General features: G+C 44.9%; 48 protein-coding genes (1 of these 48 cut by a window edge). 35 read left to right on the top strand and 13 right to left on the bottom strand.

The annotated features are described in order from the left end of the window. Both KV201_RS10005 and cutA read right to left on the bottom strand, forming a co-directional pair. Positions 1–1,113, bottom strand: the 5' portion of a protein-coding gene (locus KV201_RS10005; RefSeq protein ID WP_226059220.1) for a protein-disulfide reductase DsbD. Its footprint begins 747 nt before the window's first position; 1,113 of the gene's 1,860 nt are visible here — the first part of the coding sequence; its start codon is at positions 1,111–1,113; the stop codon falls past the left edge of the window. Continuing rightward, entirely contained in the window at positions 1,110–1,433 is a 324-nt protein-coding gene (cutA, locus tag KV201_RS10000) for a divalent-cation tolerance protein CutA (protein ID WP_012088202.1), read from the bottom strand. Before cutA ends, KV201_RS10005 begins: the two co-directional genes overlap by 4 nt. A gap of 251 nt (positions 1,434–1,684) precedes the next feature. Between cutA and KV201_RS09995 the strand changes: the two genes are divergently transcribed. Then, the gene (locus KV201_RS09995; RefSeq protein WP_226059219.1) at positions 1,685–2,293 is read left to right on the top strand and encodes an FxsA family protein; all 609 of its coding nucleotides are present in this window, start codon (positions 1,685–1,687) and stop codon (positions 2,291–2,293) included. Between the two features lie 125 nt (positions 2,294–2,418). Here the strand turns inward: KV201_RS09995 and KV201_RS09990 are convergent, their stop codons facing one another. From KV201_RS09990 to KV201_RS09980, 3 genes are all read right to left on the bottom strand, one after another. Further along, on the bottom strand, positions 2,419–2,955 hold the full coding sequence (locus tag KV201_RS09990) for a hypothetical protein (RefSeq protein WP_226059218.1): 537 nt from the start codon (positions 2,953–2,955) through the stop codon (positions 2,419–2,421). A gap of 195 nt (positions 2,956–3,150) precedes the next feature. Beyond that, positions 3,151–6,240, bottom strand: coding sequence for an efflux RND transporter permease subunit (locus tag KV201_RS09985; protein WP_226059217.1), 3,090 nt, complete (start codon positions 6,238–6,240; stop codon positions 3,151–3,153). A 3-nt stretch (positions 6,241–6,243) separates the two neighbouring features. After that, complete coding sequence (locus tag KV201_RS09980) at positions 6,244–7,326, bottom strand: efflux RND transporter periplasmic adaptor subunit (RefSeq protein WP_226059216.1); 1,083 nt, start codon at positions 7,324–7,326, stop codon at positions 6,244–6,246. Between the two features lie 128 nt (positions 7,327–7,454). Here KV201_RS09980 and KV201_RS09975 point away from each other — a divergent pair, with 128 nt between their 5' ends. After that, complete coding sequence (locus tag KV201_RS09975) at positions 7,455–8,444, top strand: LysR family transcriptional regulator (protein ID WP_012088207.1); 990 nt, start codon at positions 7,455–7,457, stop codon at positions 8,442–8,444. A 1-nt stretch (position 8,445) separates the two neighbouring features. On the opposite strand, the gene KV201_RS09970 is transcribed toward KV201_RS09975, so the two are convergent. Then, positions 8,446–9,813: an MATE family efflux transporter gene (locus KV201_RS09970; protein WP_226059215.1), complete on the bottom strand. Its 1,368-nt coding sequence runs from the start codon at positions 9,811–9,813 to the stop codon at positions 8,446–8,448. Positions 9,814–10,037: 224 nt separating this feature from the next. Between KV201_RS09970 and KV201_RS09965 the strand changes: the two genes are divergently transcribed. From KV201_RS09965 to KV201_RS09885, 17 genes are all read left to right on the top strand, one after another. Continuing rightward, complete coding sequence (locus KV201_RS09965; RefSeq protein ID WP_006086113.1) at positions 10,038–10,328, top strand: co-chaperone GroES; 291 nt, start codon at positions 10,038–10,040, stop codon at positions 10,326–10,328. Positions 10,329–10,385: 57 nt separating this feature from the next. Next, positions 10,386–12,032 (top strand): chaperonin GroEL, encoded by a 1,647-nt coding sequence (gene groL, locus KV201_RS09960; RefSeq protein WP_226059214.1) that lies wholly within the window; start codon positions 10,386–10,388, stop codon positions 12,030–12,032. Positions 12,033–12,249: 217 nt separating this feature from the next. Next, entirely contained in the window at positions 12,250–13,455 is a 1,206-nt protein-coding gene (locus KV201_RS09955; protein ID WP_226059213.1) for a tyrosine-type recombinase/integrase, read from the top strand. Between the two features lie 13 nt (positions 13,456–13,468). Beyond that, complete coding sequence (locus tag KV201_RS09950; RefSeq protein ID WP_226059212.1) at positions 13,469–14,389, top strand: hypothetical protein; 921 nt, start codon at positions 13,469–13,471, stop codon at positions 14,387–14,389. Positions 14,390–14,479: 90 nt separating this feature from the next. Next, positions 14,480–14,680: an AlpA family transcriptional regulator gene (locus KV201_RS09945; RefSeq protein ID WP_226059211.1), complete on the top strand. Its 201-nt coding sequence runs from the start codon at positions 14,480–14,482 to the stop codon at positions 14,678–14,680. After that, the gene (locus KV201_RS09940; RefSeq protein ID WP_226059210.1) at positions 14,673–15,164 is read left to right on the top strand and encodes a helix-turn-helix domain-containing protein; all 492 of its coding nucleotides are present in this window, start codon (positions 14,673–14,675) and stop codon (positions 15,162–15,164) included. Before KV201_RS09945 ends, KV201_RS09940 begins: the two co-directional genes overlap by 8 nt. Continuing rightward, positions 15,148–16,251, top strand: coding sequence for a site-specific integrase (locus KV201_RS09935; protein ID WP_226059209.1), 1,104 nt, complete (start codon positions 15,148–15,150; stop codon positions 16,249–16,251). Before KV201_RS09940 ends, KV201_RS09935 begins: the two co-directional genes overlap by 17 nt. 162 nt (positions 16,252–16,413) lie before the next feature. After that, entirely contained in the window at positions 16,414–16,995 is a 582-nt protein-coding gene (locus KV201_RS09930) for a recombinase family protein (protein ID WP_226059208.1), read from the top strand. A gap of 200 nt (positions 16,996–17,195) precedes the next feature. Next, positions 17,196–18,764 (top strand): class I SAM-dependent DNA methyltransferase, encoded by a 1,569-nt coding sequence (locus KV201_RS09925; protein WP_226059207.1) that lies wholly within the window; start codon positions 17,196–17,198, stop codon positions 18,762–18,764. Beyond that, positions 18,754–19,335, top strand: a complete 582-nt coding sequence (locus tag KV201_RS09920; protein ID WP_226059206.1) for a hypothetical protein — start codon at positions 18,754–18,756, stop codon at positions 19,333–19,335. The genes KV201_RS09925 and KV201_RS09920 overlap by 11 nt, the downstream gene beginning before the upstream one ends. Next, positions 19,336–23,184 carry a type I restriction endonuclease subunit R gene (locus KV201_RS09915; protein WP_264175197.1) on the top strand — a complete coding sequence of 1,283 codons (3,849 nt, stop codon included), beginning with the start codon at positions 19,336–19,338 and terminating at the stop codon, positions 23,182–23,184. It abuts the gene before it with no gap. A 1,063-nt stretch (positions 23,185–24,247) separates the two neighbouring features. Beyond that, entirely contained in the window at positions 24,248–24,844 is a 597-nt protein-coding gene (locus KV201_RS09910; RefSeq protein WP_226059205.1) for an SLATT domain-containing protein, read from the top strand. Between the two features lie 3 nt (positions 24,845–24,847). Next, positions 24,848–26,188: a reverse transcriptase domain-containing protein gene (locus KV201_RS09905; RefSeq protein ID WP_226059204.1), complete on the top strand. Its 1,341-nt coding sequence runs from the start codon at positions 24,848–24,850 to the stop codon at positions 26,186–26,188. Positions 26,189–26,689: 501 nt separating this feature from the next. Next, a complete protein-coding gene (gene hipB, locus KV201_RS09900; RefSeq protein WP_126493436.1) occupies positions 26,690–26,926 on the top strand; it encodes a type II toxin-antitoxin system antitoxin HipB in 237 nt (78 codons plus the stop codon). A 3-nt stretch (positions 26,927–26,929) separates the two neighbouring features. Then, on the top strand, positions 26,930–28,231 hold the full coding sequence (locus tag KV201_RS09895) for a HipA domain-containing protein (protein WP_226059203.1): 1,302 nt from the start codon (positions 26,930–26,932) through the stop codon (positions 28,229–28,231). Between the two features lie 485 nt (positions 28,232–28,716). Then, a complete protein-coding gene (locus KV201_RS09890; protein WP_226059202.1) occupies positions 28,717–29,190 on the top strand; it encodes a hypothetical protein in 474 nt (157 codons plus the stop codon). Between the two features lie 546 nt (positions 29,191–29,736). After that, a complete protein-coding gene (locus KV201_RS09885; RefSeq protein WP_226059201.1) occupies positions 29,737–30,123 on the top strand; it encodes a carboxymuconolactone decarboxylase family protein in 387 nt (128 codons plus the stop codon). A 142-nt stretch (positions 30,124–30,265) separates the two neighbouring features. Here the strand turns inward: KV201_RS09885 and KV201_RS09880 are convergent, their stop codons facing one another. Further along, positions 30,266–30,517 carry a DUF2999 family protein gene (locus KV201_RS09880; RefSeq protein WP_006083102.1) on the bottom strand — a complete coding sequence of 84 codons (252 nt, stop codon included), beginning with the start codon at positions 30,515–30,517 and terminating at the stop codon, positions 30,266–30,268. A gap of 364 nt (positions 30,518–30,881) precedes the next feature. On the opposite strand from KV201_RS09880, the gene KV201_RS09875 reads away from it, so the two are divergent. From KV201_RS09875 to KV201_RS09860, 4 genes are all read left to right on the top strand, one after another. After that, a complete protein-coding gene (locus KV201_RS09875) occupies positions 30,882–32,378 on the top strand; it encodes an ATP-binding cassette domain-containing protein (RefSeq protein ID WP_126491149.1) in 1,497 nt (498 codons plus the stop codon). 451 nt (positions 32,379–32,829) lie between these two features. Then, on the top strand, positions 32,830–34,731 hold the full coding sequence (locus KV201_RS09870; RefSeq protein WP_226059200.1) for a M1 family metallopeptidase: 1,902 nt from the start codon (positions 32,830–32,832) through the stop codon (positions 34,729–34,731). 458 nt (positions 34,732–35,189) lie between these two features. Further along, entirely contained in the window at positions 35,190–35,486 is a 297-nt protein-coding gene (locus KV201_RS09865; protein WP_012088215.1) for a DUF134 domain-containing protein, read from the top strand. Next, entirely contained in the window at positions 35,483–36,010 is a 528-nt protein-coding gene (locus KV201_RS09860) for a NifB/NifX family molybdenum-iron cluster-binding protein (RefSeq protein ID WP_226059199.1), read from the top strand. The genes KV201_RS09865 and KV201_RS09860 overlap by 4 nt, the downstream gene beginning before the upstream one ends. A gap of 7 nt (positions 36,011–36,017) precedes the next feature. On the opposite strand, the gene KV201_RS09855 is transcribed toward KV201_RS09860, so the two are convergent. Both KV201_RS09855 and KV201_RS09850 read right to left on the bottom strand, forming a co-directional pair. Next, entirely contained in the window at positions 36,018–36,365 is a 348-nt protein-coding gene (locus KV201_RS09855) for a co-chaperone YbbN (RefSeq protein ID WP_006083097.1), read from the bottom strand. A gap of 257 nt (positions 36,366–36,622) precedes the next feature. Next, positions 36,623–37,288: an excalibur calcium-binding domain-containing protein gene (locus KV201_RS09850; RefSeq protein ID WP_226059198.1), complete on the bottom strand. Its 666-nt coding sequence runs from the start codon at positions 37,286–37,288 to the stop codon at positions 36,623–36,625. Between the two features lie 159 nt (positions 37,289–37,447). On the opposite strand from KV201_RS09850, the gene KV201_RS09845 reads away from it, so the two are divergent. Further along, positions 37,448–37,744 carry a hypothetical protein gene (locus tag KV201_RS09845; protein ID WP_226059197.1) on the top strand — a complete coding sequence of 99 codons (297 nt, stop codon included), beginning with the start codon at positions 37,448–37,450 and terminating at the stop codon, positions 37,742–37,744. A gap of 3 nt (positions 37,745–37,747) precedes the next feature. Here the strand turns inward: KV201_RS09845 and KV201_RS09840 are convergent, their stop codons facing one another. Beyond that, positions 37,748–39,742, bottom strand: a complete 1,995-nt coding sequence (locus KV201_RS09840) for a diguanylate cyclase (protein WP_226059196.1) — start codon at positions 39,740–39,742, stop codon at positions 37,748–37,750. Between the two features lie 331 nt (positions 39,743–40,073). Then, complete coding sequence (locus tag KV201_RS09835) at positions 40,074–40,889, bottom strand: hypothetical protein (RefSeq protein ID WP_226059195.1); 816 nt, start codon at positions 40,887–40,889, stop codon at positions 40,074–40,076. Positions 40,890–41,242: 353 nt separating this feature from the next. Here KV201_RS09835 and KV201_RS09830 point away from each other — a divergent pair, with 353 nt between their 5' ends. The 8 genes from KV201_RS09830 (at position 41,243) to KV201_RS09795 (ending at position 51,885) form a co-directional block, all read left to right on the top strand. Then, positions 41,243–43,273 carry a TonB-dependent receptor gene (locus tag KV201_RS09830; protein ID WP_319000215.1) on the top strand — a complete coding sequence of 677 codons (2,031 nt, stop codon included), beginning with the start codon at positions 41,243–41,245 and terminating at the stop codon, positions 43,271–43,273. Positions 43,274–43,479: 206 nt separating this feature from the next. Further along, a complete protein-coding gene (locus KV201_RS09825) occupies positions 43,480–44,976 on the top strand; it encodes an alkaline phosphatase (RefSeq protein ID WP_011847836.1) in 1,497 nt (498 codons plus the stop codon). A gap of 40 nt (positions 44,977–45,016) precedes the next feature. Beyond that, entirely contained in the window at positions 45,017–46,654 is a 1,638-nt protein-coding gene (locus KV201_RS09820) for an alkaline phosphatase (protein ID WP_226059193.1), read from the top strand. A gap of 175 nt (positions 46,655–46,829) precedes the next feature. Next, positions 46,830–47,558 (top strand): hypothetical protein, encoded by a 729-nt coding sequence (locus tag KV201_RS09815; protein ID WP_107402650.1) that lies wholly within the window; start codon positions 46,830–46,832, stop codon positions 47,556–47,558. A 326-nt stretch (positions 47,559–47,884) separates the two neighbouring features. Continuing rightward, complete coding sequence (locus KV201_RS09810) at positions 47,885–48,727, top strand: AraC family transcriptional regulator (RefSeq protein WP_226059192.1); 843 nt, start codon at positions 47,885–47,887, stop codon at positions 48,725–48,727. A 226-nt stretch (positions 48,728–48,953) separates the two neighbouring features. Beyond that, entirely contained in the window at positions 48,954–49,661 is a 708-nt protein-coding gene (locus tag KV201_RS09805) for a LysE family translocator (protein ID WP_226059191.1), read from the top strand. 98 nt (positions 49,662–49,759) lie between these two features. Then, complete coding sequence (locus KV201_RS09800; protein WP_226059190.1) at positions 49,760–50,590, top strand: hypothetical protein; 831 nt, start codon at positions 49,760–49,762, stop codon at positions 50,588–50,590. Positions 50,591–51,342: 752 nt separating this feature from the next. Next, entirely contained in the window at positions 51,343–51,885 is a 543-nt protein-coding gene (locus KV201_RS09795) for a hypothetical protein (RefSeq protein WP_226059189.1), read from the top strand. 226 nt (positions 51,886–52,111) lie between these two features. Here the strand turns inward: KV201_RS09795 and KV201_RS09790 are convergent, their stop codons facing one another. After that, positions 52,112–54,052, bottom strand: a complete 1,941-nt coding sequence (locus KV201_RS09790; RefSeq protein WP_226059188.1) for a GGDEF domain-containing protein — start codon at positions 54,050–54,052, stop codon at positions 52,112–52,114. 224 nt (positions 54,053–54,276) lie between these two features. Here KV201_RS09790 and KV201_RS09785 point away from each other — a divergent pair, with 224 nt between their 5' ends. Continuing rightward, complete coding sequence (locus tag KV201_RS09785) at positions 54,277–55,038, top strand: phosphatase PAP2 family protein (RefSeq protein WP_226059187.1); 762 nt, start codon at positions 54,277–54,279, stop codon at positions 55,036–55,038. 75 nt (positions 55,039–55,113) lie between these two features. Here KV201_RS09785 and KV201_RS09780 read toward each other — a convergent pair whose 3' ends face one another. Next, positions 55,114–55,662 carry a DUF2799 domain-containing protein gene (locus tag KV201_RS09780; RefSeq protein WP_006086080.1) on the bottom strand — a complete coding sequence of 183 codons (549 nt, stop codon included), beginning with the start codon at positions 55,660–55,662 and terminating at the stop codon, positions 55,114–55,116. A gap of 179 nt (positions 55,663–55,841) precedes the next feature. On the opposite strand from KV201_RS09780, the gene KV201_RS09775 reads away from it, so the two are divergent. Both KV201_RS09775 and KV201_RS09770 read left to right on the top strand, forming a co-directional pair. Further along, entirely contained in the window at positions 55,842–56,159 is a 318-nt protein-coding gene (locus tag KV201_RS09775; protein ID WP_319000214.1) for a hypothetical protein, read from the top strand. 335 nt (positions 56,160–56,494) lie between these two features. Then, positions 56,495–57,355: a PA4780 family RIO1-like protein kinase gene (locus KV201_RS09770; protein ID WP_006083079.1), complete on the top strand. Its 861-nt coding sequence runs from the start codon at positions 56,495–56,497 to the stop codon at positions 57,353–57,355. Positions 57,356–57,671: the final 316 nt, after the last annotated feature.

Genomic DNA, 57,671 nt, shown 5'->3' with positions numbered 1-57,671 from the left:
GGCTAGGAAGCCTTGGAGTAAGTCGCCGGTTTGCGCCACATAAACGAGCGCACCCGATAGCGGCGCGGTAGTGCAAGGTGATGCGACCAGGCCAGAAATCACGCCCATCAAGAATACGCCAACTAAGTTGCCGCCTTTTTGGTTGTTCGATACTGAGTTCATCTTTTCCTGCCAGCTCGATGGCAGTTTTAAATCGTACAGGCCAAACATAGATAAGCTGAGCACAAAGAACAGAATCGCCAGAACCACTAACACGGCGGGATGTTGCAATGCCGCTTGGTATTTCAGTCCTGCCGATGCGACCACTAACCCTAAGATAGAGTAAGTGATTGCCATGCCTTGGACGTAGGCCATAGACAAGGTAAAGGCTTTCGCGGTTGAGAGTTTTTGCCCTTGGCCAACAATAATGCCAGACAAAATCGGGTACATAGGGAACACGCAAGGCGTTAATGCCAGACCGACACCTAGACCAAAGAAGATCAATAAGGTCCAAATCAGGCTGTCGTTTGACAGCATTTGGCTCAGGGTATCTTGCTGAGTAATAGGTTGGGTATTGGCTTTATCGGCAGTGCTTGACTCAGCACTGGCGGACTCAGTGCTGGCAGGCTCTGCTGCGGCGGTCGATTCGCTCGCTTCGGCGCCTGCGATCAAGCCATCGTTGGCGGCAATCGCTTTTAGAACCACGTCACGCTTGGTCGGTGGATAACACAACTTACCTTCGGCGCAGCCCATAAAAGTGACGGTAAGCGTGGCATTTTTATCGGCCTGTTTCAGCGCAACGGGAATATCCACATAGGTGTAATAGACTTCTTGCTCGCCAAAATACTCATCTTCATGGGGCTTGCCCTTGGGCAGCGTCACTGTGCCTAGCTCGGCGCCATTGACACTGAATTTAAGCTTGTCGCGGTACATGTAGTAACCGTCGGCAATCACCCAATTGAGTTTGACCTGATTACCTTCTTGCTTAAAATCGAAGGCAAATGCTTGATCGACAGGCATCAATTCCGGTTCACTCTTCATGAAGTCGAATTTGTTACCGAAAACCCCTTCACTGTGCGCTAAGGGCGTGAGGAGCAATAAAGACGTAAAAATAAGGCTGAGTAGTTTTTTCATGGCTGAGTGTTGTCTTTTATCCAATCTAAGTAGGCTGGTAGCCCGTGAGTCACAGGCACGGCAATAATTTCGGGTACTTGATAAGGGTGAAGTCTAAGCACAAGTTGTTCTAACTCTGAATATCGACTTTGTAAACATTTAATCTGTAAGCTAAATTCTTGTTCTTCACAGATTTTCCCTTCCCAAGCATAAATTGAACGTATCGGGGCGGAGATATGAACACAAGCGGCAATACGCGACTCAACTAAAGCCCGAGCCAAGGTATTGGCTTGTACTTCATCGGGGCAGGTAGTGCTAACCATTAAATACTGATGCTGCATGGTATTAGGTATCGTCTCTTAAGAATCTTAAAGTTCGCTTAAGCCAACTGAGTTAGGCTACTTTACGTGTTTTAATGGTCTCATACATTAGCGCGTTAACAAAAGGGTGAGCTAAATATCAGTTGTTAAATCCGTTGCTCAATCAGAGGTTATTAGACCCTTAGTCTGTCGCAATGCTTAGCCTGACTTGAATTAAGACCGGATAGTCCCCATTTAGTTTACACAGATAGTCAGATAAACCTGAGGTCGGTATGTTTTTCATTATATTTTTACTCTTTGTGCTGATCCCAGTAATAGAGCTGTCGGTGCTGATCCGTGTGGGTGAAGTGCTTGGCACTTGGACTACCATAGGTTTAGTGCTGTTTACCGCTGTGCTCGGGGTCTCTTTGGTTCGCAGCCAAGGTTTAAGCACCTTAATGCAAGTACAGCAAAAACTCGCTCGCGGTGAAGCGCCGGGGCAAGAAATCGTCGAAGGCATGATGTTAGCCATGGCGGGTATTTTACTGGTGATCCCCGGTTTTGTGACCGATGCCATTGGCCTATTATTGCTGACGCCATTCACCCGCCGTCCCATTGCTGCCTTGCTGTTCAAGCGCATGCAGTTGCGGGTTGTGGCGGGGTTACAGGGCGGAATGCACGGCGGCTTTCAAGCGGGCCAAAGTCCCTTTGGGCCTAAGCCGCAGGACCCATTTGGCCAAGCGCCGTTTGATGATAGCGTGAAGAAAGACGGTAATGTGTTTGAGGGCGACTTCGAACATAAAGTCGATCCAAGTGATATCAAGCCCGCGAGTCATCAGCTGCTTTATAAAGATCAGAATAAAGAACAAGGTAACGCGCAGGATAAAGATCCTAAGCCTTAGTCTGTTATGGTTTAGCTAATTTGGTTTGCGCGTTTATTCGCTTGAACTTCTACCCAAATCTCGCTTCAATACCAGCGGCCTTCAGAATCCTCTGAGCTGCGCCGCTGGTGTACTTCTTCCACTCGTTATAAAAATTCCACTGAGTTGAGAAAGGCTTCTGCGGTGCGACGGTTTTGGCCATTGTCATCATAGCTGGCGGTTAAAATCAGCAGGTGATTATTGTAGGCATAGGCATGCTGCACTAAAGTGCCAAGATCTTTACCCATATCCATACTGATCTCATAACCCCGCTGCCCGCCGTGTTCGATATAACCGCGCGTCAATTTCAGCTCATCTGTTCCCTGCATCTCTTTAAACTTTTTCGCTAGCGTGTTGGTGTCATCGAAGGAAAGCTCGGTAATATCTTCCTCATCTATGGTTTCAAACTGGGAGCTGTAGGCGATAACGCTCAATACCAGCGGTTCTTGAGCTTGTTTTTGAGTGGTAATGGTTTCAACGCTGACCTGTCCCGAGTTTTTATGTAGCGCCTTGGGATTAGGTAACATCTGCACTTTCACGGGGACAGAAGTTAATAAATGGGATTCGAGGGGTTTGACTGCATACCATTTTTGATACGCCATAAAAACGAGGCCGAGCAGCACAGCTAGCTTGATGAGCTTCATATAACTTCCTTATTTAATAATCACTTCCTTGAGCTTGTCGCTCGCCATCAAGTGTAAATGGCAAGTCAGATAAGCGCAACAGATCGCAATAGCTAGGGGGGGACATGTATCAGAAATGACCAGCCAGCCACGAGTGACTGACCGGCCGCGCCGGGAAGCGTTTTTGGAACAATTGCGGAGCTAAAAAGTTGAGTGTTATTTGTTAGGTGACTCACCTCCTATCGCTGTCGCTTTAATATTGAATACTAGGCTGTACATCACTGGCAGTACTATGAGTGTTAGCAGTGAAGCAAAACCAAGACCGAAAATAATCGTAATCGCCATTGAACCGAAAAAGGCGTCAGAGATCAGTGGGATCATCCCGAGCATAGTGGTTATCGCTGCCATCATGACGGGGCGCACACGGCTGACACAGGAGTCGACCAAGGCGAAATAAGCGGGTTTGCCTTCACTGAGTTCGAGGTTGATTTGATCGACCAAGACGATACCGTTTTTAATCACCATACCCGACAAACTCAGCAGGCCGAGTAGCGCCATAAAGCTGAAAGGGGCGTCGAATAACAAGAGTCCCGCAGACACCCCAATCAGGGCCAAGGGCACAGTAAACCAGATCACTAAGGGCTGACGCACTGAGTTGAACAGGAATACGGTGATCAAGAACATCGCCAGATAACCCATGGGAATCGAGCTGAATACCGCGGTTTGCGCTTCGCCTGCGGTTTCAAATTCACCGCCCCATTCCAAGTGATAACCTGCGGGCAGGCTGATCGCTTCGACCTTGTCTTTCTCTTTACGCAGTACAGAGTCGGCGGTTTCATCACTGCCAAGCTTAGGATCGGCCATCACAGCGAGCATACGCATACGATCTCGGCGCATCACCAGCGGGTTTTCCCACTCAGTGTTAAAGCTACTCACCACTTGGGTGGCAGGCACAAAGGTGTTGTGTTCGCTACTCCAAATTTGCAACTTCCACAGGCTGTCGGCCTGCAAACGTTCTTCGGCGGGCGCTCTGGCGACGATGGGCAACAAGTGGCTGGTTTCTCGGTATAGACCAATTTGTTTACCGCTAAAGTTAACCAATAGGGCATTGTCGAGATCTTGCTTACTGATCCCCGTTTCCCGCGCTTGGGCATTTTCCAGTTGCGGACGGATCAAGGGCACTTGATTACGCCAGTTGTGACGTATGCCATCCATGCTCGGTTCGGCGTGGAAAATGGCCTCGGCTTGGGCGCCTAAAGCGCGCAGCACTTCAGGATTGTCGCCGTAGAAGCGTGCCTCAATTTTGGCGGCGGGCGAAGGGCCGTTCTCCATGTTTTTTAAGCGATATTGCGCCTGTGGGAAACGTTGATTTAACAAGGTTTCTAACTCTGGCATATAGGCTTTAACGGCGGCGAGATCTTGCATTTCGACGATCAACTGGGCAAAGGCGGGATAGCCTTTTTCTGGCTGATAGGGCAGGACGAAACGCTGCGAACCTTGGCCGATAACGCTGGTTAAGTGTTTCAACCCAATATCTTTTTGCTCGTTCTGTTGCAGTAACTGGCGCTCAATATCGGCAGTAAAACGTTCGGTCGCCTTAATGTCCGTGCCCTCTGGCATCCAGATATCCACAAAGAAAATCGGCGTGTTAGAGGCAGGGAAGAACACATTCTTGATATGACCAAAGCCCACCACAGCGCTGAACAGCATGGCTATAACCAGCAGAATACTCACCAGCCTAAAGCGCAGCGCTAGGGTTAAACTTGCGCGATATAAGCTGAAGAACCAGCCCTTGTAGGGGTCTTGGGCTTCTTCATCGCTCGGCGCATCCTTAAATAACAGATGGCAGAAGAACGGCGTTAAGGTGATGGCGGTTATCCAGCTGATAAACAGCGAAATCATCAACACTTGGAATAAAGAACGGCAGAATTCACCTGCGGCATTTTGCGATAAGCCAATGGGCGCAAAGGCAATAATGGCAATCACAGTCGCGCCTAATAGCGGCCACTGGGTTTGAGCCACAATTTGCTTGGCCGCTTCGAGGCGAGTTTTACCACGGCGCAGGCCAATCAAAATACCTTCGGTGACCACAATCGCGTTATCGACCAACATGCCAAGGGCGATAATGAGTGCGCCGAGGGAGATGAGTTGCAGCTCAATCCCCAGCACTTTCATCACGATAAAGGTACCTAGAATCGTCAGCAGTAAGATCAGGCCCATCAACATGCCTGAGCGCAGCCCCATAAACAGCAGGAGCACGGCGATCACGATAGCAATGGATTCTAATAAGTTGATTAAGAAGCCGTTGACTGTCTCATCGACCGCCTGACTCTGGTTGTAAACCGTCGCTAAATTCATGCCGATTGGGCGTTGGGATTCAAGCTCGGCTAAGCGGTCACTGACCTTTTGTCCGACTTCAACCACGTTCACGCCGCTAGAGAAAGAAATCCCCAGTGATAACGCCGCTTCGCCCTTATTGTGGTAAAGCACATTTGGGGTTTCGTCGTAATCCTTTTCGATATTGGCAATGTCGCCAAGGTAAATCAGCTCAGTGCTACCCGGTGGGCTGACAATCAAGCGCGCCAGATCCTGCACATTGCTAAATTCGCCCGTGGGATGAATGCGGATACGGTTATCGCCAATCACTAAGCTGCCCGCGTTGGAGACTACGTTTTGATTGTTCACTAAACCATAGATATAGCTTTGATCTAATCCCAGTGCCGACAGCTTTTGCTGGGAGATTTCAATCACGACTTGCTCGATGACGCTGCCTGCAACTGAAACTTTTTTCACCCCGGGCACGAGCACGAGTTCGCGGCGCAGATAGTCGGCGTAATTGCTTAACTCGCGGTTGCTATAATCGGGCCCAGAGAGATTAAATAAAATGCCATACACATCACCAAAGTCGTCCATCACCTGCGGCGCAGTGGTGCCCGGAGGCAAGTTGCCCGCCGTGTCGTTCACCTTACGACGCACTTCATCCCACACCTGTGGCAGGGTGGTTTTGTCGTAGCTTTCTTTAATCTCGATTTGGATTTGTGACAGGCCCGCACTGTTAATCGAGGTCACATGCTTAATGGCATCGAGTTGCTGCAGGGCATCTTCGAGCGGCAGTGTGACTTCTTCTTCAACTTGTTCAGGTGATGCGCCGGGGTAAGCCGTGATCACTAGGGCTTCTTTAATGGTGAATTCGGGGAATTCCAATTGCCCCAAACCGGTAAAACTCACGCCGCCACCCACGAGTAGCAGCAACACAAACATCCAACTGATGACTTTGTGGCGTATCGAATACTCTGCAATGTTCATCAATTACACCCCACGCTGCCAGCGTAGTGGTTTGACTTTCATGCCAGCGGATAATTGAGACACGCCAGCGCTGACGATAAGATCGCCCTTGTTGATACCCGTTAAAATCTCAACGCCTTGGTTACTCACGCGTCCTAGGGTCACCATAGTGGGTTTGACTTCACCCGATTGGGTTTGATAAACCCACACTTGCACTTGGCCATCTTGATCGCGTTTATCGATAGCGGTCACGGGCACTATGCTGGATGCAAGGGCGCTTGGATCTTTAACTAAGGCTAAGGTTAACTCGGCACTCATCCCCGGAAGTAATTGAATATCTTGAGGTTGAGGCAATGAAAAAACCACTTCATAGGCTTGAGTACCTGGGGTGACTTGGGTGGAGTATTCTTTAAACTTGGCATCGAAACTTTGCTCGGGAAAGGCGCTAAAACGCACCTTAGCGGTAAAGTGAGCTTGATCGGTATATTGCTTCAGCCCCGCCGCCATCGACTCGGGAACTTGAATGCTCACATCGAGCAAGTTGTTGTTTTGCAGTGTTAACACCCCTTGATTGGCCTGCACTATTTGGTGGTTATCCACTAAACGTTTTGCAATAGTGCCGCTAAAGGGCGCAGTTAAACGGGTGTAACTCAGCTGATCGCGCGCTGCCGCAAGGGCCGCCTTGGCCGATTTGAGCTGCGCTTGCGTGCTATCAAACTCAGACTGTGAAATCAGCTTACGATTAAGCAGCTCGACCTTACGTTTAAAGTCGGCAGCTAACAGTTCGTGCTCGGCCTCACGGGTCATTAAATTATTTTTGGCATCCCTGTCGTCAAGCTGGGCGAGCAGGCTACCTTGAGCGACTCTTTGGCCTTCGACTAATGTCAGTTCGGTTAATTGCCCTGAAATACGGAACGACAATTCGGCGCGGCTATTGGCGGCAACGCGGGCAGGAAAAGTTCTAAAATCTCCAGCTTCTACGTTGAGCACTTCAAACAGTTTAACCGGACGGACAGTGTCCACTTGTACTGAACTTTCCGCAGGCGAACAACCACTGAGCAGGGCTGGAAGCAGCATTGCCAGTGGCAAGAGTCGATATGATTTCATGGTGGCGATTTCCTAGTTAACAAGTTGTCAGCATTTCTGGGCGCGAAGATACCAGCTAAAGTAGTTGCAATAAACGGGATACTTTGGGATTATCAGTCCCACATAATGAGATTGAACTTAAGGTCAAAATGAAGACAGAGGACTTAGCGTTATTCCACCGAATTGCTGAAACCGGTAGTTTGATTGAAGCGGCTGATTTACTTAACTTGCCAAAATCGACTGTCAGTCGGCGTTTGCAAGCCTTGGAAGATGAGCTGAATATTAAATTGTTCCACCGCCAGAGCCGCTCCATGACGCTCACGTCTGCAGGTAGCCATTTTTACCAGCGCTCGCAAAACATTCTGGCCCAGCTCGATGAAACCCTATTCGAAATGACCAATGATGATGCTGAGATCAGCGGGCATCTGCGCATTCAAATGTTCCCCATCCATAGCATGAAAATCTTGATGCAAGCCATTTTCCGCTTTATGGATATGCACCCAAAACTCACCTTAGAAGTCATCAGCAGCTCAGAATCCGTCGATATGGTGAAACATAATCTCGATGTGGCCTTTGTGGTTGAGCCTGCGTTGGATACCTTAGATTTAGTGGTGCGGCCGATTTTTACCACTGACTTACGTTTTTACGCCAGTCCGCAATATTTAGCGGTACACGGCACACCTAAAACACCGAAAGAGATTGAAGCGCATAATGTGTCTATGTTCCGTTTATCCAACGGCAAAATTTTTAATGAGTTATTTATCGGTTCAGAACAAGAGGTGAGAGTCAGAGGCAATTTCTGCTCGAACAGTATTGAAGTGGCGGTTGAGTTTGGATTGCAAGGGCGCGGTATCGTGTATGCGCCTGCTGAAGTCGTGGATGAATATGTGCAAAGCGGTGAGCTAGTGACTCTGTTACCTGAAATCCAGCCCCATCAAGGCGAATGTTTCTTAGCTTATCCATCAAGACGTTACGTGAGTTTAGCCTGTCGACGCTTTATCGACTACATAATGCAAGAGTTAGTGCCAAATGGCGTGCCGATCAACATGAGCGAGCAAGGCCCACGTCGATCCTGCAAAGCCTCTACGGGAGCGTTTTCAGACGACGTGTTGCGCTTTCCCGTTAAAAAATCAAGCTAGTTTACCCCTCGCGAATGGCGTTAGCGGTTGTGATCTTTGTCGGCTCACAGATCCGCTGCGCCAGCCAGTAACAAGCAATTCCCATCAAAATATTGGTCACAGGTAGCGCCAGCAGCAGGCCTTTAACGTCACCTATATAGGATCCTAAAGCCGCCAGCGGCAGCATAAGTAGCACTAAGCGGCACAGGTTGATCACCAGTGAACTCATAGGTCTGTGGTAAGCATTGAGCGAGGTCGCCACAATAATCACTATGCCTAAAGGTCCGTAGGCGCAGGGCAACACTAAGATGTAAAAACTCAACCACTCGATCACCAGCGGATCGGTACTGAATAAGTGCGCGATAGGTTCAGCCAAAAAGATCAGTGGAATATAAAGTATGGTTTGGAAGATAAAGATAAATTTTATCGATAGCAGCAGGGCTTCTTTCGCCCTCTGTGGCTGGCCTGCACCTAAGTTCTGCGCGATAAAGGGCATTAAGCTCGACGATAGCGCCATCACCACGATTAATAACACTGACTCTAAGCGAGTACCAGCACCAAAGGCTGCCACTGCGCTGTGGTCGATATGCGCCAACATGGCCATGATAATGGCATTGGCTAACGGATTGATTAAATTCATCAAGGCGGCGGGTTGGGCGATATGGGCAAGTTTGGCCCAGTTGGCGCGCATTCTGTCGATGTCAAATACTGTCCATTCGAGCATCTTGCGCCTGACAATCAACAAATATCCCGACAAAGATAACGCCACCAACCAAGCGAACAGGGTTGCAATCGCGGCACCTTGAATTTCTAAACGTGGAAACGGCCCAATACCGAAGATAAGTAATGGATCCAGAATGAGGTTGATGATTGCCGCCAGCGCCATAATCATCGCCGGCGAGCGGGTATCGCCAGTGGAACGTAAACCCTGATTGCCCACCATCAACAACACCAGCAGCGGCGCACCGACATACCAGTAAATCATATAGTCGTGGATTAGCGGCAAGCTGTCATCGTTTGCTCCGAGTAAGCGAAACAGTGGCTCGATAAAAATGCTACCCAGAGCGGCTAAACTGGCAATCAAACCAAAGGTCAGCAATAAGGCATCATGCAAGAATACTTTGGCCTTGTGGGCATTACCCGAGCCGATAAGTCGGCCTAAATTGGTCGAGACTCCAGCACCAATACCAATGGCGATACTCGAGATCACTAAGGTCACCGGAAAGGTAAAACTGATGGCGGCTAAGGCTTCGGTGCCCAATTGGCTGATAAAAAAAGTGTCAGCGAGGCTGAAACCTAGAATGGTCATAATGCCAATTAAGTTGGGGAGGCTCATGTTGAGCAGTACACGACCAATTGGCGCGGTGAGCAGCCCGTGTCTGTCTTTCATGGAAAAATAGTGCCTTGTTAGCGAGCGGAGGCGAGATTCTAGCAGGATTGTGCGGACTTGAAAAAACCGACATCAAAAAATTGAAGTTTTTTTTGTAAATGCCCTTGGATCTCGACACTATCAGCCCCATATCTCAGACAGCAAAAGAGCAGACTCAGGTGTCTGTTTTTTTAATCACAAATAGGCTCGATTGTAGGGCATCAAATCATTAGGAGAGTTCATAGATGAATATTCGTCCATTACATGACCGCGTAATCGTTAAGCGTCTAGAAGTTGAATCAACATCAGCGGGTGGCATAGTACTGACCGGTAGCGCCGCTGAAAAATCAACTCGCGGTGAAATCCTTGCTGTGGGCAATGGCCGTATCTTAGAAAATGGCACAGTTAAACCACTGGATGTCAAAGTGGGTGACGTGGTGATCTTCAATGAAGGTTACGGCGTTAAGAAAGAAAAAATCGACGGACAAGAAGTTTTGATCCTGTCGGAAGCTGACCTGATGGCAGTAGTGGGTTAATCCTCAGCATCAATTCGACATTCCAATTAATCATTAAAAATTTAAAGGATAATCAAGATGGCAGCTAAAGAAGTTGTATTTGGTAATGACGCTCGCGTAAGAATGCTGGCTGGCGTAAATATTCTAGCGAACGCAGTAAAAGTGACCTTAGGCCCTAAAGGCCGTAACGTGGTATTAGACAAGAGCTTCGGCTCACCACTGATCACTAAAGACGGTGTATCTGTTGCCAAAGAAATCGAGTTAGAAGACAAATTCGAAAACATGGGCGCGCAAATGGTGAAAGAAGTTGCTTCTAAAGCCAACGACGCCGCCGGTGATGGTACTACTACTGCAACTGTACTGGCTCAAGCCATTGTCGTTGAAGGCTTAAAAGCCGTTGCAGCCGGTATGAACCCAATGGATCTGAAGCGCGGTATCGACAAAGCCGTTATCGCTGCAGTTGCTGAATTAAAAGCCTTATCACAACCTTGTGCAGATTCAAAAGCGATTGCCCAAGTTGCGACTATCTCTGCAAACTCTGACGAATCTATCGGCGAAATCATCGCTACTGCGATGGAAAAAGTCGGTAAAGAAGGCGTGATCACCGTTGAAGAAGGCCAAGCGTTAGAAAACGAATTGGACGTAGTAGAAGGTATGCAGTTTGACCGTGGCTACCTGTCTCCATACTTCATCAACAAGCCAGAAACCGGCAGCGTTGAGTTAGACCACCCATTCGTACTGTTAGTAGACAAGAAAATCTCTAACATTCGCGAACTGTTACCTATCCTTGAAGGTCTGGCAAAAACCGGTAAGCCATTGCTTATCGTTGCTGAAGATGTTGAAGGCGAAGCATTAGCAACTTTAGTTGTGAACAATATGCGCGGTATCGTGAAAGTGGCTGCCGTTAAAGCACCTGGCTTTGGCGATCGTCGTAAGGCAATGCTGCAAGACGTAGCAATCCTGACTGGCGGTACTGTTATTGCTGAAGAAATCGGCCTAGAGCTTGAAAAAGCAACCCTGGAAGATTTAGGTACAGCTAAGCGTGTTGTGATCACTAAAGACAACACTACCATCATCGATGGTAACGGTGAGCAAACACAAATTGCTGCTCGTGTAAGCCAAATCAAACAACAAGTTGAAGAATCAACTTCTGACTACGACAAAGAAAAACTGCAAGAGCGTATGGCTAAACTAGCTGGCGGCGTAGCAGTGATTAAAGTTGGCGCAGCGACTGAAGTTGAAATGAAAGAGAAAAAAGCCCGCGTTGAAGATGCTCTGCATGCAACTCGCGCTGCGGTAGAAGAAGGCGTGGTTCCTGGCGGCGGTGTTGCTCTGGTTCGCGTAGCTTCTAAGATCGCTGAAGTTGAAGTATTAAACGAAGACCAAAAACACGGTGTGGTTATCGCACTGCGTGCAATGGAAGCGCCACTGCGTCAAATCGCCACTAACGCGGGTGAAGAAGCGTCAGTTGTTGCTAACACAGTGAAGAACGGCAGCGGTAACTTCGGTTACAACGCTGGTAACGACACTTACGGTGACATGTTAGAAATGGGTATCCTTGACCCAACTAAAGTGACCCGTTGTGCATTGCAATTCGCTGCGTCAATCGCAGGTCTGATGATCACTACAGAAGCTATGGTTGCTGAGATCCCACAAAATGCTGGCCAAGATATGGGCGGTATGGGTGGCATGGGCGGAATGGGCGGAATGGGCGGCATGATGTAATCGTATTGCCCAAATACTAACACTTCCTAGAAAAGCCCGTAAGCTTATAGTTTACGGGCTTTTTTGTTGACTTGGCTTCCTATAAGTACCCATAATATTTCACTGGTTCTTAGAATTTTGAGGTGTTAATGAGGGGTATCTTAATTTTTTACTATCCTAGAAATAGGTGTGTAAACCTCAGTACCCCTCATCTTGTACCCCTCTTTAGGAGTTGTGGATGCCTTTAACTACGTTAGAAGTTAAAAAAATGATTTGTCCAGATGATAAATCTCAGGTGAAAAAATCTGACGGTAATAACCTGTTTTTATTAGTTAAAAAAAGTGGCGTCAAACTTTGGCGACTGAGATTTAGGCATGCTGGTAAGTACCAAGAGATGGCTTTAGGGAAATACCCCTCTATATCACTAGCTGAAGCTCGAAGATTGGCGGAAGAAGCAAGAGCTTCATTAATTCATGGTATTAACCCCATGGATGAGCGCAGAGATAGAAAGCGTGTCAAAACAGCCCCTAAAGATAAGTTGTTTTCAACTATTGCTATTAAATGGTGGGAGCAGCAAAGAGATTCTTGGTCTGAAGACCATGCAGCTAGAGTTAAACGATGGTTGCTGGTGGACTCTAAATCTATCTGTGGGCTTCATATTGAGGAGATCGATGCAGGCCATATAACTGAATTAATGCTTGCCATCGAAGCTGATGGAACGTCTAAGAAAGCCCCTAACATTTTGGCTGTTATAAACCGAGTATTTGGCTATGCATTGGCGCATCGGCTCACACGTAATAACCCAGCTCAAGGTTTGCCTCTGAGAGATATATTAAAGCCTTTACCGCCAGTTAAGCATAGGGCTGCAATTGTTAAGCCCAACGAGCTCGCACAATTGATCAACGATATAGACACCTCAGAGTCGGGTAATTACTGCACTATCGAAGCTTTAAAGCTGATCCCTCGACTATTTTTAAGACCAACCGAGATAAGAAACCTAAAGTGGGAATACATCGATTTTGATGAATGCTTGATAAGGATTCCAGCAGAAGCGATGAAGCGAGGGCGAGAGCATTTAGTCCCGATGTCTAAACAGGTGGTTCAACATCTTCAAGAGATAAAAGCGGTAACTGGATATTCAAAGCTGGTCTTCCCAAATCAAAGGGATAGCAGTAAACCAATGAGCAAAAATATTTTAACCAATCGTCTTCGTGAGTTGGGCTATCCCGCTGATGTCATGTCAGCTCACGGTTTTAGAAGTACCGCATCAACCATCTTGCATGAAAAAGGCTGGAATCATGAGGTGATTGAAGTGCAGCTTGCTCATCTAACTGGGACTGCAACCTCAAGAGCTTATAACCGTTCGCTTTATCTGGCTGAAAGAACCAAATTAATGCAGGAATGGGCGAATTATCTAGACGTTTTATCGAGTAAAACGTTATAGGGCTAGGCTAAGCATGAGTAAGTTATATAAATTGAAAAAATGGTTAACACTTGATGAAGCGATTACTCATATTTCTAACTTGATTGGGGAGTCAATCTCACTATCTGAGTTATATCAACTTGCAGCCGATGGTCACATCAGGCTTTCAGTGAAATTTGTAAATGGAGCAAAAGCTAAAAAAGTACGGCTTATTAGAGCAAAAGATGTGAAATATAAGCAGCTTATACCTAAAAATATCCCCGATTTTCCTAAAGATAAGTGCTTTCGCGTTCCGATAAAAGGATATACCCAGATATCAGGAGACTTGTGGGCTGAAGAGGTCGTAGCTGAGACGTATTCCATATCTGGGGTGTGGGATTTAGCAATGGTTGGTGCGGAACAGGCGGATATAGCAGATAGGTATTATCAAACAACTTCTGATCATGCTGGAACAATTCCTCGTTTCGTTGGGCATTATCTTCAAAAAGATGGCGAAACCTATCAATTACAGGTTAGACAAGAGCGTTTGTCTGAAAGTGATGAGTACAACTCTTCTTTGGCTCCTGATGCTCAAGACGAAAATGAGAAACTTAGTCTTCAAGAAATAAGGTTGAGGCTGAAGAGGCCTTACAGACCTCCACAATACAGCTTAGCAAGTAAATTAGATGACCATAATAATATTTTAGTGATAAGTACTTCTGAAATAAATAGGTTCATTTACTCGTTAGAAGATAAGCCTAAAGAAGCCAAATCACTACATTGCAAAGAACGTACGACACTTCTCCTTCTACTCGGAACGATATTGAAAAAAGCTAATTTTGACCTTCAAGAGCGAGGTGTTGTGGGGAAGATTCGAAGAGCAACAGAGTCAAATAATACTCCAATATCAGAGCAAACAATTCGCGATCTTATACCTCTGATATTAGATATGGTTGAATTAAAGCAAAATAGATAAAATTGGGACTTGATTTCCCCAATTGGGTTTTCCTGCACTAGAAATCAATAACCTCTTATTCGTTTCCATTAACGTTTAGAGGTTCCTATCGTGTCAAACAAAATCATCCGCTTGCCTGAAGTCAAAGGCAGAACTGGCTTGTCCACCAGCACCATTTACCTGCACATGACAAAAGGTATCTTTCCCAAGGCTATCTCTTTGGGGGAGCGTGCAGTTGGTTGGCTTGAGGCAGACATTGATCAATGGCTTGATGAGCGCATTGCAGCATCTAAGGCGGCTAACAATGGGTAGTCGTAATAATCCTAATCGGATCAAAATTCACCGCTTCTATACCGTTATTGAAGTTAGTGAAACATTGGGGGTTCATCCAAAAACTGTACGCAATTGGATTCATGCTGGCCTGCCTGTTGTGGATGAAAAACGTCCTCTTTTAATACATGGGGTTGACTTGAAAATTCATTTAAAAAGGAGGCGAAAAGCAGACATGTTCAAGTGTGAAGTAAACGAAATGTACTGTTTTAAATGTAAGCAACCCAAAACGCCTGATATTAAATCTCTTGAGTTTATCGCTAAGCCTGCGGGAATGGCTCAAATGACAGGGCATTGCTATGAGTGTGGATGCCAAGCTAATAAGTACGTTTCTTGGCGAGATGTAAACCAAATTTGGCTAGAACTCGGAGGGAAATTACCGATAGCTGAAGAGCACTTAATCCTGAGAGGAAGTGCTCTCTTGAATTGTCCTTTCGCTAAGGAGTTTGATGATGAAAAAAAGTAGTACGAATAATGCGCGAATTCTTCATGATTACATCAAATATTTGAGAGATGCAAAACGCCAAGATGATTCAACAATTGATGGTGCGATGAAGTCCATCAATCGCTTTGAAGAATGCACGGATTATTCTGACTTTAGTAAGTTCAAGGCCAAACATGCTATTGGTTTTAAAAGGAGTCTGCTTGCTAAAAAGTCAATTGTTACTGGTGAAAAGTTGAGCAAGGCAACAGTGCACACTGCAACTCGTCACTTAAAGATGTTTTTTCAATATTTGGTTACCCAGAAAGGGTATCGAGCAAAAATTAATTACAGCGATATTGAGTACTTCAACTTGTCTGAAAAAGATACTCGTATCGCTAATGCAAAACGCAAAAGAAACGTGGCGAAGATTGAGCAGATAATGCAGACATTAGAAGCTATGCCTTGCTCAAATGAGATTGAAATGCGTGATAGAGCTTTAATGGCTTTTGTTATCTTAACTGGCGCAAGAGATGGTGCTGTCGCTTCAGTTAAAATAAAACACGTTGATATTGTTGAACAGAGCTTTTATCAGGATGCAAGGGATGTAAACACGAAATTTAGTAAAACATTCACCACCTATTTTTTCCCTGTGGGTGAGTTGCCATCAAAGGTGTTGAGTGAATGGATTGAGCATCTGATTAGGGAACTTGGGTACAGCCAAAATGACCCGTTATTTCCTAAAACAAAACTGGCACACAACAAGAATCAGCAATTTGAAGCTGTTGGTTTACTCAAGGAGCATTGGAGTAATGCAAGCCCAATTCGTAAGGTTTTTAAACAAGCCTTTGAAGCTGTAGGTTTGCCTTATTTTAATCCTCACAGTTTCCGCAATACGTTAGTACGGTTAGGTGAAAATTTGTGTCGAACGCCTGAAGAGTTTAAGGCATGGAGCCAAAACCTAGGGCATGAAAGCGTGCTGACCAGTTTTTATAGTTATGGCGATGTGCCTGATTATAAACAAGCTGAACTATTGCGTAAGTTAGCTATGCCTGCTGAAAAAAGCTCATCAGATATGGAGGAGCAATTTAAGCAATTTATGAAGTTTCAACAAATGATGGCAAAGAACTAAAACCGTCAAATTAACCTGATCATCTGGTATCAATAAATATTCGTATATTGATGCCAGATTTTTTATGCAATATCGGTATCATAAAACTATGGTATGAAATTTATGATGCCTTTAATGTATGATACCCCCATATTTGATACCTAAATCGAAAGTGAGTGACCCATGCGAATCTTTTCCTATTGCCGTGTTTCGACAACTGAGCAAACAACAGAAAACCAAATTCTTGCCATTCGCCAGAGGGGGTATGAGGTGAATGATGCTCGCATTATCAGCGAAACGGTTTCTGGTTCTGTTGAAGCGATGAAGCGTGAAAAGTTCAAGATGCTTATCAACCACCAGCTGGAACGTGGCGATATGCTGGTGGTCTTAAAGCTAGATCGTTTAGGCCGCGATAATATTGATGTTCAAAACACCATTAATCTGCTGACTGATAAAGGCATTAAGGTTGCTTGCCTTGACCTGCCCGTGGCAGACCTTTCTAGTTCTGAGGGTAAGCTAATGCTTCAGATGTTTTCAGCTTTTGCAGAGTTCGAGCGAAACCGGATCAGGGAGCGAACAAGAGAAGGGCTTGAAAGAGTTAAAGCACAAGGCAAGAAACTCGGCAGACCAACAGCGGATAAGACGACCCAGTCAGTCCAAACCAAGAAAGCTGAGGGGCTATCTCAATCAAAAACGGCTGAAGCATTAGGGTTGGGGATTGCGACAGTGAAAAGGCATTGGAATAAAACAACTTCTATTGCTTAGCTTACCAGTGTCAGTGGTAATAATTTTGATTTATTCATATTCTGAAGATTTACTATTGCTAATAACTTTTTCTAAGACGTCCTATAAAAGCTCATAAAATCGGAGCTTTATCAACCTCATTCACTTAATTTCATATATAATCTTTTGCCATGAACTGCAAACAACTGCAGTAGCCCTAACTTTTTAGAGTAATAAAAAACATGGCAAAATCACCTGTAAAAAAGAAAGAAAAATCATTTGAAGAAACACTCTGGGATGCGGCAAATAAGCTGCGTGGTAGTGTTGAATCATCAGAATACAAACACATCGTATTGAGCCTAATTTTCTTAAAGTTCATCAGTGATACCTTTGAAAAGCAGCGTCAGAAACTTATTGATGAAGGGCTTGAAAAACACATTGATATGGTGCCGGCATACACCAAAGATAATGTGTTTTATCTACCAGAAGAGAGCCGTTGGAGCTTTGTTCAGCAGAACGCGAAACAAGAAGATATTGCGCTGAAAATTGATACAGCTCTAAGCACTATCGAGAAAACCAATAAAGCATTACAAGGTGCATTACCTAAGAATTACTTTTCTCAATTAGAGTTCGATACCAGTAAGTTAGCGGCACTAGTGGATGTCATTGGGAACATAGAAACACTAAACAGTCCTCATAAAGATATTGTAGGAAGGGTTTATGAGTATTTCTTAGCCAAATTTGCTATTGCAGAAGGTAAAGGTAAGGGGGAGTTCTATACACCGAAAAGCGTGGTTAATTTAATAGCTGAATTAATTGAGCCGTATAGAGGCAAAATCTATGATCCTTGTTGTGGTTCAGGTGGTATGTTTGTCCAATCGATGAAGTTTATTGAAAAGCATAAAGGGAATACAAAAGACGTTGCTATCTATGGGCAAGAAGCGACCCCTACGACATTTAAGCTTGCAAAAATGAACCTTGCTATAAGAGGGATCTCTGCCAACTTAGGTGTGGCAGCCAAAGATACTTTTGCTAATGATCAGCAAGAGACGCTTAAGGCTGATTTTATTATGGCAAACCCTCCCTTCAACCAAAAAGATTGGCGAGGAACAGAAGAATTGATTGATGATCATCGCTGGGATGGTTATGAGATTCCACCAGTTAGTAATGCCAACTATGGCTGGATACTGCATATGGTATCTAAGCTTTCTCAAAACGGAATTGCTGGATTTATCTTATCAAGTGGTTCAACTTCAGCTTCAGGTAGTGAGTACAAGATACGTAAGCAACTCATTGATAACAACTTAGTTGAGGCCATTATTACTCTGCCTAGAGATATGTTTTATAACACTGATATCAGTGTGACTTTATGGATTATCAATAAAAATAAAGACGCTAGGGTTCTCCAAAATGAAGATGGTGAGGTGCATTTAAGGGAAAGAAACAAAGAAATTTTATTTATGGACCTTAGAAGGTTAGGGACTGAGTTCGAAAAAAAATATATAGAGCTTACGGAAAATAACATTAGCGATGTAGCTAAAGTTTTTCACTGTTGGCAAAGAGATAGGCATCCTGAAAGTTATAAAAATGTAGCTGAATTTTGCTACTCGGCATCAAAAGAAGAGATTGTAAAAAGCGATTACTCTCTTGTCCCTAGTAAATATATCCCTTTTTCAGCTACCGATAGCACAATAGATTTTGAGGCGGAAATGCTAAGAATTCAGTCTGAATTGTCGGCATTAATGAAAGAAGAGAAACAAGCCCAAGAAGAGCTATTTGAAGCATTTAAAGGAATCGGTTATGAAATCTAGTCCAATAGGCAGCCTTATTTCTATGGTTGATGTGAAGAACAAAGATAACTGTGTGTCTAATCTTCTAGGCATAAACATATCTAAAAACTACATGCCATCAATTGCTAATTCAACAAACTTAGATTTAACAAACTATAAGGTCATTAAAAAAGGAGTTTTCGCCTGTAATATTATGCACGTAGGTCGTGATGAACGATTGCCTATAGCACTTTATAGAGATGATGAACCAGCGTTAGTTTCCCCAGCGTACAAGACTTTTGAAGTTCTAGATGATGAAGTTGTATTGCCAGAATTTTTGATGATGTTTTTTCAGCGCCCAGAATTTGATCGACTAACTTGGTTCTATTGTGATTCTAGTATTCGAGGCGGTTTAGACTGGGATAGGTTTTGTGACATTGAAGTTCCGCTACCGCCCATTGATGCTCAAAAAAAATATGTTGCTATTCATCACGCATTAGAAATTAGAAAAGAGATAAGTAAACGTTTTGAAGAAATCCTTAAACCTTTATCTCCGATCTTGTTACGAGGTGTAGTTGAGCAAATGGGGCACGATAAGGAAGAGTTAATTTAAATGAAATTCACAGAAGAAAGGCTTGAACAAGCTATTATTGAACTACTAGGGAAAGAAGGTTATTCACATACTTGTGGTGAGGCGATTGAGCGAGCACCAGAAGATGTGTTAATTAAGTCCGATCTTCGTGAATTTCTAGCTAAACGTTATCGAGCTGATAGCATTACAGCCTATGAGATAGAGCAAATTATCCATAAGCTTGAGTACCTTCCAGCTTCGGATCTATACGATACGAATAAAGTCATTATGAAGTTTATCTCTGATGGCTTTTTGCTAAAGCGTGAAGATGCAAGTCAAAAAGACTTATACATTCAGCTTATCGATTTTTCATCAGTTGTTGAAGACTCTTTGTTGGCTGATGGCTCCTACTCACATGACTCTAATATTTACCGAGTAGTAAACCAGATGGAGATACAAGGCTATGAGCTGCGTATCCCTGATGGAATTCTCTACATCAACGGCTTGCCGCTTGTTGTATTTGAGTTCAAGAGTGCTATTCGAGAAGAGGCTACCATTTACGATGCCTATATACAGATAACTACTCGCTATGATCGAGACATACCTGAGCTATTCAAGTACAACGCTTTGTGCGTGATAAGTGATGGGGTGAATAACAAGATGGGGTCTTACTTCGCCCCATACGAGTTTTATTACTCTTGGCGTAAAATTACGGGTGAAGAGAAGCTGAATAAAGACGGTATTGATTCACTCTTTACTATGATCAGCGGCTTGTTTAACAAGAAGCGATTAACTGATGTGATTCGTCACTTTATTTACCTTCCCGATACCTCAAGCAAGCAAGAGAAGATTGTTTGTCGTTATCCTCAGTATTACGCAGCAACAAAACTTTTTGTCAATATCAAACAACATATGAAATGCTTTGATGATCATGGCAAGTTGATGAGTGGTGACCCTATTCGTGATGGTAAGGGGGGAACGTACTTTGGAGCTACAGGGTGTGGTAAGAGCTACACAATGCTGTTCTTATCTCGCTTGTTGATGAAAGATGTTGAACTAGGCAGTCCAACGATCATTCTTATCACTGATCGTACCGATCTTGATGATCAGCTATCTGGTCAATTTACCAATGCGAAAGGTTATGTTGGAGATCAGAATATCATTAGTGTGGATAGCCGTGCTGAGCTGCGTGAGCACCTTAAAGGCCGTAAAAGTGGTGGTGTATTCCTTACAACCATTCATAAATTCACTGAAGATTTAGCATTACTCACTGAGCGTACTAACATAATCTGTATTTCGGATGAAGCGCACCGCAGCCAAACTAATTTAGAGCAAAAAATCACAGTCACAGAAGATGGTGTTAAGAAAACTTACGGTTTTGCCAAGTATCTACACGATTCTTTACCAAATGCAACTTATGTTGGTTTTACGGGGACACCAATTGATGCAACGCTTGATGTATTTGGTGCGGTAGTTGATAGCTATACAATGACCGAATCGGTTTTTGATGAAATTACCGTTCCGATTGTCTATGAGGGACGAGCTGCAAAAGTTTTGCTCGATAGCAAGAGTCTCGACAAGATAGAAAAATACTATAAAGAGTGCTTTGATGCAGGCACCAACGAGTATCAAATAGATAAGAGTAAGAAAGCGATGCTGAGTATGGATATCATATTAGGCGATCCAGATGTGCTTAAGTCTATTGCGAAAGACTTTGTAGAGCATTATGAGAATCGAGTTGAAGAAGGCACTACTCAAAAAGGCAAAGCAATGTTCGTCTGTAGCAGTCGTGAGATTGCTTATCAGTTCTATAACGAGTTGGTTGCTCTTCGCCCTAAGTGGGATGAAATAAAGATTTGTGAAGAAGGCTCAACCTTATCAGAAAGTGATAAGAAAAAAGTTAAGCCTATGGAGCGAGTTAAGATGATCATGACTCGTAACCAAGACGATGATAAAACACTATGGCATAAGCTTGGTAATAAAGACGATCGTAAAGAGTTGGATCGTCAATTCAAAAATGGCAAGTCGAACTTCAAGATTGCTATAGTGGTTGATATGTGGTTGACGGGTTTTGATGTCCCATTTCTAGACACTATCTACATATATAAACCACTGCAAAAACACAATTTAATCCAAACTATCTCAAGGGTAAACCGTAAGTTTGAAGGGAAAAATAGTGGCTTGGTAGTCGATTACATTGGCATTAAAAAGCAGATGAACCTAGCTCTATCTCAATATACTGGCGGTCAAGAGCAGAACTTGGAAGATATTAAGCAGTCTGTGATTATCGTTAAAGATCATCTGAGCTTGCTTGATGGGTTATTCTACAAATTCGATTCAAAACCATACTTTAAAGGTACAGCACTTGAGCAATTGCATTGCTTAAATGCTTCTGCTGATTATGCTCTGAGAACGAAGAAGTTTGAAAAAACCTTTATGGATTTAACTAAACGACTTAAGTCAGCCTATGACATTTGTGTAGGCAGTAGTGAACTAACACAAGCCCATAAAGACAAAATTCATTATTACTTCGCCGTTCGTACCATAGTTTTTAAAATAACCACTGGCGGTGCACCTGATGTGGAGCAAATGAACCACAAAGTGCGTGATTTGGTTAAAGATGCTTTGATGAGTGATGGGGTAGAGGAAATATTTAAGCTAGGTGATGACCAAGGCGGTGAAATTGATATTTTTGATGAAGATTACCTCGCTAAGTTAGAAATGGTGAAACAACCAAACACCAAGCTTCAATTACTTCAACAGATGCTTGCCAAGGCGATTGGAGAGTTTAAAAAGACCAATAAAGTGAAAGGTGTCGATTTCACTAAAAAAATGAATATGTTGGTCGAAAAATACAATGAACGAGAAGAGAAAGATGTGCTCCGCTCAGAAATTATTACTGACTTTTCAGACGAGATTATCGATCTCTACAATGAACTTCGTAAAGAGATGGCCTCCTTCGGTGAAATGGGAATAAATTTTGAAGAAAAAGCCTTTTACGACATTCTAATCTCGCTCGCTCATAAGTACGACTTTACCTATCCAGAAGGAAAACTGACGGATCTGGCTAAAGAAGTGAAAAAAGTCATTGATGATAAAGCCAAATATACAGATTGGAATAAGCGAGATGATATTCGGGCTGAATTGCATTTTGACTTAATCATCTTGCTAGATGAGTGGGGATATCCACCAATTGACCGTGATGAAGTGTATAAAGAGATTTTTGAGCAGGCAGAGAACTTTAAGCGCAATAACCCTAATTGTTTAGGCAATGATGAGCGACCATCTGAGCCAATACCAATGCTATTAGGTGATAAGAAACTCTATCGTGCTTCACAAGTATCTCGACTTAGTAATGCTCAAGAGCTAGCAACAATCACATTCAAAGCTGATTTGCCTTACGAGAGAAACTTTGGTGCTCTATTCGCAACAGGATATTACACAGAGCTTAAAGAGTTGGGGATAGTGTCTTCTTTAGTTCTAGACACAACGATCACAGCCCTAACAGAGCTTGATCAGGTTACTAGAGAGCTAGAGCTACCTTTGTATGAAGAGGGAAAAAGTGGCATTGTGTGGGCGTTAAATAATGCTAGAGACGGCAGTATTTGTACTGAGTTTGTGGCTTCCGCGATACAAGTCGCAGGAGATGAAGCCTTTCTGTCGACTATCAAAGCCGCAATTGTTGGTGGTATTGCTTATGACCTGACGAAAAAATCTTTTTGGAAACTTTTTGTACAAGTTCCATATGCGCTTAAGCAAAAATATCAAGCTCGTTGTGAGAAAGCAAAAACTCAGGAAGAAATTGATGAGACAATAGCTAACACTTCGAATGTTGTTGACTTCAGAAAGCATAGTCGGTGGCAAGGTAACTCTGAAGATATTAATCACTAACTGTGGTATAATGAAGGGTATTTTTTTGATTTGCTTTTTTTACTTCAAGTAAATCAACTTATTAGACCGTTTGGGGCGGCATGATGTAATTTTTGCTGGTCTAAAACGTTGATTACGGCGTTGCTGCTCGCTCACATACACACAACGTATGCTACGCTCACAGCGCCTTGTACTTAACGTTTTATCCTGTGCAAAATTAGCAAAAATGTCTGCGGTCTTTAGCTTAATCGCTTAAACCTAAATTCTTGTAAAAGAAAAATGAAAACCCCGACTCGGGTAACTGAGTCGGGGTTTTGTTTTCTTGGTCTAACGACGTGAGTAAGTTTCTGGTGTACTTAGCTACACTTTTTGGGATTTAAGCACTGAAATGGTCACTAAAAGTGTATCATTGAATACTTTTGCAGATTGACCGCGGCGGTTGTCTTGGTCTCTTTTAGACCAGAACAAAACCCTAGGCTTTGTTCTGGGGTTTTGAATTTTTATCTGACGACAAAGTGGCTTAAAGTCGTGGGGCTTCACCCCACACCCGACCAAGGAGGACTGCTCGTCCTATCCTCCTTGGATGCTCCAAGACGCCCCTAACGGAGTTGAAAGCTCCTTGGGCATTTAGCGTTCTAATGCTATCGCGTCAGACGCTCGTCCCTGATTCGACTGACGCTATCTCGGCATCCATGCCTCGCTCACGCAACGAACGCAAATGCCCTGCGGTAACTCCGAGGGGAGGGTGAACTTCTGTAATCCTGGTATCGGCTGTTAATCCCAAAAGAGTTATGCCTGTCCTATCTTTCATGTCCTTGTATTACTCGATCAGCCTCATAAGAGGCCGTTAAGATCATAATTCATTAATTTAAGTATGATTCTTATGCTAAATAGCCTTTTATTTATGTGTTCCTAATAATATGATGTTGTATAAGCGAGGTGTGTGAATGTATTTACATCCACCGTCCGAAAGGGTGCAACTAATTATGAGAGGCTTGCCTCTGCCCGTAAGGGAAAGTCTAGAAATAGGCGATACACGATTACTAAATGAGACACCTCGCGCTCTTTATGGATGAGAAAAGCTATGAATATTGATGGGAAGCAATTAGCAGATAGAATATTTTGGTCAAAAAAATCTAGAGTCCAAGCTGAAAAACGTCTTAGAACCAATGATTTAGCTAGTCAGGTAGTATTGTTGTGGTATTCAGTGTTTACCGTTTGTATTTCTATTTTTGAGCTTTCATTTCCTTCAGGAGAATCTCAATTTCCAACTATTATGGTAGTTCTGTCTGTCCTAATTTTATGTGCTTCTCTTTTTGTTGGTAATAGGAACTTTAAAGAGCGATCCATGATTTTAAAGCAATGTTATGAGGAGCTTGGTTCACTTGAGTCTAAGTGTTTTGAACTAGATAAAGTGACTATCGAGAGTGAAAAGACTAGATTACTCGAGACTATCAGCGATGGATATTCAAGGGCTTTGACACTTTCTGAAAATCATGATGATAACGACTTTAAAAATGCTTTAATTCAAGAATACCTTAATACCGCTCCACCTAGAACCAAACTTACAAGAAAACCAACTATATACAATGTTTTTGAGGTTGTTATTTATACTATCCTTAAGTATTTACTATTTTCTCTTTTAGCTATTATTCCCTTGTTTACACTCCTCTTAAGGTAATTTATGAAGGTTTTTGAGCAATTTAGACGTATTTATAGTATATCGAGTTTATCTGAAATTCATGATAAACAAATACCGACATCACCAGCAATGGGTGTTGATAATATGTCGCAAGAAATATTTATAGGGATGAGGGAGGAACAGCTAGAAATCATAAATCGAAAGGTGCTTGCTGGTAAATATGCATTTACGTCTTATAGATTAAAATTGATAAGTAAGGGACAGGGGAAATCACCTAGAGAAATATCTATTCCAACAGTGAGGGACCGGATAGTTCTAAAAGGTTTATGTATATTTTTACAAATAAGATTTAGAGAAGATATAAAAGATGTATTGCCCCAGTTTGTAGTCAAAACCGTAAAAGGAATATGCATTACTAAGCAGTATGACTCTTTTATAAAATTAGATGTAAGTAATTTCTATCCATCTATTCCCCATGAGAAGTTAATCCGTCGTTTACGTAAAAGAATTAAATCAGCTGAGATTTTGAACTTGATTGAGTGTTCAATCTCGACTCCTACTGTATCAAAGCCAAAATCTGGAGTTGCAAAAAATACACAAGGCGTGCCTCAAGGGTTGTCAATTTCCAATGTTCTTGCTTCTATTTATTTATCTAATATAGATAAGAGATATGAGGGAGATGACAGGCTTAAATATTTTCGTTACGTAGATGATATTCTCATTCTCTGTAATTGGGAGGATATTTTAGATATTAGAAAAGACATTGCTAAGCGTTTTTCTGGACTAAAGTTGAAGATACATGCAGAGGCATTAGGGAGCGATAAGTCAACAAGTGGCAGATTGGACCGTGAAGGTTTTTCATATCTAGGATATAGTTTTAAAGAAGGGCTTGTTACTGTGCGTTTAGGCTCTGTTGAAAAATTAAGAGAATCTATACTTACAATCTTTACTGGGTATAAACACTCAAAATTAAAAAGTGAAGAGTTCTTAATGTGGCGTTTGAATCTTCGTATCACTGGCTGTATTTTCAATAAGAAGAGCAAGGGGTGGCTGTTTTTTTTCTCAGAGATAAATGATGAAAGCCTTCTTCATGAACTGGATTTCTTTGTTGATAAACTATGTAAACGATTCAATGTATCTAATTTAGAAATAAAGAAATTTGTTCGCAGTCACTATCAAATTCAGCATAGTCGAACAGAATCTAAATATATACAGAACTTTGATTTATATAACGTTAATGATATGAGTAGAGTATTATCTATATTTGGAAAGGCAACTGATAAAATGAGTGAACAGCAAATCAGGAATGAGTTTAACCGAAGGATCGCTAGGCAAGTAAGAGATCTAGAAACGGATATACAAAATGCAGGCTCTACAAACTAGGAATTGAGTGAAGTGCGACGCAAGAATTTCCTGTCTTTTGAGTAAAGATAGAAAACTTAATGGGCCACCCATTGTTAGATTTTCTAAAAGGGATTGTAGGCATAATTCTGTTTGCTTTGCATCGAATTTAACGAGCCATCCATTGTTAAATTTGCAGAGTGTATGCTTGTAAAAAGGCATACCGAAAGCGAGGATGCTGGTCTGGAGCCTAAAAGCCGCAAACCAAAGTTCTTGTAAAAGAGTTCTTGTAAAAGAAAAACCCCGATACTGGTAACAGTGTCGGGGTTTTGTTTTTGGTCTGGCAACTTGGGGAAGTATTGGGTGTACTTACCTACACTTTTTGAGATTTAAGCACTGAAATGACCATGAAAGTGTAACATTGTACACTTTTAGATGGCTTGTCATTTTCAACAATCCAAAAGTGTAGTTCTGTACACTTTTATATTGAATGGGGCTGGTTTTAGGGCTAAGGTGTATGAAGTTACACTTTTGGAGATGATGATGGCATCACCGCTAAATCAACAATCCCTCGGCTTGTTAATTAAAGAGCGAAGGAAAAGTGCTGCTCTTACTCAAGACGTGGCAGCCATGCTGTGCGGCGTAACCAAAAAAACGCTGATCCGAGTTGAAAAAGGTGAGGATGTTTATATCTCAACCGTATTCAAAATCCTTGATGGTCTGGGGATTGAGATCGTTTCGGCTCAAACCAGCGACACCGAAACTAACGGCTGGTATTAACCTATGAGTACTTCCAAAAAGCTCACGTTAGAGATGCACCTCGGTGATTTAATTATCGGGGAGTTATCCTTTGATGCGATGACCGACACCTTTGCCGTACATTACACCAAAGACTGGCAACAAAGTGGATTCCCACTATCCCCAACAATTCCCTTAGATGGCACAGGAAGTAGCAGTCAGATATCGATGTTTTTGGTTAACTTATTACCGGAAAACAAAGGATTAGATTATCTAATTGAATCGCTTGGCGTCTCCAAGGGAAATACCTTTGCCTTGATCCGTGCAATTGGTCTCGATACCGCAGGTGCTGTTGCTTTTGTTCCTAAAGGGACTTTGCTGTCTGAAACACAATTACGGCCAATTAAGGCTGAAGAAGTTATTCAGCGAATTGAAGATCCCACAATGTGGCCGATGGAAATTTGGGACGGCAAACCTCGACTGTCGGTTGCGGGTGTGCAACCTAAATTAAACCTGTTTTATAACGGTGAAGAATTTGCATTTGCCGAAGGCGCACTGTCATCTACCCATATTGTTAAATTCGAAAAATATCGCCATTTAGTGCTCAATGAATTTATGACGATGCGCTTAGCCAAGGCGATTGGAATGAATGTGGCTAATGTTGATATCGTTCATTTTGGAGATTACAAAGTACTCTGTGTCGAACGCTTTGACCGACGTTATATGCCAAATGAGCAAAGGGTATTAAGAAGGCATATTGTCGATAGCTGCCAAGCACTTGGTTTTAGTGTTAGCAAAAAATATGAACGTAATTTTGGTTCAGGGCGTGATGTTAAAGATATTCGTGAAGGGGTAAGTTTTAACAGGCTCTTTAGTCTTGCTGTAAAATGTCGCAATCCAGTGGCTGCTAAGCAAGACATGTTGCAATGGGCGCTGTTCAATTTACTGACCGGCAATGCCGATGCACACGGTAAAAACTATTCGTTTTTTATGACGGCAAGCGGAATGGAGCCAACTCCTTGGTACGATTTGGTCAGCGTGGCTATGTATGAAGATTTTGAACAACAGCTTGCTATGGCAATTGATGACGAATTTGATCCAAACAGCATTTACGCGTATCAATTGGCCGCATTTATTGATGGCCTAGGTTTACCAAGAAATCTATTAATCAGTAACTTAACGACAATAGCGCGAAGAATACCGCAGGCAATAACTGAGGTGGTTTCAATGCTCCCAGCTCTCGATGAGAGTGAAACAGTATTTGTGGCTCATTACAAAGCGCAGTTGCTGGCGAGATGTGATCGTTACCTTAGTTTTGCCGCCGAGGTCAGGGATGTCGAAGTGTAGTGCTAGCTACATCTTATCACCCAGCGGTAATTTCGCAGGGGGGAGTGAAATACTGTAGCCCTGGCATCGGCAGTTAAACCCAAAAGAGTTATGTCTGCCCCATCTTTGTCGTTTGGCCGCAACATCTTTTAAAAATTTATTAATGTTTTCGATGCCTGTCCCATCTTTGTCGATGTCATGGGTTGGCTATGATCGCCATGGCTAAGCAATTCCCAAACTGAAGGGGGCACCGGCTTACCTTAATAAGCAGTTAGTCGATTTCAAAACAGGCTTACGCCTCGATCCCTTAATGCAATCACAGGTCAGTGCGTTAACGGCCGAGCAATTACAAGATGTGGCGCTGTTTTACAGTCAGCAAGAGATCCCCAATCTCAGTGCAAATTAGTGCGGCTAGCCTTTTGATTGCTGACAAGTGCAAGCGAAGTGGTTAGCATCATTGTCATCGGCTCATGGCGACTACACTTCTGGGAATAGCGTTGATGGTAATGGCATTGATAAATAAAAGAAAAATAGCATCTCTTATTGGCGTTCTGGTTTCACTACCAGTATGGGGATATGCCCTGCAAGCGCTTGAGGTTAGCGAAGCGGATAACTGTCAGCATGTCAGCGGCTCCGAACAACATTCTGACCACTGTGAACGCAATGCGGATAATACCGCCTACGATAAATTCGATGGCGTGGTATACCGTGGCGTCATTAATGCTAAGCCCGTCACGCTGGAAATTATTGGTAAAGGCAACCAATATCGAATGACCGTTGATGGCTATGTGACGCTTGGGGAGCTGAATACCGAGCGCGGGTTTGAGCAGGATGAAAACGCTTCGCTCTTTATCCTTAACTGGCAACAGCCTGAAGCAGAACAGATAAAGTTTGTTAAATTATCCAAAGACCATTCGTTACTGGTGTGGGTTGATGCCAAGGGCCAGCTTGATAACACCGCAACCCTGCATACGCGATAAAAAAGAAGCGACTTGTATACCCTTTCAAGATGAACATTTAACTCTTAAGCCAAAGATGGAATAAGCATCGCTTTTTAGGTAAACCGCAGACAACACTAAAGCGGCAGGAGTTCACCATCCCCTCGGCGTTGCCGCAGGGCGAATAGACAAATTGCGTGAGTCTCGCCACGGATGGCGAGCTAGCTTTCGCAGGTGCAGGGACGCATCCTTCGGAAGCGATAGCTGATTTGGCAATGAGCCCAAGGGGCTTTCAACTCCGTTAGGGGCGTCTTGGAGAATCCAACGACCGTTTTGAGCGCGAGATAGGGATATCGAGCTGGTAGTTTAACATGGACGTTTTTGATAGGACGAGCAGTCCTCCTTGGTCGGGTGTGGGGTGAAGCCCCACGATCTTGATTCACCTCTGCCGTTAGGCCGCAAATAAGCATCGAAATCTAATAATCCTATGCTATGTTTTTGCTGGGCTGTGTCTTTGGCGGCGGTTCAATAAGTCTAATTACATAGCTTAATCACATAGCTTAATCATATAAAAAGAGGGATGCATCGATGAACGATGAGCAATACGAGAAGGGGCTTGAGGTGCGTCGTGCTGTGATGGGCGATAGCTATGTGGATAAGGCGCTCAATAGTGCGACGGATTTTACGCAACCGCTGCAAGATTTAGTTACGGCCAATTGCTGGGGTGAGGTTTGGGTGCGTGATGCTATCTCAAGGCAAACGCGCAGTTTGATTACCATAGCGACGCTGGCGGCATTAAAGGCGCCGACTGAGTTAAAGGGCCATGTGCGAGGCGCGCTAAACAATGGTTGCTCAGTGGAAGAGATCCAAGAGGTCTTACTGTATTGCACCGTTTACTGCGGTATGCCTGCGGGGATTGAAGCTTTTCGAGCGGCAAAAGAGGCGATTGAGGAGTGGCAGGCGCAAAAAAGCTAATTCACTTGGTACTATCATTTTGAGCGTCAATGGCTTTGGGGTTTAGTTACTTTGAAGTTTAGTGGTTTTAACATTCGCTAGGGGAGCTGAGTTACGCGCATTCCCCTAGCGCATGATGGCTACAAACTTGAACAGTCTGCGCTTATTTTTGTAACTGGGCTTTTGCGGCTTCTACTTTTGAGAAATCTAAACCGAGTTCAAGCACTGCTTCTTTGATCAAGGCCGGTTTTTGCATCACTAGCCCCAGCAGTTGTTGTAATTTTTCGGCTGGGATACCTAATTGACCGAGCGTACCCATCGCCATTAATGGATTTTCGGTTAATGTTTGAAACAGTTCTTGGATCTTAGCGTCACTGACGTTGTGTTCTTTTAAGATGGCAATAATGGGATTCATTGCATTACCTTGTTGATATGAAAGTTAAACAGGTGCCGATTTTATCACAATTCTGCCAGAGTGGTTGCCCCACACATGCGTACCCGTTGGATTTTGCCACGCCTTGCCTATGCCATTAAGCGCATTAGATTTTATCCCCAATAAGCTTTACTCTGGTGACGTATTCCCCCAAATCTGCCAATAAAAACCTGAGCGACTGTCGTGCATCGTGAGCCGTTGCATTGGATATTGTCGCTCTAGATATTTTGGCCGTGGATATTTGTCGCTCTAGATATTTTGGCCGTGGATATTTGTTGCATTAGATAGTGCGGAGCTGCGCCATGCCGCTTTTATCATCCCTTAAAAATAGAAAGGAACTGTGGTTATGCTTGATGTTGTCGCGAACCAAGACAAAAGTATTGTGGTTAAACAGTTGCGATATGGGCGTGATAATGAGGTGCTGGTCGTCGATGAGTGGCAACTGCATCCCGCTGAACATTGGGCGATTTTCGCGACCGACAGCTATTGTGGTTCCTTGCTCGGGCGAATATTAACCGGTGATATTCAGCCCGATGAAGGGACGATTGCTGGCCTGCCGCAACGTATCGGCTGGGTGTCACTTGGGTTGCAACAAGCATTGCTGGAGCGCGAGTTAGAAAAAGACGAATTGGATTACGGTTCGAGTGTCGAATCCTTAGTGTTGGAATGCTGCCAAGATGCCGTACAACTCGCGCCATTATTACAAAAGGTTGGGCTTGAGCCGCTGCGTCTGCGTGGTTTTCGGCAGTTATCTACGGGCGAAACGCGCCGAGTCATGCTGGCGCGTGCGCTGGCAATGTTACCGCAATTACTGATCTTAGATGACCCTTATGCAGGCCTCGATGTTGAACATCAGGCGAGTTTATCTGAGCTGCTGAATGAAGTGGCCGAGCATACTCAGTTGCTGATCATTACCTCACGCCAAGAAGAATTGCCGCCGTGTATCAGCCATGTGGCGCTGTTTAATGGCGAGATGCTGAAATCGGGGCAGAGTGTGCACAAACTCAGCCCGTCGATGTCGATTGAGCAATGGCACAATCACCCTGTGATGGCGCAGCTGAATGCGTTATCGGCGCAGCGTAGTGATGAACTCTTGGCCTTGATGGAGCGGCAAAGGCACAACGCCGAGGCGTTTGATCCTCTGGTCGAGATTAAAAATGGCAAAGTGGAATATGTCAGTGGGCTGATTTTCAGCGGCGTGAATTGGCGCATCGAGGCGGGGCAACATTGGCAAGTTCGCGGCCCAAATGGCTGCGGTAAAAGCACTTTGCTGGGGCTGATTTTAGGCGACCATCCTCAATGCTATAGCAACGACATCACGCTCTTTGGTCGTCCACGCGGAAGTGGCGAGAGTATTTGGCAGATTAAACAACGGATTGGCATAGTATCGTCGGCGCTGCACTTGCAGTATCGCGTCAGTTGCTCGGCATTAGATGTGCTGCTTTCGGGCTTTTTTGACTCTATTGGTCTATACCAGAAACCCACTAAACCTCAGCTAGATTTGGCGAAGGAATGGTTGGCTATTTTGCACATGACGGGGCTGGCGAGCACGAGCTTTAAGAAGCTCGATTATGGTCAGCAGCGATTATTGCTAATAGGTCGCGCCCTGATTAAACAGCCACTGTTGCTGATTTTAGATGAGCCGTATCAGGGCTTAGATTTTATCAATCGCACCTTAGTGATGCGGGCGTTGGAGATGATAGCCGAGCATCATCTGAGCCAATTGCTGTACGTGTCGCACCATAGGGAAGATGCGCTGCCCGCTATCCATCATTTCGTGGATTTTATCAAGCAGGGCGACGGTTATTCGGTGCAGGTGAGTGGTGGCGAGTCCAAGGATTGAGCCAGACTAAGCAAGCAAGCAAGCAAGCAAGCAAGCAAGCAAGCATCAGCAACTGCTGGCGAGTCACGGCTACTTAGCGGTTTGCTGAGCTGGTAATGTATATCGGTGATGGAAGTGTTGTTATGCAAAGTAGGGATGAAAAGCCTGAGGCTTGCCATCCCATTGAGCTTTTATTACAAGCTATCTATCACCAGCTATCTGCCACAAGCTTGCTATTTCACTCGCGGTAACCCGTACAGCACACCCTTTGTAACAATTCCTCGGAGCTCAAATGCATTTTAAGGGCTGCCTCATTTGGCTTGAGTTGATATCGTATAGCCCATGTTTAGCGTCAGTCTAAAGCGCTACTGCTGTTGTGTGCATCTATCTAAAAATAATAAAGGAATCTCCACTATGCCTCATTGGCTCAGGGCAACTGCCATCCTGTGGGCTGGCTGCTCGGCGCTTGCCGTTGCTGCGCCCAGCACCTTCACACTTTGATCCACAAACCTTATTTGCGCCGCTGTCGCTGCCTTATCCCGCGACGGGACTGCGAAATGGCGCGGGCAAGCCCGGTGCGATGTTTTGGCAAAATCGCGTTGATTACAGTTTGCACGCCACTATCGATACGCAAAACGATAAGTTAAGCAGCAAAGAAGTCATCACTTATACCAATAACAGTCCCGATGCCTTGCCAACGCTGTGGGTGCAGTTAGATCAAAACATGTACCGCAAGGATTCCCGCAGTACTGTGGCGTCCGAATGGCGTCGTGGTCAATTTACCGATGGATATCAATTCGATAAGGTCACAGTGTTGATTGGCGGTAAACGCTATGATGCTAAATTCTTAATCGATGATACCCGTATGCGGGTGGACTTGGCCGAGCCTCTGGCGGCGAACGGCGGCAAGCTACAACTGCAAATCGATTATAGCTATCAAGTCCCCGGCACTTGGGGCGGCCGCACCTCCGTCACGCCGTCGACTAATGGCAAGATTTTTGAAATCGCCCAGTGGTTTCCACGCATGGCGGTATATGACGATCTCCATGGCTGGAACAACAATCCTTACATTGGCTCTGAGTTTTACTTGGAATACGGCACCATAGATTACACGGTCACAGTGCCGGGTAACTATTGGGTGGTGGGTTCTGGCGAGTTAGTGAATCCTAAAGATGTGCTAACCAAAACCGAGCAGCAGAGATTCGCCGCGGCCAAGCAAAGTGATAAAACTGTGTATATCCGTACTTTAGAGGATCTTGCTAAAACCGACAGTCGCCCAAGTGCGAGCAAAACCTTAGATTGGCATTTCCGTATGGAGCACACCCGCGATGTGGCCTTTGCGGCATCGCCCGCGTTTGTGATTGATGCGGCGCGAATTAATCTACCCAATGGCAAAACGTCGCTGGCGATGTCCGCCTATCCCGCCGAAGGTGTGGGATCGAATAAGTGGGACCGCGCCACTGAGTATGTGAAAGCCAATATTGAGCATTTTTCCCAATGGTATCCTTATCCTTGGCCTGCGGCGGTCAACCTCGGCGGTCAGGGCGCTGGCATGGAATATCCCGGCATAGTGTTTGATGGCATGGACGATAAGGACGATCTGCTGTTTTGGATCACCGCCCATGAGCTTGGCCACAACTGGTTCCCTATGATTGTGGGCTCAGACGAACGTCGTCACGCCTTTATGGACGAAGGGTTTAATACCTTTATCGATGTGTATGCCTCGGATGCTTTCAATCATGGCGAGTTTGCACCTAAACGCGACAGCGAATATGCGCCTAAGGGCGGCAATCCTGTGGATGAAATCTTGCCTGTGTTGGCCGATACAGAAGCGCCAACTCTGATGGCACCCTCGGAAGCGGTTGCAGAAACCTATCGCCATTCAGTGAGTTACTTCAAAGGTGCCTTGGGGCTGGTCTTGCTGCGTGAGCAGATTCTAGGGCCAGATAGATTCGATCCCGCATTTAAAGAATACATTGCTACTTGGGCGTTTAAGCATCCTACGCCATCGGATTTTTTCCGCTTTATGGAAAGCGCCGCAGGTGAAGACCTCGCATGGTGGTGGCGTGGCTGGTATCTCAACAATTGGCAGTTGGATATGGTGGTCACAGGCGTTAAGGCCGTTAATGACAAGCATGGTCAAGGCACGGCTATCAGTTTGACCAGTAAACAAAAGTTGGTCATGCCAGCCACGCTGCGTTTGCAATATGTTGATGGAACGAGTGAAGATTTTCGTATTCCGGTTGAAACCTGGATGCACCGCGTTTCGCCAACGATTGTCTTACCCGTGACTAAACCTGTGAAGATGGCGACACTGGATCCCGAGCATAAATTACCCGACGCCGACCGCAGCAATAATAGCCTGATCTTGTAATCGGCTTTAGTGTTGAAAATACCGAAAGCGCCCTAGTGGCGCTTTTTTTATAGGCTTTTTGTGACGGGTTTTATGGCTGGGTTTTTATAACGGGATTTTTTATTGGAATAATAGCTATAACAATGACTTAATCCATTTGATGCACAAGCAGTTGCTTGGGTTTGCACTCCGCTTAAGGCGTTGAATTAGCCATGCTTGATATAACTAACTGTGAGCTGTGTTGCAGTTTGTTATGCCACTGGCGTGAATAATAGTTTCTGGCCTAGGCCAGAAACTCGATGATTATTGTGGTTCATCAACTGAACTTAGCCATCAAGCTTGCGAATCGTTTATATCCATTTACTGCGTTGGCTAAGTGAGCCCGAGTTTCACTATTTGTGCATAAACGTGCACTAAGATCTAAAACACTATTTCAATAGATAAAGACTATTTAAAAATTAGTTAAAGATATAAACATTATGCCAAGACCCAAAAAATGCCGTCAATTATCGAGCTGTGTGCCCTGTAGCCTATTTAAGCCTAATGGGATCCCTGCGGTTAAATTAACTCATATTCAATTAGAGGCCGATGAGTTTGAGGCCCTCGAACTGGGTGATGTGAAAAGATTAAGCCAGATCGAAGCCGCGGCCTTGATGGGGATCTCTCGGCAAACCTTTGGATACCTGCTCGCCAATGCCCGTAAAAAGGTGGCGACGGCCATTACTCAAGGTCAAGCCTTGAGACTGCCAACCCAAACAGACAAGGATTTATCATGATTATTGCCATGCCGATGAGCCGCGAACGCCTCGCCAGTCACTTTACTAAAGCCCTACAGATTGGTTTTTATAACGAACAGCTTCAGCTGATCAAGCTGGTCGATAACCCGGCAATTGAAGGTGACTGTAGTGCTAAAAAAGCCTTATTAGAGCTGATTATTCAACAGAGTACCAATATTGTACTTGTGCAGAATATCGGTGAGCGCATGTTAGGAAAGTTGCTCGATGCGGGGATTAGCGTGAGTAAAGGCAGTGCCAGTCAAACAGTGGCGACTTTGCTTGCACAAACAGCGGATTTGAATCTTAGGTTGACGGATGCATCCCAAGGTCGCGCTTCACTCAAACATGCAGCCAAGGGCGGATGTTGTCATTCTACAGGTGACGGCTGCGGTTGCAGCGGAAAAGCTAAAGCAGCATCTGGCTCAACACGTCTTATAAGCACGCCAGCAGCACAGGTTACACTCGATAAGTCAGTGCATTACGCTGGTTTTAGACCGCTGACACACAAGTCATCCCAGTGTTGACTCTGGATTATTCCGTCACGATTAAACCATAGGGGCGGGCAAGCGCCCCTCGAATATCCGCTAACGAAAACACCTTAGAAAACCGTCCAAAGGTTTTGCCATAGAACACACATTCCACCACTGGCAGAGTAAATACATTGTGGCTCGCCGCTATCTCAGCTTGGGCTTGGCAATCGATATAGGCCATCTGCATCAGCGGGAACGCTTGCGCTAACATCTCAGCAATTCTCGGTTTGAGCGTTTGGCACACACCGCAGTCCGGCGCGCCAAATAACAACAGCACCGCTGCGTGCTCGGTTAACAAAGACTCAAGCATCTCTGGTGAGTCAATTTGCGTGATGATATCAGTGTGCATGCGTTGCCATTTGGAAGTTGCTATGGGTATGAATTAATGGGGCTAGTTTGCGTGTTTTTAGGGTTAAAGCCAGCCCATTTTTACCACGCTACTACCGATAAATTGACCAAGGTAGAATAAGCCAAGCATGAGAAGCCCGATACTGGCAGCAATCACTCCGATTTGCTGTATGCCTGTTAGACGATTTAGCCATTGTTTTAGATTATTTATCATTTCGCTACCTGCTACCTGCTACCTGCTTATCATATGTCGCATCGCTAACTGCACCACTGGCGCTCGCAGGGAATGCCATCATCGTCACCATCCATTTGAGTATTGGGGCAATGTTGGATATAGAAAGTCGCTTCAGCACAGGAACTCATGTGGCTGCAATGGGTTTTACCCGCTTCACATTGGAATCTTGGCGTTGCTTGTGTTCTCACTTTAGTTTCGTACATGGGTATTGGCTGAATGTCTTCATTTGTGAGGACTGGTACTTCATCGATTGCAGGAGCTTCATTAAATTCTTGGTATTGTTTAAAGCCAAAGATAACTATGGCAACGATTATTAGCAGCGGGATTATCGTATTAAAGGACGATTTTCGTGGGCTATGGTCATGCGCTTTGTCTTTGTCTTTGTCTTTGTTATTGAAGTTGAAGTTTTCATTGCGTGACTGGACATGAGAGTGGGAATCGGCGCGTGGCGCTGAGCTTGCCGCTACCACAGCGACGCCTTCAATCGAGGCGATAACCGCTTTTCTCTTGCCGTCATTTTGCACTTCAGTTTGAAACAGAATGCTGTCGCCCACTATGGGTTTTCTCGCCATCTTTTTTAGCACCGAAATGTGAATAAACACATCTTGGGCGGCGTTTTTTTCAGGCTGAATAAAGCCAAATCCCTTTTCATCGTTCCAGCGTACCAGCACGCCTCTATCCATGAGCATTTTCTATGTCCTTAATTTAACCGCTTAATATTTTTAGTTATTGAATATCAATACTTACTTGAGTCGTTCCGATTTATCTCTTTTAAGGAGCACACCGTACTTAGGTTAACGAATCGGCTATTCAATGTTGGCTGCTAAGTTACTCAAGCATAGGAAGTTTTGCAATTTTTTATCTTGAATTTGCTGTGGCGGTTACGCTGCAGAGTGTGGACCACTGAATTGTTACTGGCGAATATGGGGATTAATCTTGCTTATGCCTTGTTCTTAGTCTTTCTGGCATTTAGTTCGCTACTATTACAAACCCAAGTACAGAGCCAAGGAACCGAATTACAGGGGATATTTACGTTACTGCAGCTAGATAAATGGCTCAGTTATAGTCTAGTGATTGCCGCTATGTTCCCTGGGTATGAGGTGATTCGTGATGGATTACGTTGGCGTAAACTCGCCAGCCAGTAGGGCTTAACCTAGGCTTTGCAGGTGAGTCTTATTGGTTTTTTTCATCGAATACATGGCCTGATCAGCATGATTGATCAGGCTTTTTGCATCTGTGCCGTTTTCTGGATAAATCGCCAAACCGACGCTGACACCGATATGGATTTGATGACCATTGATAGTGTAAGGCGCGCAAATAGCTTGGCTTATCTGAGGGATCAGTTGGCCGATTCTATATGTATTGGCAAGGTGTTCTAGCAGGATCACAAACTCATCGCCTCCGAGGCGAGTGATGGTATCCATTTGGCGAATCCCAGAGGAAAGCCGTTTCGCGACTTCCTGTAATAGTTTATCTCCCACATCGTGACCAAACTGGTCATTCACTGGCTTAAAGTTATCTAAGTCTAAGAAAAGGATTGCAAAAATATCATCAGACCTTTGGGCGTGCACTATGGCTTGTTCAAGTTTAGTGTGGAATAACACACGATTAGGCAGGTTAGTCAGGGCATCGTGATGGGCGATATGACGCAGATATTCTTCCTCTGCCTTACGTTCGGCAATGTCGGTAATCACAATGACAAAATGAGTCAGACGGTCATGCTCATTGCGCACTGTATTGATGCGCACACTGAGCGGCAGTAAGTCGCCCGATTTAACTTGTTTGAGTAATTCCCCCTGCCATTGCTCGCCCTGTTGAAGCAGATTTAGCATGGCTTGGCGGGCGTCATCACTATTGTGCCCGTCATTGAGGAAGTGGTTGGCATCGCCGTGCAAATCCTGCTGGGTAAAGCCAGTAATATGAGTAAAGGCTTGATTGATAGAAATAATACTCAGCAGGGGATCGGTGATCATTATGCCGTCGGTGCTGGCATTAAACACGGTTGCCGCGAGCCTGAGTTTATCTTCGGCCTGTTTACTGGCGGTGAGATCCATAAAGTAGGCCACGCCTTCACATTTGCTGCCATTTAAAAAACTGGCCGCTAACATCACAGGCACTAAGGCACCACTCTTGCTGATAAGTTGTTTTTCATATTGTTGGCAGTGACCAAACTGTTCTAACTCTGCAATCGCAATGGCATCTCGTGTTTCATATTCTGGTGGGGTAATTGAGCGCCAGTTGATTAAGCCTGAGGTCAAATCCGCGCGGTCAAAATTGAGCATCTTGAGGAAATGATCATTAGCATCATGGAGGGTGCCATCGAGCTGCCAAGAAATAATCCCTATGGTGTCGGAGTTTTTCAGGCTAGTGAAGCGAGATTCACTGATCAGTAACTGCCGTTCAGACTTGGCGATGTTACGAATGATCTGCCGACTGGCGAAGATCCCAATACTGATAAACAGCAGTAGGGCGCCAAGGCTAATTAACCAGGTCATTTGCTTGACCCAGCGCGCGCCTTCACTGAGCACAGCTGAAAATTCAATTTCTAGGCTGAGTAATTCTTCATTAGCATCAATCAATTGCTGGCGATATTGCGCGAGGATTTCGGGCCTGCCACCCAGTTGATTGATTTCAATACGCATATTCTCGGCGAGTTGCATTACAAACTCGAAGCGTTGATCGGCTAAGCCCCACAGCTGAATCGCTTGCCGCATATAGGAATTGGATTGAAAGTGACGGAAAAACCAGATCAGTGAGTCGGTATCCCGTTCGTCATTGAGGCCCTGAATAAAACCCAGTTTGGCGGCCTGTTCATCGATTGGCATTGCGAGTAGGGCTTGCCTGGCTTGATGATCACCTTCCATGACGCTCGTCGCTGCACGATAACGCTGAAAGTCCACATCATTTTGGGTGTAAGAGTAATGGGTGAGATAAAGTACCGCATCTTTTTGCGCCTTGGCCCACAAGCCTTCACCGCGGACATAGGTGCGTACACCATCAAATATATTGCCTTGAATATACACTAGGGCGACGAGGGCGATGCAAATCCCGATAAACATGCTGATGATCAACAGAACCTTAGCAACCGTTGAGCGAGTTCGTTGCCGTAAAATAGCTAATGTGCGCGCGAACTGAGTCCCCATCCTTACGCTCCACAACCAATACAGTGGCGCCACTCTAGAGTGGGCAGCTTAGGGAGAAGGAGTGAATCAATTTGCCTGCTATTTTTGGAGGTTATTTTGTTGTTCATCTGTTCCTTAGATTGATTGTTCCACATGCTAAATCAAAGTACCGCTTGGTTGTGGGTCAGGCTCTTCGTTGGGCAATGCACTGTCAGTTAATTAATGTATTGCCAATTAAGTCATGTACTGTCAGTTAAGCCATATATGTCAGCGACATACTTTAGATAACACTAAAACGCTTTGAAATTAAGTCAATGAAATAATTGAAACAAGATTGGCTATGCCGATTGCGTTATTGTGGAGTATCGCCATTATTCATTGCATCATTCAGCGATTTTCGCGCCTGCTGTTTATAGGTTTCAAATATGCCTTCTTGCTTCATCTGTTTTAGCTCCCGAGCAAGATTTACGGCGAGTGCCGCGTGACGTTTATTCAGGTAACCGTAGCTAGTGAGTTCTTCTAGGGTGGCAATCGCGATGATCTCACTACCTTGAAACTCTGGGGTTTGTAATAGATCCAATGAGCTTGCCTCTGTATCAATATAGATATCGATTCGGTCGCGGAGTATTTTACGAAAAGAGCTCACAGGGGATGAGGATTCCGTCAGGCGCTCCTCTGGAATGAGTCCCTTTAGCTTTTGTTCTGCGAGGAACACGCCTCGATAGTATTCGATCTTATATCGACTCTTTTGCAGTGCTTGCCAGTTAGTAATCTTGATTTTGGGATTGTGTGCGAAGGCAATTAAATGGGTATCGACAACCGGTTCCTCGATGCGAATGAGGTTGGTAAACTTCTCGCCATAACGAAATACGCGCCCCGGCTCACCATCCACTTTTCCTGAGTCCGCCATCATACTGGCGCGGGCAGCGGGAACAACTTGATAGGAGAAGCCATAACCTAAGCGTTCAAAGGCTTGGGTGTAAATCAGCTCAGCCCATTTAAAGTAGAAGTTGTGTTTGGGGTCCTCATAAAACGCCATGGTAATGATAGGTTTATCAGCAAGTGCCGCTGTGGTTTCTGCTGTGGATTTACTGGTCGCATGAACAGAGAGACAAAAGAATAGGCCTATCAACACACTCCAAATGCGCATATTGCTCCGTCGCTGCATAACCTGTTCCTAGCCGTGTTGAGTTAACTAAAGTATAGCTAGCCTGATAAATGGGTTCATTTTTATTCAAGTTTAATCATCCGTTTCCATGAGCTCGCATCAATAGGATATTGAAATGTGATCTGCTGGCGGACATTTTGTCCTTTTGCTTTTAAAAATGTGCGATACAGCACATGGAAATAGTATTTGCCGGTATTTTGCTGGTTTTTTACTCATCAGAGTTTGAGCTTGATCGGCTTTTTCCGTGTGAATTAGGCGTTAAATCGGCGTCATCTATCACCTGTAGTAGGAAATAAAGGATGAAGTCGGGACGTGAATTATCAGGAATGCGCTTATCAAAACTTTGGATATCAATGGCATGGTTATTACCCCTCTGTAGTTTATCCTGCGTGGTTATGGCAGATGCGGCGACAGACAATATCGAACGTCTTGAAGTGCGCGGCAGGCAGATTAATACCTTAGGCCATAGCACCTCAGCATCTGAAGGGATAGTCGGCGCGGCAGAAATCGAGAGTCGACCACTATTACGAACCGGCGAAATCCTCGAATTTGTTCCTGGGATGATAGTCACTCAACACAGTGGTTCAGGTAAGGCTAATCAGTATTTCTTACGCGGCTTTAACTTGGACCATGGTACTGACTTTAATACCCGCGTCGACGGTATGCCGGTGAATATGCGCACCCATGGGCATGGTCAGGGTTATACGGATCTTAACTTTTTGATCCCAGAACTTATCGGCGAGATCCGTTATGCCAAAGGGGCTTATTATCCTGAGGTGGCCGATTTTTCTGGCGCGGGTGCCGCCCAATTGCTGCTTGCCGATCAATTGCCCCACAACCAAGTAGGTGTGACTTTGGGGGAATATGGTTACCAGCGGCTGGTGGCGACGCAGGAGTTAAACACTGATATGGGGCGGTTTATTCTTGGCGGTGAAGTACAAGCCTATGATGGTCCGTGGACTGATATTGATGAGGATGTGAGTAAAGTCAGTTTGGTGGGGCGTTATTTAACTCGGCTCGGTGAGGGTGATTTGAGCGTCACTATGATGGCCTACGACAACAGCTGGAATTCGGCGGATCAGATCCCCGCCCGAGCGGTAGATTCTGGATTAATCGATTTTTACGGCTCGTTAGATAAAGACGTCGGCGGTGATTCAAGCCGCTATAGCGTGTCAGCCAATTACGATGCGGGCGATTGGCAGGGAAATGTGTATGCCATTCGCTCGACCATGAATTTATTCTCTAATTTTACCTACTTCTTAAACTACCCCGTTAATGGCGATGAGTTTGAACAAGTCGATGAGCGTACGCTTTGGGGCGGCGATCTGAAACGCGACTGGCAGACTTACCTTGGCGGCACTCAACTGAATTACAGTGTGGGCGGCGATGTACGTTATGACGATATTGGCGCTGTGGGTTTGTATAACACTAAGGCGCGACAAAGGTTGAATACGGTCAGGCTTGATGAAGTGCAAGAGTTGTCGAGCGGCATATTTGGCAAGGTGGAGTGGCTGCCCGTAGAGCAATGGCGCTTCAACCTTGGGCTGCGTTACGACTATTTTGATGTGCAGGTCGACAGTGATAATCCACTGAACAGTGGCGATGCGTCCGATGGTATGTTCAGTCTTAAGGCGGGCGCTTCCTATTTGTGGAGCGATAATCTTGAGTTATATGTGAATGCAGGCCAAGGGCTACATTCGAACGATGCCCGTGGTGCGACCATTAGCGTCGATCCCGTGAGTGGCGATGAGGTCGAGAAAGTCGATCTGCTCGTGCGCTCCAATGGCGGCGAATTTGGGGTGAAATATTATGATAGGGACTTTATCAATTTCTCCGCCGCGCTTTGGTATCTGCAATTAGACTCAGAACTCGTGTTTGTCGGCGATGCAGGTAACACTGAACCGAGTCGCGCATCTGAACGTTATGGTGCTGAATTAACGGCTTATTATTGGCTGAATAATGCCATCAGTATCGATATGGAGTTGGCTTGGACCAATGCGAGATTCACTGAAAATGAACTCGAAGAGGGCAAGTATATCGATGGCGCGGTTCCTTTTGTTGCCAGTGCGGGCATTACCTATCGACCCGACGGCGATGGCCTGTATTCGAGTGTACGCGTGCGCCACCTTGGCGAGCGGGTGCTCGACAGTTTTAATGATCACAAGGCCGATGCGACCACATTAGTTAACCTTGCGCTAGGATACGAGTTCCGCAGCTTCGACACTAAGCTTGAGCTGCTCAATGTGTTCGATAGTAAAGATCATGACATAGATTATTTCTATGAATCACGCTTACTTAGTGAAGCCGCCGAAGGGGTAGAAGATCAGCATTATCATCCTGTTGAGCCGCGTATGGTAAGAGTGAGCGTGAGTTACCATTTCTAAGATTACCCTTCCTTTGCTAAGTTTGGCCACCGTGCTGGTGGTCAAACTTAACGTCTTGCATATTGTTAGTTGAAATAAATCTGACACTTAGCTGCAATAAAACCGCCATCCAAATCACGCCTATTCGTCACATAAATGCCTGAAAATCGGGTCGCCTCTACAGGGAATACCCTCATACACTCAATAATAAATCGGTGATGAACGTGATGAATATTAAACGGATCGCTGCAGCTATCTCCTGCAGCTTAATGACGGTTGTAGCCCATGCTGCAGTCCTGCCAGCAACACAAACAGACAGCCAGTGGTTTAAAGACAGTGCGGCAAACGTGGTGGCTAAAGCCCAAGTCGACACTAAAAAAACCGCTAAAAATGTGATTTTATTTGTCGGTGACGGCATGAGTATTTCGACGCTAACGGCAGCCCGAATTCTGCAAGGGCAGGATAAAGCTGACAACCAAGGCGGCGAAGAAAACTTCTTAAGTTTCGAACAGTTCCCCCACACGGCGTTAGTGAAAACCTATAACACTAACCAACAAACGCCAGATTCTGCGGGCACTATGACGGCCATGGCGACAGGCGTTAAAACCAAGGCGGGTATTATTTCTATTTCAGATACCAGCTTACGTGGTAACTGTTTGTCTTCAAAAGGCAATGAACTTGTTTCTCTGGTCGACCTTGCTAATGCCAAAGGATTATCAACAGGCATAGTCACTACGGCGCGTTTAACGCACGCCACGCCAGCGGCAACCTATGCCAAAACCCCTGAGCGCGATTGGGAAGGCGATTTCAACTTACCTGCCGAAGCGGTTGCGAACGGTTGTACCGACATCGCAAGCCAATTGGTGATGCGCGATGAAGCCAATTCGTTAACTGTGGCATTAGGTGGCGGCCGTAGCTACTTCCTACCAACAACAGTGAAAGATGGCGAGAACAAAGCTGGTAAACGTAAAGATGGCAAAGACTTAACCAAAGCTTGGGTCGATAATTTCAGCAAATCTGCTTACGTGTGGGACAAAAAAGGCTTCGACGCCATTGATGCTGCCAACACAGATCATTTACTCGGCCTATTCAATCCATCACACATGGAATACGAAGCAGACCGCGCTGATGACGTAGGTGGTGAGCCATCACTAACTGAAATGACCGCTAAATCCCTCGATATTTTGAAGAAGAACGACAAAGGCTACTTGCTGATCGTTGAATCTGGCCGTATCGACCATGGTCACCATGCGGGCAATGCGAGCCGAGCGCTGACAGATGCGGTTGAATTATCTAATGCAGTCAAAGCGGCAATGGATGCGACGAGCAGCGACGATACTTTGATCATGGTAACAGCGGATCACAGCCATGTGTTCACTATCGCAGGTTACCCAAAACGCGGTAACCCTATCTTAGGTTTAGTGCATAACGTCGATGGCACATTAGCGACGGCGAATGACAACAAGCCTTACACCACGCTGGCTTATACCAACGGCCCTGGTGCTGTGGTGGGTGTGCGTGACGACTTAACCTCAGTTGATACGCAAGATAAAGATTTTATGCAACAAGCGCTTATCCCAATGGAAAGTGAGACTCACGCCGGTGAAGACATCAGCTTACATGCCAGAGGTCCAGGTTCGAATCTGGTTCAGGGCGTGATTGAGCAGAACGTGATCTTCCACATTATCAACCAAGCGCAGCAGCTTGGCGGCACTAAGTACTAATCACGGATTAGTTACTGAGTCCTCACTTTTGGAGCAAAAAATGAATAAGAAATTACTAGTAGTCGCGATTTCAGCCATGCTGGGTTTAGCCGCATGCGGTAGCGATGGTGATAACGGTACCGCGGGAACACCGGGTAGCAATGGATCAAATGGGTCTAACGGTAGCAATGGCAAAGATTGGACTGCTGTGAATCAGTGGTATGTCGATGCACAAGCTCGCGTGACCAAAGCCGAAGGCTTAACGGTTAACAATGATGTTGGCGCCGCTAAAAACGTGATCCTGTTTGTGGGTGACGGTATGGGTGTATCAACCATTACTGCCGCACGTATTTTAGAAGGCCAGCTAAAAGGTAAAACGGGTGAAGAAAACTCGTTATCTTTCGAAACTCTGCCGTATGTGGGTCTTTCTAAAACCTATAACGTCGACGGCCAAACGCCGGATTCTGCAGGCACTATGTCGGCGATGATGACAGGTGTAAAAACTGACGTGGGTGTGATTTCACAAGCTGAAGGCGTAGTACGTGCTAACTGTGCTTCGACTAAAGATCAAAATCTTGTGACATCATTAGAGCTTGCTGCAATGGCGGGAATGGCAACGGGTGTGGTAACGACTGCGCGTTTAACCCACGCAACCCCTGCGGCGACTTACGCCCATGTGCCAGAACGTGATTGGGAAGCCGATTCAAACCTGCCAGCTGAAGCTGTGACTAACGGCTGTAAAGATATCGCCGCGCAAATGCTCGACTTTAACTACGGCAGCGGTCTTAACGTGATGATGGGTGGCGGTCGCCGCGCCTTTATTCCTAAGACGACCGTTGATCCAGAAGGTAAAGCCGGTAAGCGTAACGATGGTCGCGATCTCACAGCTGAGTGGATGAGCAAATACACTAACGCCGCTTACGTGCAAGACAGAGACGGTTTCCTCAGTGTGGATGCAGCAAGCACAGATCATTTGCTTGGCCTATTCAACTCATCGCACATGGAATACGACTACGATCGTAAAGAAGCCGGCGTGACTGGCGAGCCATCACTGGCGGAAATGACGGCTAAGTCGATTGATATTCTGAAGAAAAACTCAAAAGGCTTCGTGCTGATTGTTGAAGCTGGCCGTATCGACCATGCTCACCATGCGGGTAATGCAGCGCGTGCGCTGTATGACACAGTGGCATTGTCTGAAGCGGTGCGTGTGGCGATGGAAAAAACCTCGGCGAACGATACCTTGTTAATGGTCACTGCGGATCACAGCCATGTGTTCACCATTGCAGGTTATCCAACTCGCGGTAACCCTATCCTAGGTTTAGTGAAGTCGAACGACGCCAACGGCGTTGCTGAAGTGACTAACTCTACCGATGCTAACGGTTTGCCATATACCACCGTCGGTTACGCTAACGGCATGGGCTATGCGTCATTAGCAACAGGTGGCGATGAGCGTTACAACTTCCCAGTGGACGCAGGCCGTAAGGACTTGAACTTTGTTGATACCCAAAGTGCCGGATTCCATCAAGAAGCCCTAGTGCCATTAAGCGATGAGACCCATGCTGGGGAAGACGTGGCGATTTTCGCCCGCGGCCCAAGTTCGGATCTTATCCAAGGTACGGTTGAGCAGAACCACATTTTCCACGTGATGAACCGCGCGGCAAATTTAGTGGCTAAAGCTGAAGCGGCTGCCGTTAAGTAAGTCCTGCTTAGTCTCTGCATAGTGAAGTAAGAAATAGTGCAGTAAGAAATAGCTAAGTAAAAGCAGTGCCGATGGGTGGCATACGTCATCCATCGGCCTTTAGCCTAACGATTTAACATACCAAAGCGTTTACAAAAGCTTAAGTGTTTACCCTGTTCAGTAAGTGAGAAGTCTAATGAAAAACCGTCTATTGGCTCTAATGTTATCCAGCTTAGTTTTGCCAAGTGTTGCTATGGCAGAGCAAGAGACTCAGTGTCCAACGCTACAAGCCGAGCATTTAAAGGCTCAATATCAAGTGACCAATGGCAAGGGCCAGCAATGGCAAATGACCCTCATCCGTAATGGACAAGACTTTATTATTCAGCGTGATGGATCAACATTTGAAGAATGGTCGAGCAATGGCGAGTACGTGCGTTATTTCCCCGCTGAAAAACGTTCTGTGACTTACCGCAAAGGTGATTTGCGCGCACTCAACATTCAACACGATCGCGACCAGTTGTACCATGTAGTATCGCCAGCATTGCCGACACACATGGCCAAGACACAAGCTAAGCAAGAGGCGTGTTTTGCGACTCAAGGCTTTGAAGGTAAGGTTAACGGTTTAGAGAGTGAGCTTGTTTGGATTGATGCCATCGGCCTGCCCGCTGAGTTTATCTTAGGTCAATCTCAACCGAATCTAGCGTACAAGCTGGTGGGCGTAGAGCCATTTGATAGCGATGCGTTTGTGGTATTAACCCAAGATTATCAAGATATTGATTTTGCCGATGTCGGCGACAGTGAGTCTGATCCTTTTATCGCTAAGATGATCAACCAAGGCTTTATTGAACATGGCGGCAGCGGTTTTTACAACAGCGAAGGCCAATCGATTGAAGCCCAAGGCGGACACGGCAGCCATTCGCATTAATCGATTTAATCGATATTAAGTGTAAGTGATACTGACGAGCTTAGCGCTGAGTAGAACTTATAACGTAAGCCAGTCCGTATGTATAAGCGCCCACAGAGTTGGGCGTTTTTGCTTTTATTCGGCGCTAATGTAAATGCCCATTCATGCGCTAGTTAATGCGCTAGTTAATGCGCTAGTTAATGCGCTAATCTATGCGCACATTTCATCAAACGATATGGCTGCAATAATTTACTATTGCCGCGCTGACGATGAAGGCTAGAATGAACCCTAGTGGATTTGAGTTCTCCCAGTTTTGCAACTGATGTAATAGGTAATAGCCGCGAGCGATGAGTACAGCAAAACCCGTTGAAAACATTAACTATTGGCGTCATCCCAGCTTATCAGGCATAGAACTGAGTCAGGCGGAATTCACTCATTTCAGCTTTGATAAACATGTGCATCTGGATTACCACTTAGGTGTGGTCACCCAAGGTGCGCAGCAGTTTGTGAATAAGGGCAGCAGTTATCAACTCGGTCAGCACAGTCTATCGACCCTAAATCCCGACGAAACCCACGATGGCCAGAGCCGCGATGCCGACGGTTATCGGGTGAAAGTCATGTCTATCCCCGTGGAATACATGAATGAAGTCAGCCAAGAACTGGGGTTGAAGGAGCACTTTTTCAGCGCGCCTATGGTGGATGACCCAACGCTTTATCAATATTTTATTCAGCTACACGAACTATTAATCGAAGGCCAATGCAGTGCGCTCGCGGGCGAGTCTCACCTACTGAACTTTATTCATCTGCTGCTGGAGCGTTACCCAAGCGGCGTTTCATCTTGCATCTCTAAACTGAATCAACCGCAGGGGTTATCTAAGTTGCAGGTGAGCTTAGTGAAGCAGCGAATTCACGATGAGCCTTGGCATAATACTCAGCTTGAAACCTTAGCCAATGAAGTGAGCTTAAGTAAGTTTCAGTTTTTACGGCAATTTAAACAGGCAACAGGGATGACACCCCATGCTTATCTCAAGCGGGTGCGTTTAGAGTTAGCGAAAAAATCCTTAAGTCATGGCGCTCTAGTGGCGGATGTGGCGCAGCAATTCGGATTTTTTGACCAGAGCCATTTAAATAAAGCCTTTAAGCAGGCATTCCTATTATCGCCAGTGCAATTTCAGCGACGTATGCTCTAGTTTCCCCCGTCTTTCGACGATTGCTGTAGAGTTGAAGATTGCAGCTTTTAAAGCAGTTACTTAAAACCGTTATTTCGAAAACGGTTGCCTCTAAAGTCACTGGTTCAAAAACACTAATTCGAATAAAGCAGAATCGTGCAATTTATTACAATTCAGCCCTGCGATAAATGGCCATACTGACAGCCTCAGTTATCGTTTATCACCTTTTTTGCGGAGCCGCATCTCTATGGATTTGTCTTTATTACTCACCTTGGCCGTGATCCACTCGGTTGCCTTGATCAGCCCCGGACCCGATTTCGCTATTATGGTGAAGATTGCGACTCAGCAGTCCAGAAGCACGGCGATTGCCGCAGCCGTGGGGATTTCAATAGCCATTTTAGCCCACACGATTTTAAGTCTGACTGGCGTGAGTCTGCTTATTAAGAGTTCACACACTCTGTATCTATTAGTGCAAATTGTGGGTGCGTCTTACTTAGCTTGGATGGGGTTTGGTGCCCTGCGTGCAGGTCTTGCGATACTGGCTAAACGTAAAGCGAGTGCCAGTACAAATGCTGGGACAAATGTTGATGCTCTTTCTGCTGACGTTGAAGGCACTGCGTCTATTGCTGGTGGCTTAGGTGGCGCTATGTCACAGAAGCAAGGTTTTTTGACTGGGCTTTATACCAATCTATTGAATCCCAAAGCATTGGTGTTTTTCTTAACGCTGTTTTCGGCCTTGATTACCCCAAGCGTTACCACTAGTACTAAAATTGCCTCCGCTGTCTTGTTGTTATCGCTGTCGCTGGCATGGTTTGGCTTTTGGGCTGTGATGTTATCTAAGGCGCAGGTGCAACTTAAATTGCAGCGACTGACACCGATTATCGATGCAATTATTGGAGTCATCTTTATGTCAGTCGCGCTGGCGATTTACGCTAACCTGTTGCTGACGGCTTAGTCAGGCGTAGCGTCAATCAGCTTAGGTTTTAGTCCTGTGCATTTATGTTACTCTTGGCCTTTGGTCTCAGTAGAGACGTTTGGATGTAAGGGATAAAGATGTCACTCGCCTCACCACTAAAGGCAATAAAATTAGCAGTTTTCAGCCAATCTAAACTAATGCAATTCGCGTGTTATGCCGCCTTGATATTTGGTGCTATGGGTTTAAATGCCAAAGTGCATGCGGCCGATGAGGCTTTGCCAAAGGAATATATTCCTCTGGTGCAAGGGCTCATCGATGCGGCCAAGGTGAATGATCCCGAGGCGATTACCAAACGAGTGGATTATCCCCTCGGACGTGAATATCCGATCCCAGCGATTCAAAATACTCAGGAAATGGTTGTACGTTTCAACCAAGTATTCGATTCACAACTGCTTGAGCAGATTGCCAATTCTAAGGTCGACGCTGATTGGCAGATTATGGGGTGGCGGGGCATTATGCTCGGCAGCGGTGAAGTGTGGCTGGATTTAGATGGCAAGATTATAGCCATTAACTACCAAACACCCGCAGAGGCAAAATTGAAAGCTGAGCTGATCGCTAAGCAAAAAACGGGATTACACCCGAGCGTGAGTGAGTTTGTGAGCCCAGAATTAACTTGGGAAACCGCTAAGTTTACGATTCGTGTCGATAATATGGGGAATGATCAATACCGTTATGCCGCTTGGGCAAAGGGTAAGTCATTGAGCGAAAAGCCAGATCTAGTGCTGAATAAAGGCAAACTCGTATTCGATGGTAGCGGTGGGAATCATTCATTCCAATTTCGCAGCGGCCCATACCAGTATCATTGTTATGTCACCGTCTTAGGCACCAGCGATAGCCCTCCAGGCGAGCTAGTGGTGTTTAAAAATGACCAAGAAATACTAAAACAAGCCGTCATCAAAGCAGACTAGTCTCATTTCCCTTCCCTATCCCTATGAGTGAGATGTAAAGCAGCGACTATCCGTTGATGGTCGCTGCTTTAATCATCCATGTTTTAGAAAGTCACTGGTGCAACAATGCTAATCTTAACTAACCCTCTCGCTGTTCCTTCAGCTAAACGCTACTGTCCCAAAGCAAGGTAATTGTATCGTCAGATGTGCAGCATTTATTGTCATTGTTTCCCCAGTGACTCGCCGGCTATTTCTTTTAAAAGAAGCATCTATGAGAGCTCTTCTAAAACATGGTTTAGAAGGTCACTGGTGCAACAATGCCAATTCTAGATAAGTTCTCAGTATCGGAGTTTGTCTTAAAAAACTCTGTCCCCATGTCGAGTTAGCAAAAAAATTGTTCAACAATATTCTGACCTCATTACCCAACATCTTCCCATAAATGCTCTGCTATCAGCGACTGCTCTCAGAGCAGAATATAAGAATGGACTTTATATGGTCGTACAAGTATCAACCTGATTAAGATAGTTCTCATTCCAACATTTGTGTACGTTATCTCACTTTGATGAGTTTAATCTGATATAAAATCAAATTATTACAAGTCGTCAGATTTATATAGTAGGATTGGGAGCCCGAGCAAATGCATTTTGCGAGATAATACATTCAATGAAAATTTTTATTGAATGAAAGCTGCTAGTTAATTTCGCGCGTTTTTACTGTTTTAGTAACATTAATGAGCATGCACACTCTTCAAATATTATGCCTACAGAGGCCATATGGATACATTTACACTGATTAGTAAACTCGTGGAAAATTTAGCATGGCCAGTATCAATCTGTATTTTAGTATTTATGCTAAAAGCAGATATTGGTAAAACGCTAAATAACATACGAAAACTCAAGCATAAAGATACAGAAATAGACTTTGGAAAAGAGCTAAAAGATACTGCAATAGTTGCATCTCAAACTGTTGGGTTACCGAAAAGTGATAGCTTTGATTATGGCAGTAGTGAATTAGCTTTATTGTCTCCGAGAGGTGCAGTTATAGAGTCTTGGCTTAGTGTAGAAAAAGAATTACATAAATTTGCCCTGAGGCATGGAATTGAAGTCGATCCTAAAAAGCCATTCAGAATTCAAGACATCAAGATGCACAATCTTGATTACAATGCTTTGGGTAAGGGAACTATAACAATCCTCGAAAGTTTAAGGCGTTTACGAAATGAGGCTGTTCATCTTCAAGACTCTAATATTAGCCCCGAATCTGCCAAAGAATATCAATTACTATCTAAACGGGTGATTCAAGCGTTACAGCAGGCATAATAAGAAATAGTTGGCTTTGTTTTTTTTATCACATTTTTTGGCAACTTTTTACCGCTTAATACTGAGTTACCTATAGGTTTCTTCATTATTGGAGCTGTTTATCTTGTAAAAAACTAGCGCACTACTCGCCTAAATTTTAGTTATAACATTCTGTGGAAATGACTATTCACGCAGCATTGTGCAGTCGGTTTTTATTCGTGAGATAAAAAGAGTATTAAGGATGAACTTAATGCTCTTTTTTATGGATAAATGCCTGCTCAAACTCGTGTGCTGTGATGGGTTTACCGTAGAGGTAGCCTTGGCCTAAGTCGCATTCCTCGTGACGAATAAAGGCATCTTGTTCTAGGGTTTCCACGCCTTCGGCGATCACGACTAAGTTCAGTTTCTTGCCTATGGCAATAATCGCTTTAGTGAGCTCCCTATCTTGTTCGTTTTCTTCGAGTTTATTGATAAAACAGCGATCGATTTTTAAGGTGTCAAAAGAGTATTTTTGTAGATAACTTAGGGATGAATAGCCAGTACCAAAGTCATCTAAGGAGATGCGGATCCCGAGTTCCTGCAGCTTTTGGATGGCATTGTGGGCAATATGCTCGTCCTGCATCAACATGCCTTCGGTAATTTCAAGCTCTAGGGCCGTCGGTGGCAATTGATAGAGGGTGAGTAAGTCAGCTATGTGCTCGCTAAAACGGGGATTGCGCATTTGCAAAGGGGAGATATTGATGGCGATTTTAAACTCCTGGTCTAGCTCGCGACACCATTTTGCCGCCTGAGCCAGAGCGGTATGCAATACAAAATTACCGATATCAATAATCTGTCCATTACGTTCTGCTAAGGCGATGAATCTGTCTGGGGCGACATTGCCAAGGATCGGATTGTGCCAGCGCAGCAGGGCTTCGGCGTCTATCACCTTTTGGTTTTTTAAGTTAATAAAGGGTTGGTAATGAAGGCTTAACTCGTTTTTGTTCAATGCATCGACTAAGTGAGATTCCAGTTGATAGCGTAGATTCAAAGCCGCTTGAGTATCTTGATTAAAGAAGCTGTGAGTTGAGCCATCGGCTTTGCTGATCGTCATCGCAGCCCCCGCTTTTTGCAGCAGAATGGCGGCATCTATGCCATCGATGGGCGCTTGAGCTATACCCATGCTCGATGGAATGGTGATTACAAAATCCGCCACGCCAAAGGGAGTATTACAGCAGCTAAGCACTTTATTGATGAGTTTGTTGGTTTCGTTGTTCGAAGGTTTATGGGCTTGAATAATCACAAACTCGGCGCCGGCAATACGGGCGATGAAGGTATTTTCATCGGCATAGTGTTGTAAACGTTGGCTGAGAATGGTGAGAATTTTATCGCCAATCAGGTAGCCATAACTGTCGTTGATGGACTTGAAATTACGCAGCCCCAGATAGAGTACTGAAATCTTTTCCTTGCGATTCACTTCTTCGAGCATAGTCGAAAGGCTATTAATCAAATTGATGCGATTCGGTAATCCCGTCAGTGGATCATAGCTTTTATGGTATTCCAGTGAGGTTTCGGTGGAGGTCCGATTTTCGATTTCTTTGATGAGTTTGCTACTGAGTTCGGCCAGTTCATGGGTGCGTTGTTGCACTTTTTGCTCTAACTCTTGGTTGTGCAGTTGCAGCTTTGCCTGTTGATAGAGGGTGACTAGGTTGGCTTCTATACCATTTTGAAAACGAGCGAGTAAGCTGCGAAACGATTGGCTGTAATTATGCTCTTTGCTATCGAGCATGCAGATAGTGCCAAAGGCGCTGTTATCGGGCCAGCGTAAAGGTAAGCCACAGTAGGCAATCATGCCGAGTTTTATATCCGGATTTTTATCCCAGTCTTTATCTTTTAGGGCATTCGGAATGTGGAGTTCCTTGCCTCCTTTTATCACTGTCTCGCAGTAAAGTCCGTGGCCTAAACTGTCTTTGTCGTGTTTTTTATAGGGATTTCCTTGAGTGCGACTCGAGGTAAAGACTTCTATATCGGTTTGATGGACACGCATGATTAAAGCTGCGGGAGTGTCGACCAATTCAGAGAGCAAATCTAAGGTTTGTTGCCAGTTATCAACCATGACTTGGGGAACTACGATTTTGTCTGTGTCGATAGCAATGTCGGCGAATAAACGATCTTTTTGAGACTGATTAATGGCGAAATTGTATGGCATGAATGCTCAGTCCTAGAGGCGCGATATTATTTATAAACTATAGTCTTTTTACTCATGTTGTGAGTTTTTTGAATAAATTTAGTTGTATTGCGATGTAAATTTTGTGTTAACGTCGGCGCAATTACGTTTCTTAAGTTTTAGATAAGAATTCAGCGCTACCCTAACGCAAGATATTCTAGTCATTGGATTTATGAGTGAGTAACTATTTGAAAGGTAATGTTAGGATGACATTTATCGATTTTGCCAAAGGGCATCTAATCGCGCCACTGTTAGTGTTTGCGGTGATCATCTTTGGGCTTGAATGGACTCACGCCGATATGAAAGTGGCGACTTTGTTATTTCATTGGCAGGGTGGCGTCGACTCTTGGCCATTAAGAGGCCATTGGCTGACCGAAAATGTATTGCACGTTGCTGGGCGTAACTTTGTTATCTTGCTGGCGGTGAGCGTTGTAGTCGGCATTGCCTTTAGTTTTCGAAGTGACAGGATTAAGCCGTACCGCAAAGGTTTGATTTATCTATTTTGTAGCGTATTGGCGAGTGTGTTGCTGGTACGCATTGGCAAGAGCTTTACCCATATGACCTGCCCATGGGATGTGATTGAGTTTGGCGGCCGTATGCTGCATTCATCCCTGTTTGCCCGTTTACCTGAAGGCGCTGAATTTGGCCAATGTTTCCCTGGCGGCCATGCAAGCGGCGGGTTTGCTTGGGTTGCCTTGTATTACGTTTTGCGTGAGTATCGTCCGCATTTAGCTAAGTTTGGTTTGATTTTCGGGGTGAGTTTAGGCCTAGTGTTTGGTATCGGCCAAGAGTTACGCGGTGCCCACTTCTTGAGCCATGATTTATGGAGTTTAGCTATTGCATGGACGTCGGCGAGTCTACTTTACTATGGTTTTTTCCTGCGTCCATCAGGGTTAAAAAAAGCTAAATTGGCCGATGTTAGCCAAAGAGTCCATGTTAAATCCACTGCTGGATTACCACAAAAATAGCGGACTGTGAAACTGACTAACCTATATGATTAACCTAAACACTGAGTCCAATTGGGCCCAGTGTTTTTTTATGGCTTAGAATCTTAATTCGAAGCGCATATCGGGTCTGCGTAGGCGAGATCTTTCATCTAACAGTTGGTTCTTCTCATTGAGTAGGCTGTTTTTCTGTTTCAATAAGTCGGCCTTATCGGTGAGATTATTGATCTTGCCATCAAGACTGCTTATCTCTCTATCGATGGCATTTAAGCGATCGGCTATTTCAGATAAGCGTTTGTTAGTCAGATATTGTTGATGGCCTTGATTATAACGTTCAACGAAGGCGTTATTGCTGCAAACCCCATAATAGCTTTCTCCCGCTAAGCCCACGCGGTAGCCATTTTCGGGAAGACAGTAACTGGCTAACCCTTGCTGGTATCCTTGTTTCCACTGTGCGGTATCGACACTGAGATTAAATTCTCGGCAATCTTTTTGATATTGATTCAATTGCCCTGCGCTCGTCCCACGGTTGCCATCGGCCAGTCCTAGGGCAAACCAATCACTATTGGCGCATTCTTCAATCGATAAGCTGCTGCATTGAGTGAGTGATAGGACCGAAAGGGCGAGGAAAAGGCTAGGATAATGCATGGACAAGTTCTCTATATGTTGTGGCGTTTAGGATAAAGGCTCTTCTGGGGGAGATCTAGCTTTATATACCGCCATTTATACTGCCATAGATGCGTTTTGTTGGGCAGAATCCATCACAGTTTAGCGGATGAATGCATGATAACAGGCTGATATTGTGTTAGTTTGTGATTAACACTTTAATGTCTACTTTGGGGTTAGCTATGATTTCACCTGTTTCATCGGCGCATTCTGCTTCATTACCGACGGCCAAATCGGTTCATCAACCCAGTGATACGGCGGAGCCAAGTGGACTGAAATCCTTTACCTATGGCGCATTGGGCTTGGCGGCTCCCAAAGCTGAGCCCAGTTCCGATGTTGCTGCGATGAGCAAAACTGAGGCGCCTACTCCCGATACAGCCCCTAATGACGCGAATGATTCGAACGACACGTATTACAGCGCTGGCCAAATATTGAAAGCGGCGGCGACCGTGGGAAGTGTGATTGCCTTATTTGTGTGAGTTAAGTTTCTGCGTAAACCTAGCTCGGATATCTATTTGAGCGGTCTTGAATTTGAATGTTCGCTGTAGGAGAGTGGCAGTGGTTTTACCTCTTGCTTTATACAGGTTGGCGGAAAAGAATATTCTTTTAGTTTAAGCTTCATTTTCAGTCTCTTTCTTTGCCAAAGTCCTCAGTAAATCTGGTATTGTGTTTAACACACAAGTGCATTAGTTTTTACTTAAAATTCGTTTAACAATCCTGAACTATATTCATCAAACTTTCGCTGGAGACCGCTTTTGTATGAAGATTTGCCCGCAGTATTCCATATCATGCCTAAGTAAGGTATAAGGGCGCTATGAAAACTCCGAAACGAATCCAACCCCTGGTTGATGAAGGACTGGTCGATGAGGTCATTAGCCAGTTAATGAGCGGTAAAGAAGCCACTGTGTACGTTGTACGCAGTGGTGATGATATCCGCTGTGCCAAAGTCTATAAAGAAGCGGACAAGCGCAGTTTTAAGCAAGCTGTGTTGTATCAAGAAGGCCGAAAAGTCCGCAACAGCCGTCGAGCACGTGCGATGGAGAAAGGCTCTAAATTTGGTCGCGATCAGCAGGAAGAAGCTTGGCAAAATGCCGAGGTTGAAGCGCTTTATCGTTTAGCGAATGCGGGTGTGCGCGTGCCAACGCCCTATGGTTGTTTTGATGGCGTGTTACTGATGGAGTTAGTGACGGATGCCGAGGGCAATGTCGCACCGAGATTGAACGATGTCAGTATGTCGGCAGAAAAAGCCCTGAACGATCATGCGTTGGTGATGACCTATGTCAAACGTATGCTTTGTGCGGGTTTAGTGCACGGTGACTTGTCTGAGTTTAACGTGTTAGTCGATAGTGAAGGGCCAGTGATTATCGACTTGCCTCAGGCCGTCGATGCCGCGGCGAATAACCATGCCAAATGGATGTTAGCGCGTGATGTGAATAACATGACCCAATACTATGGCTTGTATGCTCCTGAGCTGTTAAAAACGCAATATGCCAAAGAGATTTGGGCCCTGTTTGAAGCGGGTGAATTGAAGCCTGAAACGCCATTAACCGGTGAGTTTACCGAAGTGCTGGTCGAAGCCGATGTCAGTGCCGTGTTAGAGGAAATTCAAGCGGCCTTTGAAGAGGCGCAAGAGCGTAAACAAAGGATCCAAGAGGCAAACGAAGAAGACTATTAATTGTCAGTCGTTTTTCGCCCATAAAAAAGACGCTCAAAGTAGCGTCTTTTTTATGCTAAAAATTAAGTGTCACTATTATTTTTATTTTTGATTTTATTACTTATTTTATTGTTGTTATTTAATTTTTGGCGTTAGCCAATCCTTGGCTTAATCTCCGATTGGAGCTGGGTCCATCCTAGTTGCTATAAACAAGCTAGCAATCATCAAACTGTGTAATAAAAGGACAAGAGCTGAGAGAGAAATATGTTCATGACTTGGGGGAGCACAATTCACATATTTAATCTTTGGGGAAGACAACTCCCTCAATCCTTGCCGA

It is taken from the genome of Shewanella sp. SR1, from assembly GCF_020447145.1.
Classification (GTDB): domain Bacteria; phylum Pseudomonadota; class Gammaproteobacteria; order Enterobacterales; family Shewanellaceae; genus Shewanella; species Shewanella baltica.
Note: the sequence above shows the minus strand (reverse complement) of the source record. Positions and strands in the feature narration are given on the sequence as shown.

Bases quoted from the DNA above. Each gene is read 5' to 3' on its own strand.
- KV201_RS09890 (WP_226059202.1), top strand. From the start codon at position 28,717: ATGGCATTGATAAATAAAAGAAAAATAGCATCTCTTATTGGCGTTCTG.
- KV201_RS09925 (WP_226059207.1), top strand. From the start codon at position 17,196: ATGGCAAAATCACCTGTAAAAAAGAAAGAAAAATCATTTGAAGAAACA.
- KV201_RS09785 (WP_226059187.1), top strand. From the start codon at position 54,277: ATGACATTTATCGATTTTGCCAAAGGGCATCTAATCGCGCCACTGTTA.
- KV201_RS09780 (WP_006086080.1), bottom strand. From the start codon at position 55,662: ATGCATTATCCTAGCCTTTTCCTCGCCCTTTCGGTCCTATCACTCACT.
- KV201_RS09910 (WP_226059205.1), top strand. From the start codon at position 24,248: ATGAATATTGATGGGAAGCAATTAGCAGATAGAATATTTTGGTCAAAA.
- KV201_RS09955 (WP_226059213.1), top strand. From the start codon at position 12,250: ATGCCTTTAACTACGTTAGAAGTTAAAAAAATGATTTGTCCAGATGAT.
- KV201_RS09825 (WP_011847836.1), top strand. From the start codon at position 43,480: ATGAATATTAAACGGATCGCTGCAGCTATCTCCTGCAGCTTAATGACG.
- KV201_RS09850 (WP_226059198.1), bottom strand. From the start codon at position 37,288: ATGCTCATGGATAGAGGCGTGCTGGTACGCTGGAACGATGAAAAGGGA.
- KV201_RS09940 (WP_226059210.1), top strand. From the start codon at position 14,673: ATGGGTAGTCGTAATAATCCTAATCGGATCAAAATTCACCGCTTCTAT.
- KV201_RS09865 (WP_012088215.1), top strand. From the start codon at position 35,190: ATGCCAAGACCCAAAAAATGCCGTCAATTATCGAGCTGTGTGCCCTGT.
- KV201_RS09855 (WP_006083097.1), bottom strand. From the start codon at position 36,365: ATGCACACTGATATCATCACGCAAATTGACTCACCAGAGATGCTTGAG.
- KV201_RS09860 (WP_226059199.1), top strand. From the start codon at position 35,483: ATGATTATTGCCATGCCGATGAGCCGCGAACGCCTCGCCAGTCACTTT.
- KV201_RS09995 (WP_226059219.1), top strand. From the start codon at position 1,685: ATGTTTTTCATTATATTTTTACTCTTTGTGCTGATCCCAGTAATAGAG.
- KV201_RS09880 (WP_006083102.1), bottom strand. From the start codon at position 30,517: ATGAATCCCATTATTGCCATCTTAAAAGAACACAACGTCAGTGACGCT.
- KV201_RS09985 (WP_226059217.1), bottom strand. From the start codon at position 6,240: ATGAACATTGCAGAGTATTCGATACGCCACAAAGTCATCAGTTGGATG.
- KV201_RS09935 (WP_226059209.1), top strand. From the start codon at position 15,148: ATGATGAAAAAAAGTAGTACGAATAATGCGCGAATTCTTCATGATTAC.
- KV201_RS09830 (WP_319000215.1), top strand. From the start codon at position 41,243: ATGGCATGGTTATTACCCCTCTGTAGTTTATCCTGCGTGGTTATGGCA.
- KV201_RS09835 (WP_226059195.1), bottom strand. From the start codon at position 40,889: ATGCAGCGACGGAGCAATATGCGCATTTGGAGTGTGTTGATAGGCCTA.
- KV201_RS09990 (WP_226059218.1), bottom strand. From the start codon at position 2,955: ATGAAGCTCATCAAGCTAGCTGTGCTGCTCGGCCTCGTTTTTATGGCG.
- KV201_RS09805 (WP_226059191.1), top strand. From the start codon at position 48,954: ATGGATTTGTCTTTATTACTCACCTTGGCCGTGATCCACTCGGTTGCC.
- KV201_RS09975 (WP_012088207.1), top strand. From the start codon at position 7,455: ATGAAGACAGAGGACTTAGCGTTATTCCACCGAATTGCTGAAACCGGT.
- KV201_RS09950 (WP_226059212.1), top strand. From the start codon at position 13,469: ATGAGTAAGTTATATAAATTGAAAAAATGGTTAACACTTGATGAAGCG.
- KV201_RS09885 (WP_226059201.1), top strand. From the start codon at position 29,737: ATGAACGATGAGCAATACGAGAAGGGGCTTGAGGTGCGTCGTGCTGTG.
- KV201_RS09895 (WP_226059203.1), top strand. From the start codon at position 26,930: ATGAGTACTTCCAAAAAGCTCACGTTAGAGATGCACCTCGGTGATTTA.
- groL (WP_226059214.1), top strand. From the start codon at position 10,386: ATGGCAGCTAAAGAAGTTGTATTTGGTAATGACGCTCGCGTAAGAATG.
- KV201_RS09775 (WP_319000214.1), top strand. From the start codon at position 55,842: ATGTCTACTTTGGGGTTAGCTATGATTTCACCTGTTTCATCGGCGCAT.
- KV201_RS09810 (WP_226059192.1), top strand. From the start codon at position 47,885: ATGAGTACAGCAAAACCCGTTGAAAACATTAACTATTGGCGTCATCCC.
- KV201_RS09930 (WP_226059208.1), top strand. From the start codon at position 16,414: ATGCGAATCTTTTCCTATTGCCGTGTTTCGACAACTGAGCAAACAACA.
- KV201_RS09795 (WP_226059189.1), top strand. From the start codon at position 51,343: ATGGATACATTTACACTGATTAGTAAACTCGTGGAAAATTTAGCATGG.
- KV201_RS09905 (WP_226059204.1), top strand. From the start codon at position 24,848: ATGAAGGTTTTTGAGCAATTTAGACGTATTTATAGTATATCGAGTTTA.
- cutA (WP_012088202.1), bottom strand. From the start codon at position 1,433: ATGCAGCATCAGTATTTAATGGTTAGCACTACCTGCCCCGATGAAGTA.
- KV201_RS09970 (WP_226059215.1), bottom strand. From the start codon at position 9,813: ATGAAAGACAGACACGGGCTGCTCACCGCGCCAATTGGTCGTGTACTG.
- KV201_RS09980 (WP_226059216.1), bottom strand. From the start codon at position 7,326: ATGAAATCATATCGACTCTTGCCACTGGCAATGCTGCTTCCAGCCCTG.
- KV201_RS09915 (WP_264175197.1), top strand. From the start codon at position 19,336: ATGAAATTCACAGAAGAAAGGCTTGAACAAGCTATTATTGAACTACTA.
- KV201_RS09965 (WP_006086113.1), top strand. From the start codon at position 10,038: ATGAATATTCGTCCATTACATGACCGCGTAATCGTTAAGCGTCTAGAA.
- KV201_RS09820 (WP_226059193.1), top strand. From the start codon at position 45,017: ATGAATAAGAAATTACTAGTAGTCGCGATTTCAGCCATGCTGGGTTTA.
- KV201_RS09790 (WP_226059188.1), bottom strand. From the start codon at position 54,052: ATGCCATACAATTTCGCCATTAATCAGTCTCAAAAAGATCGTTTATTC.
- KV201_RS09840 (WP_226059196.1), bottom strand. From the start codon at position 39,742: ATGGGGACTCAGTTCGCGCGCACATTAGCTATTTTACGGCAACGAACT.
- hipB (WP_126493436.1), top strand. From the start codon at position 26,690: ATGGCATCACCGCTAAATCAACAATCCCTCGGCTTGTTAATTAAAGAG.
- KV201_RS09920 (WP_226059206.1), top strand. From the start codon at position 18,754: ATGAAATCTAGTCCAATAGGCAGCCTTATTTCTATGGTTGATGTGAAG.
- KV201_RS09815 (WP_107402650.1), top strand. From the start codon at position 46,830: ATGAAAAACCGTCTATTGGCTCTAATGTTATCCAGCTTAGTTTTGCCA.
- KV201_RS09875 (WP_126491149.1), top strand. From the start codon at position 30,882: ATGCTTGATGTTGTCGCGAACCAAGACAAAAGTATTGTGGTTAAACAG.
- KV201_RS09800 (WP_226059190.1), top strand. From the start codon at position 49,760: ATGTCACTCGCCTCACCACTAAAGGCAATAAAATTAGCAGTTTTCAGC.
- KV201_RS09770 (WP_006083079.1), top strand. From the start codon at position 56,495: ATGAAAACTCCGAAACGAATCCAACCCCTGGTTGATGAAGGACTGGTC.